The organism is Francisella salimarina (assembly GCF_007923265.1).
Taxonomy (GTDB): Bacteria; Pseudomonadota; Gammaproteobacteria; order Francisellales; family Francisellaceae; genus Francisella; species Francisella salimarina.
In genome coordinates, this window is record NZ_VOJA01000004.1 from 173,015 (window position 1) to 230,685 (window position 57,671).

A 57,671-nucleotide genomic window follows, 5' to 3' on the forward strand; every position below is an offset into this window, starting at 1 on the left:
GATAAGAAAGATAGTACAGGGATATGTTTCATAGGTGAGCGTAAGTTTAAAGACTTTTTATCGAAGTTTTTGCCAGCTCAAAGAGGCGAGATACATGATGAAAATGGTATCAAGATTGGTATGCATGATGGGCTTATGTATTATACGATTGGGCAAAGACAGGGTCTTGGTATAGGTGGTGTAAAAAATCGCCCTGAAATACCATGGTTCGCAGCCCAAAAGGATTTAGAAAATAATGTTTTAGTTGCTGTTCAAGGTCATGATCATCCAATGCTATTCAAAGATACATTACAAGCTATAGACCTTAGTTGGGTAGCTGGATCTGCTCCAGCAGATAGTTTTAGATGTAGTGCAAAAGTTCGCTATAGGCAAAAAGATCAGTCTTGTAATGTGCAAATAAATGAAGATGGTTCAGTTAATGTGGTTTTTGATGAGCCACAAAGAGCAATAACTCCAGGACAATCTGTAGTCTTTTATGATGGTGAGATTTGTTTAGGAGGAGGGATAATTATTTAGATTTTTGTTAATATTTATATGTTAATTATTATCACTTGCTAATGTGGTTTTCTGATTATCTGTTGAGTCAGTCTGTTTTTCTTGGGATGAGCTAGTATTAGAGCTACCGTTTGTAGCTATTTCTATAGCACTACCGCTATTTGCAATAATATCATCATTATCTTGATCAGCTTTTGTAATTAACTCATGATCTAGGGTTGCCGCATCACTAGATATTTCTTGACGAGTATAACTAGACTTCTTGGTAGATGTATCAACCACATCATTCAAGTAGACACCGACTTCTTTTTTGACATCTTTTTGGCTTTTCAAAACGTCTCTTTGCATAAATTGCGCTTCATGCACTGTATCAATAGTCATATGAGTATATAAAAACTCTGGATCAATAATATATGGTCTGAGGGATGTATTGTATTCTTTTTCTAGCTCAGGGAAATCAACAGTATAAGCTACTTTTATGCGCTTTGTACCATCCCTATCAGTTATTAACATTGCAACAAGATCTGAATCTATAGGGTACTGTTTTCTAACTAAGTGATACTGTTGTTTTCTATCGAGAACTATTTGTCTGACAGGAGTTGCGTATACACTTTCAGTCTTTATAGGCTTGTTAACAGTTGTTATTCCGGCTTTTTGAAGTTCTGCCATAGCACGATTACCATAATTGTCTTTAGCTAACTTAAGATCAATCTCAATCATCTTAGCAAGTACTTTCTCTCTAAACTCTCTAGTTTGCTTTAAAGTAAATGCAAGACAAGTTCCAGTATCATCTTTTTGGAAACAACCATTTCTTTTGTCAATTAGTACAAAAAGTTTTCTGGTTTTATCGTAGTATAGTTGGTAATCAGGAGTATTATCACCATGACCAAGATAAACAAACTGGTCATTTGATAGCATTCCGCATGAAGTAACAGTTAAAATTAGTAGTAATAGTGATATTTTGCTTAATATCTTGCGCATATTTCAAATTCCATAATTTAACAACAATTTCAAGACATAATTTTTGCTTAGTGACGCTAAAAAGTAAAGCTTTGATTACAGGAAAATACTAAAAATTAAGTTTTGGCATTTTCTTGCATCAGTTTTTTATATTTTTTCTCTATCATTTTACGTTTAAGTGAACCAAGATGATCAAAAAAGGTAACACCATTTAGATGATCTATTTCATGTTGGATACATCTTGCTAGGAAATCATCTTTTTCAATTTCAATCTCCTCACCGAACTCATTAAGTGCTTTTATCCTAACTCTTGTTGCTCTATTAACCTTAGCAGAAACTCCAGGAAATGATAAACAACCTTCTTCATCAATTATCTTACCACTCTGGTCGATTATCTCAGGATTGATGATTGTAATTGTTTCGGGAGTCTCACTCTCTAAGTTATCATACATGATAAAGAATCTTTTTTTGATACCAACTTGTACTGCAGCTAAGCCAACACCATTTGCTTCTATCATTAAATCGCGCATCTCTGCTATTGTTGCTCGGAAATCATCATTGATTTCTTCTGGTGTAACTTCTTGTGCCACTTCTTTGAGTATTGGGTGAGGATACTTTAGGATCTCTAAAGACATATTTTATACTCCTTGTTCTAATATATCTTTTTTCATTTTTGCCATAGTTAGGGCTGCTTGAACACAGTATTTGCCTTTGTGTCCTTTTTTGCCACCAACTCTTTCTAATGCTTGTTCTTTATTGTGTGTAGTTAATATACCAAAGATTACTGGAAGGTTATACTCATGCATAACTCTTTGCGTACCATAGCTTACTTGATCACAAACATAATCATAGTGATCTGTCTCGCCCCTGATTACACAACCAAGAAGTACAATCGCATCAACTTGGTTAGTCTCTGCTAAAAGTTTAGCAGCATAAGGCAACTCTACTGCACCTGGAACTTTTTTGATATATATTTGACTATCTTTTAGACCTTGAGCATATGCTTCTTCTAGGGCTCCTTCAAGCATTTTATCCGTTATCAATGAGTTAAATTCACTTACGACAATAGCTAGTTTTCTCATGCTCTATATTCCTTTGATTGTATGTTTTGCTTTATTTTTCTTGGTTATTAAGTAGTTTCTGTTATGTGAATTTACAAATGCTTCACAGTATACAGGCTCTGCATCTATATCTACATTTCTGAGGGCTGCTAATTTCTCAGGGTTATTTGAGATAAGCTTACACTTATTTACTTTATTATATTTTAGGACTTGTATAGCTAAGTCATATTTTCTTGCATCACTTGGCAAACCTAGAGCTAAATTGGCTTCTATAGTGTCCATATTTTCATGCATTTGTAAGTTATATGCTTTGAGTTTGTTTGTTAGGCCAATGCCTCTACCTTCTTGATTAAGGTAAATAAAGAAGCCACCTTCTTGAGCAATCATCTCAATACCTTTTTGAAGTTGATCTTGGCAGTCACAGCGTAGTGATCCAAAGATATCCCCGGTCAAACAAGAGGAGTGCATTCTAACAAAAGGTGTTTCACCCTGATAGGCTTTTGACAAGACCACAACTTCTTCATTAGAAAAGTTATCCCTATAAACACTCATCTCAAGCTCACCTATATTCTTAAAAGGTATAGTTGTTCCGACCAAGCGACTAACAAAAATTTCAGTTGCTAAACGGTACTGATAAAGTTCAGCAATAGTTAAAAGAGGTAAGCTATACTTTTTGGCAAATGCTTCTAATTCAGGTGCTTTCATCATTGTGCCATCTTTGTTCATCAGTTCACATAGGACACCTGCACTATTGAAGCCACTTAGCTTCATAAGATCAACGGTTGCTTCAGTATGACCATTTCTACCAAGTACACCTTTATCATTTGCTATGAGTGGGAAAATATGTCCTGGTCGAGCTAGCTCCTCGGCTTTTGCATCAGCTTTTGATGCTACTTGTATTGTGTGGGCTCTGTCTTTTGCAGATACTCCGGTAGTCACACCTTCTTTGGCTTCTATAGTTATAGTAAATGGGGTTGTAAAAGTACTATTATTTTGATCAGCTGCTACCATTGGTGTTAGATTTAACTGCTTTGCTTTTTTTGAATCCATTGCTAAGCAAACGATACCACTTGTGTATTCAAGCATAAAAGCAATATTTGCTTCTGTGGCTTTCTCACCTGGTAGAATTAGGTCTCCTTCATTTTCTCTATCATAATCATCGAGCACAACCACAGGCGTACCTTGCTTGAGAGCTTGTATTGCGTTTTCAATATTTTCTTTTATTTGTCTAAACATTTTCTTTAAATCCTTGTATATATTTGTAGATATACTTACCTGTTGCATCAGCTTCAAGATTTACAATAGAGCCCTTAGTATAGTTCTTTGCAATAGTGACCTCAATAGTATGCGGTATCAAAGTTACTGTAAAAGAGTCTTCAAGAGTATCGATTACAGTTATGCTCATACCATCTATAGTCACAAATCCCTTTGTGACTAGATACTTAAGTAATTCTTTGGATGCTGAAATCTCAACTAGCCATGCTCCACTGGCATCTGTGATATTTATGATTTGTCCAGTTTCATCAATATGACCTTGTACCATGTGCCCACCGACATGATCGCCATAGCGCATAGCAAGCTCAGTATTCACTAACTGATTTTCTACTAGGCTATTTAGATTAGTTCTTTGTAGGGTTTCTGGAACTGCGTCAAAATTCGCAGTTAAATTTTGTTTATCGATTTCAGTTACTGTAAGACAAGTGCCATTGATAGCAACGCTGTCACCAATATTGCAATTTGTACTATTATTAAACCTTATACAAAAGGTTTTTATATTACCTTTATCTATTATACTTTCTATTGTTCCTAGTTCTTGGACAATGCCACTAAACATTGGTAGTTTCCTTAAAATATGAATTTATTAGTAAATCTTCACCTAAAAAAGATACATCTTGAAATATGAGCTTCTCTTTAGGATTGCACCCTGCAATTACAACAGGCGATAAATATGTTACAAGTTCATTAATTAGTTTTTGATTTATAAAATTTTCTAGAGTTTTTTTACCACCTTCAACCAAAAGGCTTGTTATCCCTGTTTGTCCCATTTTGTTTAGAAGGCTGTCTAAGCAAACCTGATTCTGGAATGTTGGCAGTAGCCAGTATTCAATACCAAGATTATCTAGTTCACTGGCAACTTGAGCAGAAATTTTTGAACAAACAAAAATAGTTTTTGCATGATTTTGGTCTAAAACTTTCCAACGCTTATCTATTTCTAAGAGGTTGTTGGATATAATAAATCTAGTAGGGTGTTTCTTTTTGTTTAGCTGTATTCTTACATCAAGGCTTGGGTTATCGTTAATTAGAGTTTGCTTTCCTATAAGTATTGCATCACAAATATTACGTAGCTGGTGAGTGTTTACAAATGCTTCTTTAGAACTGATTTTTTTTGAGTCATTACCATTTACAGCTATTTTGCCATCAAGAGACATTGCCCATTTTGCATACACAAAAGGTCTTTGAGTTTTTTGGTAGTGGAAAAATATTTTATTTTGATCTTGAGCTTGTTTTTCTAAGACTCCAACTTTGACTTCTATTCCAGCATCTTTGAGTTTTTGTATGCCTTTGCCAGCAACTAATGGGTTAGGGTCAAGTGTCGCGACCACTACCTTTTGTATGCCCGCTTTAATTAAGGCATCCGTACATGGCGGAGTTTTTCCGTGATGGCAACATGGCTCTAAGGTTACGTATGCAGTAGCACCTTTTGCTTTGTCTCCAGCTTTTTTCAGTGCATGAATTTCTGCATGACCCTCTCCTATAGCTTCGTGCCAACCTTCTGAAATAATGGCTCCATTTTTTACTATTATGCATCCAACCATAGGATTTGGAGATACTGATAGCTTACCTCTATTCGCTAGCGTTAGAGCTTGTTGCATATAATAGTTTTCAATATTTTTCATTTGCCCAGTTAAAATTGTTAGTTACACTTAGGGCAGGGATAGCAAAACGAAATAATACACAAACAGCCAACAAAGCAGTTGCTATTACTAAGTTCTACTTATGAATTTCTTCAATCTTCTTTCATCCAGACTATACTGTCGGCTTTGGAGTTACACCAAATCTGCTTGACCTTTTTAGTATCTAAAAAGCGCTCGCGGGCTTCTGTGGTTAGACAGTTACCGCCGGTAGGGAATTTCGCCCTGCCCTGAAGATTATTTTGAAATTATAACACTTCTAAACTTTATATAGTAAGAAAGTTTTTAAATAAAATATGCAAAATCATGAATCAATATTATAATTGTAAAATAGCCGTTTATATGGAGCTGAAATGAATCAGTATTATATATTTGTAATATTATGTGTTATAGCAGCCTTCTCTAGTTACGTTAACTATAGGTATCTTAAATTACCCAAAGCTATTGGGTTAACAGTTTTGAGTGCTTTGATAGCACTTTTAATTGCACTATTACTTAAGATTGATCACAAATCTTTATTTCCTATTTATACTCTGCTATACAATGTAAATTTTAAGGAAGTGGTTTTAGAAGTCCTTCTTGGCTATCTTGTTTTTGCATCAGCGATGCACCTAAACTTTGTAGAAATAAAAAGAAACTCGTATGGTATATTTATACTTTCTAGTTTAGGGGTCGTAATATCTACTTTTACAATAGGTACATTATGCTGGATTGCTGCACCATATATACTGGGGATTCATGTTGACTATGTACGTTGTCTTATGATTGGTGCTATCTTCTCACCAACGGATCCTGTTACAGTATTTGACGTATTTAAGAAAAATACAAATGTACCAAAGAAAGTAAAAACGATCTTATCAGGAGAGGCACTATTTAATGACGTATTCTCGATTGTCTTATTTTTATTTTTTCTATCTATTGTTGTAGATGGTAAGCAAAATACAGGCTCGGTAACGCTTCTCTTTATGTTTGCACAAGATATTTTGGGCGGTGCTTTACTAGGTGCTCTTCTAGGATACTTAGCAAAAACATTAATGAGTAGATTAGATGATGGATATACACTTATTATAGTCTCTCTTGCATTTGTTAGTTTTGGCTCTTGGTTTGCGACATACTTAAATGTTTCCGAGGCTGTAGCTATGGCTATAACAGGTATTGTTATAGGGAATTCTCGACCACAAGAACGAGTGTCTGTAGAGTCAAAGGCTATCCTTACTAACTTTTGGATGGTTATCGACGAGCTTCTTAATGCTTTTTTATTCGTATTAGTTGGTATCGAGATACTTGAGATGAATCCTTCTTGGTATTTTATCGCGGCAGGAGTTGTTGTTTTCGTTATCTCTGTTATTGCTAGATACAGTAGTGTGATTATTTCTCTATTTCTCACTGAAAGGAAGAAGCATGTAGACTTTTGGAGGAATAATCTTATTATCACATGGGCTGGGCTGAGAGGGGGAGTTTCTATAGCATTAGCCTTATCTATACCGTTAGCCCATAGAGAGACAAATTCATTCTCGATTGTTTATATTGCTGTTTTCTTATCAATATTTATACAGGGAGTGACCTTTAAAAAACTTCTTGGTAGATTGTATAACAATAAGGTGGCTTACTCAAAATCTTAATATATTACCTTTTTCTAAGGGGCTTTATATTTGGGGATTAAGATACATATGAGGCTAATTAACAAGTATAATAAGTTGCAAAATTGTTAGTTGTTCAACTAGAGAGGTGCTTGATTTTGAGCTTATATTCATTGTTTGTTTTGCTTTGTGTTATAGCAGCATATTCAAGTTATTTTAATTTAAGGTTTTTAGGCTTACCTAAAGCTATAGGTCTTACAGCCCTTAGTGCTTTTATATCATTATCATTATTGGTGTTGATAAAACTAGAGCCAAATTTCTTTTCACCGGTATATGATATGCTTGATAGTGTTAATTTTAAGACATTGGTGTTAAAGGTACTTTTAGGCTACCTTCTTTTTGCATCAGCAATGCATTTGGACTTTTCAAAAATTAGGAAATTTTCATTACCGATAGCTGTTTTATCTAGTCTTGGTGTCGTTGTTACGGCCTTTATAATGGGTACACTTTGTTGGTTTATGGCTCCTTTAGTTGTAGGTGTTAATATTAGCTATGTGCATTGCTTGATGGTGGGGGCGGTATTGTCACCTACGGATCCTGTTACAGTGTTTGCTGTATTTAAATCAACAAAGGCTGTTCCTGAGAAGGTTAAGGCGATACTATCTGGCGAAGCTATATTCAATGATGTGTTTTCTATAGTACTATTCTTAATTTTGCTGTCGATAATCACCAACTCTAATCAAAATGTTAGTATCAGTGAGTTCGTAATAATGCTTTTTCAAGAAGGAGCTGGAGGTATTGTTTTAGGTATGATACTTGGCTTCTTTGGTGCTCGATTGATGTCTAATTCTGATGATACCCATACGCTTATAATCATGTCATTAGCAATAGTTAGTGTGGGTTCATGGCTTGCAACTAGAATAGAAGTCTCTGAGCCTTTAGCAATGGTGGTTTGTGGTATAGTGATTGGCAACTCTAAGCCCCGGGGTGAGATTTCTGAAGAGTCAAGAAAGGGGCTCTCAAGTTTTTGGGCAATTGTCGATGAACTCTTGAATACCTTTCTGTTTGTGTTAATTGGAATAGTAGCTCTAAAAATGTCTTTTTCAGTTAATGTTTTAATAGCAGGAGTTATATTGTTTATTATAGCGCTTGTTGCTCGCTATTTGAGTGTTATTTTTTCTATGTTTTTGGTTGATAGATCTACCAAAAATCAATTTTGGAAAAATGGCTTTGTTATAACGTGGGCAGGTCTAAGAGGTGGGGTGTCCATAGCTTTAGCTTTGACAATACCTATTGAGTACAGGAGTGATCACGCATCATCAATAGTTTATATAGCAGTGTTACTATCAATATTTATACAAGGAGTTTCTTTTAGAAAAGTTTTAGATAAAGCGTATGCCAAAAAATAACTACTAATTTAGCCGTACATTTCTTTTAAGTGGCTGTTGAAGAAATCAAGTGCATTACCATAATCATACTTGCCTATAATAATTTCTATATATACACCGCTCTTATGTTCTCTAGCTTCTTTGAATGCTTGTGCTAGTTCTTCACCTGTTTTCACTTTGATTGTTAGCCAATCACTACAGCCAAAAGCTTTAGGTAAATCTTTATAGTTTAATTGAGCGAGATCATCATAGCTTGGATCAGGGTCTAACTCTAACGCTCTTTCGACCATAAAACCATCATTGTTTATGCATAATATAATAGGGTTTATTTTATATCTTCCCATTACTCCTATTTCATTAAGTGTTAGTTGATGAGATCCCTCACCTGTAATTAATACTGTTCTAGAATCAGGATTAGCTAGTGCTACGCCAAGAGTAGCTGGTGTTGCCCAACCAATAGAGCCCCATAACGTTTGATTATGATATTTTACACCTTCAGGTAAAGGTAATTTTGGCATATTAAGAGAAGATGAGCCCGTTTCTACCACAAGATTATCTGTGTTTTTTAAGAATTTTAGAACTTGAGTGTATAGCACGCTAAGCGTTAGGTTTTCTTGTGTTGTTGGAGTATCCTGTATTGTCATTCTGGAGTATTTAGGACGATAGTTTATGCTATCAGCTTTTTCTAATAAAGCATCAAGTAGCTCTGATAAATAGATATCAGTTAGATAAGTCTTTTTATCTTCGACAAATAAAGGGCCTAAATTCAGAACCTTATCTAAGTCCAAATTATTAGTAAATCCAGCAGTGTTAAAGTCAGACCATAGTGCGTCGCCTAAATTAATTACAAGATCAGCGTCTTCAAGTATCTCGGCTGTATTTGTGTCTGATAATAAACCAGCATAGAATCCTATATAGTTAGGATGTGTTTCAGATATCACGCTCTTATCATGAGGCATAATAGCAAAAGGGATGTTTAACTTTTCTATGAGTTTGATAGCTTTCTCGGTTACACCAAATCTGTCTAATTTAATAGCAGGGATAGCAACAACTTTTTTAGCCTTATTTAGGCGCTCTAACACTAGGTTTACAGCTAGCTCAAGCTGCTGAGGATTGGTCTTTAGATAACTGCAGTCTATATTATCTGGTGTTATGTCTGTGACAGGACGATTGCCACCATCTAATGAAACACTTATATAGGCGGGTTTACGGTATTTGAATGCTTCTGCTATGACTCTATTCATTTCTCTGCGAGCGTTTTCAGGGGTGATGACCGCTGAGACACAGGCTGCAGAAGCTGATAAGTCAAAGAAGTTTCCAAAAACGCCATCTCCCAATGTATGGTGAACTTGCTTTTTCTTTCCAACCGCTGCATCATTTGGACTACCAACTAAGTGAAAAACAACTAAGTTCTCTGCTTTTGAGCCCATGACACCATTTAGAGCGCTCAATTCACCAACAGCATAAGTAGTACATAAGATAGCGGCTCCATTAACTCTGGCAAAACCATCTGCAGCATAGCTAGCATTAAGCTCGTTAGCATTTACGATATTATTAAGTTTTGGATTATTGATAAGTGCGTGGTCTAGTGCAAACGCAAAATCACCAGGTACGGAGAATGAATGATCTATTCCCAAATCGACTAATCTAGATACTACATATTCAGCCACATTAGTAGCATCTTTAACAGTATCGAAAACTTTTTTACCATTAATATTCATACTCATAAATCCCTCTTTTAGTTAAAATAAATTTTGAAATTACTTTCAGCATATCTTTTGCTTATATGTATAGCAATAATTTGATAACTATATTTTTTAAAAAAACGGTAACTTGAATTAAGATGTGATTTTAGAGTGATTTTTGTGCAAGATATTGACTTGGTATTTTAAGATTCTCTTTTTGCAAAGGTGTATTTTTTGACTATTTTGCCACCAATTAGATGTTTTTGAATGATTTTTTCTAGAACCTCTGGAGTGCAGGAGTGATACCAGACATTATCAGGTTGTACTACTGCTATTGGGCCATTTTGGCAAACTCTTAGGCAGTATGTCTTTGATCTATAGATATGGCCATTTTGTGATAATTTTAGCTCTTGGAGTCTCTTCTTTAGGTATTCCCAAGATTTCAGTGAAACATCGCCGGCACAGCATTTTTGTCTTTCTTGATCACAACATAGGAATATGTGTTTTTCAATATTGTCTAAGCCTAGTTTTTTTGCTTTGGTTTCAAGTGATACTGACATTTTAGTTACCCTTAAATTTAAACAGTATAATTTTATTACAAATAGATTTAAAATTGTTGAGAAAATATTAACAAATATGGAGATAAAATGGAAAATAACATTTCCAAAGAGACGCTAGAAAAGTTAGCTCAAGCTTATCTAAAAGATATCAAAAGTAAGAGACGTTGGAAGTTTTTTACTAGAGCTCTAGTTATTTTGGTTGTTTTAGTTATGATTATACCTGGCTTATTTAGCTCATCAAAAGAGCTTACATCTCACATAGGGTTAGTCAAAGTTGATGGTGTAATAGCCGAAGATGCCGAGGCAAATGCAGAAAGGATTAATAAAAGTTTAGATGATGCCTATGCTAGTAAGGCGGTTAAAGGTGTGATCGTTGAAATAAATAGTCCTGGAGGCTCACCTGTACAATCTGACGAAATATATTCTCATATGAGGTATCTGCAGAAAAAATACCCAAATATACCTATGTATGCTGTATGTACAGATGTTTGTGCAAGTGGAGGATACTATATTGCTGCCGGTGCAAAAGATATCTATGCTAATAAAATGACAATTGTTGGTTCAATAGGTGTTATAGGTAGTGGTTTTGGCTTTACTGGGCTTATGGATAAACTAGGTATAGAGCGTAGAACATACACATCAGGCTCTAATAAGGACTTTCTAGATCCTTTTTCTCCAAAAAGACCAGAGCAAACAGCACAATTTAATAAGCTCTTGGATGAAACGCATCAAGTATTTATAGAGGCTGTTGAGCAATCAAGAGGTGACAGATTGAAAGATAAAGCTATGAATACAACATTTTCGGGAGAGCCTTTTAGTGGTATTCAAGCAAAAAATATGGGGCTGATTGATGGTTTTGCGTCAGTCAGTCAAATTAAACGTGATAAGTTTAACAATATAGATATTGTTGACTATACACAGCCATTAGACTTTTTGACAGCAGTGTCAAATAAGTTGGGAAATAGTGTTTATTATAAGGCGCTTTCAGAAACAAGCTTTAGTCTAAAATAAATACATTAAGTGTTGAAACATATAATAACCATGATTATAATCGATATTATACTAAGTTTTCTAAACTAAACATAACTAAGGAATGGAAATTATGAAAAAGACTATATTAGGTGCAATGATCGCTGGTGGTCTAATGGTATCTGCAACTACTGCTATGGCTGGTGGAGTAGGTTTTGCTAATGTTCAAGATATCTTTGAGACTTCACCTTTAGGTAAAGCGAAAGTTACTGCTGATGAGAAGAAATTGAAACCACAAATGGATCAACTTAAGCAAAACATCACATCTTTACAACAAAAAGTAAATGCTTATACTGAAGAAAAAGATGATGTTCAAGCAGATGATTCTAAAGGTGATACTAAAGATGCTCAAGCAGCTGATAAGGTAGAAGGTCAAGATAAACAACAAGCTCAGGCTGATCTTGAGAAAGCAATGAGAGAATACCAAGATCTAATGAATCAAGTTCAAAAAATGGCTTCTGATGATGCTGATGCATTCAAAGATGCTTTGACTAAAGCTTCTGCGCAAGTTGCTAAAGATAAGCAATTAGATGCTATCTTACCTGCTGAAATGAGCCTATATAATGTTGATAGTATTGATGTAACTAAAGATGTTATTGCTAAAATGCAATAATTTAGTCTCTGTAATGTAATTCTAATATATTTTTTCTGGTATCTCTTTTAAACTTATAACAATTAAAAGTCGCTTTTTTTTAACTATAAAGCTATGTATAATCTTAGCTTAGATGTCAATAATATTTAAATAAAAAAGAAAATTCAAATTATGGAAAATTTAGGCTATTTTGTATCGCAAAACTTATTGTTTTGTTTGTCTTTTATACTTCTGTTAGCAATTTATATAATTTTTGAGCTGACTCAAACTAAAAAAGCTCAATATACTTTGTCTGTTGCGGATGCTGTTATTACTGTAAATAGAGGTAAAGGCGTATACCTAGATACAAGAGATCAAGAGAGTTTTACGAGTGCTCATATAATTGGGGCTCATAATATCAAGTTAGAAGAAATTGCTCAAAAGCATAAAAAGTTAGCTAAGTACAAGTCTAAGCCTATAGTTATATATGGAGACGGTGCCGAAAAAGCAATGCATGAGTTACGCAAAGAAGGCTTTGAACAAGTTTTTGTACTTAAAGGTGGTCTATCAGCATGGCTACAGGCAAGTTACCCTGTTAAATCATTATCAAAATAAAAATATTAAGGATCATAGAATGGATCAGCAAGCACAACCACAGTTTCAAATTCAAAAAGTTTATGTAAAGGATATGTCTTTCTCTATTCCTAATTCTGATAAAATCTGGACTACAGCATGGAAGCCAGAGTTGCATACAGATCTGAAAATCGAAGCGACACAACTACCAGAAGAAAATACTTATGAAAGTATTTTAACTCTTGAAGTGAAGGTTGAAAATGAAGGTGTGGTTGCTTTTGAGGCAGAGGTTAAGCAAGCAGGTATTTTTACAGTATCAAATATGCAAGAGGCTCAAATTGAGCATGCAAAAAAAGCATTTTGCCCAAATATTTTGTACCATTATGCACGTGAAGCTATTTCTGATTTAGTCAGTAGTGGCGGTTTCCCTCAGCTTTGTTTATCAGCTGTGAATTTTGATGCTATGTATCAGGATTCATTAGAAAAGCCTGTCGATGATAAGCAACACTAAGATTACAATAGGAGTTTGAGTTAGTTATGAGTAAAGAAAAAGCTCTAGAGTCAGCGCTCTCACAGATTGAGAAGCAGTTTGGTAAAGGCTCTATTATGAGATTGGGTGATCAAGAGACAGCTCATGATATAGATGTCATCCCTTCAGGTATTATTGCTCTTGATGTTGCATTGGGCATAGGAGGATATCCTAAAGGGCGTATTATTGAAATATATGGACATGAATCATCTGGTAAGACTACGCTTACTCTCTTAGCAATTGCACAGTGCCAAAAACAAGGTGGTACAGCAGCCTTTGTTGATGCAGAACATGCTCTAGATCCTAAGTATGCTAAGCTTTTGGGTGTAAATGTAGATGATCTGATAGTTTCTCAGCCAGATACCGGTGAGCAGGCATTAGAGATTGCAGATATGTTAGTTCGTTCTGGAGGAGTTGATATTGTAGTAATAGACTCTGTTGCAGCACTCACTCCTAAGGCAGAGATTGAAGGTGATATGGGAGACTCTCACATGGGCCTTCAGGCAAGACTAATGTCTCAAGCGCTTAGAAAATTAACAGCAAATATCAAACGCTCAAACACTTTGGTAATGTTCATTAACCAAATACGTATGAAAATCGGGGTAATGTTTGGCAATCCTGAAACTACCACTGGTGGTAATGCTCTTAAGTTTTATGCTTCTGTTAGGTTAGAAGTTAGAAAGGGTGGAGCTATTAAAGATGGTGTAGATGTTAATGGTAATGAAATAAAAGTTAAAATTGTTAAAAATAAGGTTGCTCCTCCATTTAAGCAAGCTGAGTTTGAGCTCATTTATGGAGAAGGTATCTCGCTTGAAGCAGAGCTTATTGACCTTGGTGCTAAACATGGAATTGTAGAGAAGTCTGGCGCTTGGTATAGCTATAAAGGTAAAAAGATTGGTCAAGGTAAAGAAAAATCAAAAGATTACCTTAAAGAAAATACAGTAGAACGTGATGAGATAGAAAAAGCTCTTTTGGAACTTTTATTGCCACATAAATATGCTGTAGAAGAACAGCCTCAAGAAGAGTCTAAACCTGCAAAGCAATCTAAGTCGAAACAAGCTACACAAGATGAGCTTATCTAAAGAGAAAAATTATCTTTTATATCTACTTGCTAAGCAAGATTATTCCCGCAAACAACTTTCTGATAAGCTTACGACTCGTGATAATATTTCATGCGATCAAATAGTGGCTCTATTAGATGAGTTTGAAAAGAATAAGTGGCTATCAGATGAGAGATTTGCGCGAGTGTTTATAATGAGTGAAATTGCTAAGTATCGAGGCAAACGAAGAATTATAAATACAGCTGTTTACCAAAAAGGTTTGTCACAAGAATTAGTAGAGGTTTTTTTACAAGAGGCTGAGGTCGACTGGATTGATATTTGTCATCAGTGTTTGCATAAGAAATATAAAGATCTAAGTAAGCTACAAAAAGATTTGAAATTAAAGCAAAAAGCGATTAATTATCTCTTATATAATGGCTTTGATTTTGATGAGATAAATTTTGTAATTAGTGGGAAAATTTAAGTAGATAAGTTTTATTCTTAAACTTTTTTACTGTAAGCTTTATTATTAGAAATATTAAAAAATATAGGAGTTAAAGATGGCCAAAGGAACAGTAAATAAGGTTATTTTGTTAGGTAGATTAGGTAATGATCCAGAAGTTAGAACTACTCAAAACGGTACTACAGTAGCTACACTAAGTATCGCAACTAATGATGGTATGGGTGAAAATATAACCACTGAGTGGCATAGAGTTGTTGTGTTTGGTAAGTCTGCAGAGGCTATCCAAAGATATGCAAATAAAGGTACACAACTTTTTATAGAAGGTAGGCTTCGTACTAACAAGTGGCAAGATAAAAACGGTAATATGCAATATACTACAGAAGTTGTTGTTAGTAATTTCCAGTTTGTTGGTGGTGGTAATTCTCAGGGTAGTTCAAACTACCAAAACAACCCTAATCCCAACTTTAATCAACAGCCTAATAATAGTTTTGCTCAAAATAATCAGCAACCAGCACCAAAACAAGATAAAATGCCTGATTTTGCTGAGATTAATTCATCAAACTTTGATGATGATATACCATTTTAATCATATATAGAATCATATCGAAATATAGTGTACTAACTGTCACTACTCACAAGATTATTATATAATATAGTTACTTCTTATTTTATTCTTCAATTCATTTATGTCATATATATTAGTCTTAAATTGTGGGAGCTCATCAGTCAAATTTGCGCTTATGAATCCCCAAACATCAGAGTCACTTGTTACAGGTCTTGCCGAGAATATCGGAGCTAGTAATTGTAAGATAACTTTTAAAGCTCAGCAGAAAGTTCATAAGCTTATAGAAAATGGTAAGTACAAAGATATTTTTGAGCTTTTAAAAGATTTTTTGGTAGAGAATAATTATTTAGAAAAAATTTCTGCGATTGGTCATAGAGTAGTTCATGGGGGTCAGTATTTTTCAAAATCTGTAATTATAGACAAAGATTCATTACAGAAGATAAAAGATTGTATACCTCTAGCGCCTCTACATAATCCGGCGCATATTGAAGGTATCACATTTTGTCAGCAGATTTTTCCAAATCTACCTCAAGTAGCAGTATTTGATACAGCATTTCACCAAACTATGCCTGAGTATGTTGCAGAATATGCGATACCTAGAGAGCTAACGTGTGAGCATAATATACGTAAATATGGCGCCCATGGAACTTCACATAAGTACGTTTCTCAACAAGCTGCAAAAATATTAAATCAAGATGCTGCTAATGTGATAGTTGCTCACTTAGGCAATGGTTGCAGTATTACAGCTGTTGTTAATGGTAAAAGCATCGATACAAGTATGGGGCTTACTCCATTAGATGGGCTTGTCATGGGAACTCGTTCTGGCTGTATAGATCCTAGTGTTTTTGCATATATCTCAGATAATCTTGGCTGGAGTATTGCAGATATCACAAATATGCTAAACAAAAAAAGTGGTCTATTAGGAATCTGTGGTCATAGTGATATGCGAGAGGTTTCTGAGCTTGCTGATAGAGGTGATAAACTAGCTAAGCTAGCTATTGAAATATTTTGTCATAGGATTGCCAAATTTGTTGGTAGCTATATGATCTATTTTAAAGACTTTGATGGTTTGGTTTTCACAGGGGGGATTGGTGAGAATGCCATTAATATTCGCGAAAGTGTAGTTTCTAAGTTAGCGAATATAGGTTTTGAGATAGATGATGCTAAAAATGTGAAATCAGAAACATTTATAAGTACAGGAAATAGTCATAATATAATGGTTATTGCAACTAATGAAGAGCTTATGATAGCTCAAGAAACACAAAGTTTGATATAAGAGTTTGCTATGAAAAAATCAATATTTATCCTTCCAACATCAAAACATACGGGTCTTAGAATTTTGGCAAGTAGCGTGGTATATGCATTACAGCAGAAAGGATTAAAAGTTGGCTCATTTCATCCTATTTACGATATGGGTATGAGCATTGAACAGATAGAATCGTATTTGCTTAATAATCGTGTAAAAGACTATGTTGAAATCGTCATAAGTAAGTTTTATGAGAAGTGTCAAGATTCGGATTTTGCTGTAATATCGGGCCTATTTAGGCAAGGTAATAACTACCATAGGTTATATCCAATAAATGCGGTTGTTGATGAGTTGAATATAGAGATTATAAAAGCTCTTGGTTTGGAAGTGATAATAGCTTCATACCATGGTAATAAGCCTATAGATGATATCAATGATGAGCTTGATTATGTTATGCGAAGCCTGCCTAAGCAAGTTAACATTATGGGTGCTGTAATTACAAAGTTAAATGCACCTTATGATGATGATGGAAGAGTTAGTTTTAGTTTGACTGAAGAAGATATTACCTATGACAAACAACAGCATGTAAGTATAGAGGAGCTCAAAGAGTTATCAGTATTTAAACAAAAAGGGTTAGCTCTTTTGGGTGTGGTTGAGTGGGATAAAGAAAGAACTTCGCCAAGAGTGTTAGACATCAAAAATATTCTTAAGCTGAAGCACATATCAGAGGTTGGCTTAGAGGCTCGAGTTGAAAGGGTAATGATGTGTTCGAGAGGAGTTGATAATTTTATAAGTGATTTGACTCCAAATTCTCTGGTTATAACTGCTGCTGATAGATCTGATATCTTAGTTACAATTTGCTTAGCTGCGAAAAATGGTATGAAAATAGCAGGAATTATCTTAACAGCTGAAGAATATCTTAATGATAAAGTCAGGGAGTTATGTGTAGAAACTGCTAAAAAAGCAGGTTTAGCAATTCTGACAACAAAAAATAAAAGTGTAAATACAATTTTAAAACTTGCAAATATAGACCTAATGGGAATACCTATTGATGATAAAGAGCGTATTCAAAAAGTTAAAGAAGTAATATCTTCATCTCTAGATAGAGATGCGATAGTTAATTGTATTACTTCAGATGTCACTGAGCATCAGGTGATGTCGCCTCCAGCATTTAGATATCATCTTTTGAAGATGGCGCGAAAAGCTAAAAAGAGAATCATTTTACCAGAGAGTTATGAGCCAAGAACTTTGCAGGCGGCTAAAAACTGTCATGAACAAGGCTTAGCGGAGTGTGTACTTATCGGTGATAGAGAGAAAATCTTTAAAGTTGCTGAGATGAATGGATTTAGTTTACCTGAGAGTATCGAAGTTGTAACTGTTGTCGATGAAGCTGAGGCAAAATACCTAAAAACATTGATGGAGCTTAGAAAGCATAAAGGTTTGTCTGAAAGTATGGCTCGAGATGCTCTGAAAGATCCAATAGTTGTAGCAACACTTATGCTTTATTTGGGTGAAGTTGATGGATTAGTGTCTGGTGCTGAGCATACTACTGCAGCTGTTCTTAGACCAGCATTACAATTAGTCAAAACTAAGCCAAATTCATCATTAGTATCATCAGTATTTTTTATGTGTATGCCTGATGAAGTTATAGTATTCGGAGATTGCGCTGTTAATCAAGATCCTACAGCAGAGCAGTTAGTTGACATCGCGATACAAAGTGCTGAATCCGCTAAGAAGTTTGGCATTGAGCCTCGTGTTGCGATGATTAGTTATAGTACAGGTTCATCAGGTTCTGGGGTTCAAGTTGAAAAGGTGCGTAAAGCAACAGAGTTGCTTAAACAAAGTGCACCTGATTTATTGGTAGATGGACCACTTCAGTATGATGCTGCTATGATCGAGAGTGTAGCGAAGAAAAAAGCTCCAAATAGTCCAGTTGCAGGTAAAGCTACTGTACTAATATTCCCTGATTTGAACACAGGTAACACTGTCTATAAAGCAGTTCAACGAAGTGCAAATGTATTAAGTATTGGTCCTGTATTGCAAGGTATAAATAAACCTGTTAATGATTTATCTAGAGGTGCAACTGTAGATGATATAACTTATACAATTGCGATAACAGCTATTCAAGCAATATAAAACTAGGAGGCAAATATGTCTAACAAGCTTCTAAAAAAAGTGATAGATAAATACTCTTTTTCTGGTGCAAAAAGTTTTGATGTAGTTAATCCTGCTACAAATAAGTCAATTTGTCGTTTAGAAGAGAAATCCTCAGAGTATGTTGAGGATAGTATTCTAGTAGCTAAACATGCACAAAATATATTTAAAAATATTCCTTCAAGTGAAAAGTCGAAGTTATTAGAAAAATGGTTTGATTTGATAATAGAAAATTCTGATGATTTAGCAGAGATTATCACACTAGAGAGCGGTAAGTCTCTCACTGAAGCAAAAATAGAAGTTCGATATGGAGCTAGCTTTATCAAATGGTATGCAGAAAAGGCAAAAAGAATAGATTCACGTGTTTTTGATCCAAATATTAGTAATTCTGAGGGAAGGGTAGATTATTATCCTGTTGGTGTGGTTGCTGCAATTACACCCTGGAATTTTCCTCTTGCGATGATTACTCGTAAGGCAGCCCCTGCAATAGCTGCTGGTTGTAGTGTCATTGTCAAACCTTCTGAGTTAACGCCTTTGACAGCTTTTGCTGCGCGCGAACTTTTTGTTGAGGCTGGAGCTGATGAGAATCTTCTACAGATAGTTTGTGGGGATTCAAAGGTCATAGGTCATGAATTTCAGAAGAGTAATTTAGTCAGAAAAATCACTTTCACAGGATCAACAAGAGTTGGCAAACTCCTAATGCAGCAAGCAGCGGATACTGTTAAGAAAGTTTCTCTGGAGCTGGGAGGTAATGCACCATTTATAGTCTTCAAAAGCGCTAATATCGAAAAGGCTATCGAAGGTTTGCTAGCATCGAAAATAAGAAATGCTGGTCAAGTATGTGTAGCTCCAAATCGTGTTTTTGTTCATCAGTCTATAAAAGAAGATTTTATTGCTAGATTGAAGTCAGCTGTCCTTGATCTTAGGCAAGGTAATGGGTTAGATGAAGGTATTAAAGTAGGACCTTTGATTAATGCCGCAGCTGTCGATAAAGTACAGTCTCATGTTGATAATGCTTTAGATAACGGAGCAAAGCTAGTTTGTGGTGGTAGGATAAATCCAGAGCTAGGAGGCAACTTTTATGAGCCTACTATCCTAGATAATATGCAAGATAGCATGGTTATCAGTTGCGAAGAGACCTTCGGACCAGTTATAGCTATTTTTAGTTTTGAGTCTGAAGATGAAGTTATCCAAAGGGCCAATAATACCAAGTATGGTTTAGCAAGCTATTTTTTCAGTAGTGATATGAATCAGATTAGAAGAGTAAGAAATGCTTTAGCTTATGGAATGGTAGGTATAAATTCAGGAGCTATCTCAAACGAGAAAGCACCATTTGGTGGGGTTAAGCAATCAGGTCTTGGTAGAGAAGGGTCTGATGATGGTATTTATGAGTTTTTGGAGGCTAAATATAGCTTACAAAATTTTATCTAATTATTTTATTATCTGTTCTTATTTTCCTAAATATAAGTGTTTTTTTACTGTAAAATGTTGTTCTTGTATTTAGAATCATGTAATTTAGTTTCATAGCGCTGATTTATTTCAACTTGCGAGCGCTTTATAAGTCCTGCTAAAACGAACATTTCTTTTAAGTTTTGTACCCCCATCGTTTTAGTAGGAGACTTTTTGCAAATAATCAAAAAGTTTGTTTATTAACTAAAAACATGGAGATTTCCAAAAATGAAAAAAGAAAATCTACTTGAGAGGCTAGATAAAGGTCCTGTAATCTGTGCAGAAGGTTTCCTATTTGAGATTGAGCGTCGTGGCTATATGTCATCAGGCGAGTTTGTACCTATGGTGTCATTGGAACATCCAGAAGTTTTAGAGAATTTACATAGAGACTTCCAGCATGCTGGATCAGATATAGTAGAAGCTTTTACCTACAATGGTCATCGAGAGAAGCTTAGGGTTATAGGTAAAGAGCATTTGCTTGAGAAGCTAAATAGAGAGGCGCTTAGAATCGCTAAAAAAGTTGCCGATTCAACACCTGAGGGAGTTCAGCCGAATCTATTGGCAGGTAATATCTCTAACTCAAATATTTGGAAGCAAGGTGATCAAGAGTCTCAAAAAGAAGTAACTAGAATGTTTGATGAGATGATTACTTGGGCTACCGAAGAAGGTGCTGATATTCTGATTGGAGAAACATTCTATTATGCAGAGGAAGCTTTTAGAGCTCTAGAGATTATGAAAAAAGCAAACCTTCCAACGGTATTAACTATAGCACCAATGGCTCAAAATACTATGCGTGATGGTTGGAGTATTGTAGATACTTGTAAAGAGTTGGAGCAATTAGGAGCTGATGTTGTTGGTCTAAATTGTTTTAGAGGTCCGCAAACAATGCTTCCTGATCTAAAGAAAATTCGTGAGGCTGTTAAGTGTCATGTCGCAGGGCTTCCTATTCCATATAGAACAACCGATAGTCATCCTACATTTTTTAATTTGCCAGATAATAATGGTTGTGGTTGTCCAGCACCTCATGGAAGAACTTTTCCAACAGCACTAGATCCTTTGTATTGTAATCGCTATGAGATTAGAGATTTCGCCAAAGAAGCTTATGACTTTGGTGTTAATTATTTAGGAGTTTGTTGTGGAGCAAGCCCTATGTTAATTAGAGAAGTCGCAGACGCTGTTGGCTTAACTGTTCCAGGTAGCAAATATAAAGAAAAAATGGAAAACCACTTTATGTATGGTACTAATAAACGTATTGCAAAACATATGCAAGAGTATGGCAATAAAGCATAAGAGAGTGACAAACTAGTCTAAAGAGCGCTGATTTATTTCAAATTGCGGGCGCTAGATAAAATCTGCTAAAGCGAAAACGTTAATAATATTGTTCTCATCGTTTTAGCAACTAAAAATTATGGGAGCAAAGAATGACCATTATAAATTCTAAAATCGATACTCTAGCTGTTCATGCAGGTAACCCAGGTGATTCAGTAACAGGTGCAGTAACCACACCTATTTATACATCCTCTGTTTATCGTCAACAAAGTCCAGGAGGTGAAAAAGTTTTTGAATATGGTAGGGTTGGTAATCCTACTAGATCTAGTTACGAGCAAGCTATAGCTGAGTTAGAGGGAGCAAAAAAAGGCTATGCTTTTTCATCAGGAGTTGCTGCAATTAATGCAGTATTAGATATTTTAGGTGTAGATAGTCATATAATAGCTACTGATGCATTATATGGTGGTACTTATAGACTATTTGAAGAAGTTAAGAAATATTCATCAGGACTTCAAGCAACATATACGAATCTAAGTGACTTAGATAACTTGGAAGAAAATCTTAGAGAAAATACCAAGATGATATGGGTTGAAACACCATCTAATCCTTTATTAAGAGTGGTCGACTTAGAAAGATTAGGTCAGTTTTGTAAGAAACATGGTTTGATACTTGTTGTCGATAATACTTTTGCTACCCCTTATAATTTAAAACCTATATCTTTTGGTGCAGATATCGTTATACATTCAGCATCAAAGTATATAAGTGGACATTCCGATGTAATTAGTGGAATTGTTGTTGTCAACGATAATGATAAGCTGATTAAGAAGTTAGATCTTATTCATTTAGCCGGTGGAGCAGTATCAAGCCCATTTGATAGCTTTTTAGCTACTAGAGGACTAAGAACATTAGCTTTAAGAGTAAGACAGCATAACTATAATGCTTTAACTCTAGCGAAATGGCTTGAGCAACATCGGTTAGTTAAAAGGGTATATTACCCAGGATTAGAAAGTAGTCCAGACTATCATCTTGCAAAAGCGCAAATGAATGGTTTTGGAGGCGTTTTAAGTCTTGAGCTTAATGGTAGTGATAACTTAGCAAAAGCATTTTTAGAAGAGTTAGAGCTATTCGCGATAACAGTAAGTGCTGGTGGGGTTGAAAGCTTATCATCAATTCCTGCTTTAATGTCTCATTCATCAATTCCTAGAGAGGTTAGGCTTGAGCAGGGTTTAAGTGATGGTTTAATTAGACTCTCAATAGGTATAGAAGATGTAGAAGATCTTAAAAATGATATCGAACAAGCACTTATAAAAGCAACTACAAAGAAAAGGGGTGTAGATGAAGTCACTGACTATAGCCAAGCAGTCTAAATACCCCCAAGGAATGGCTTATCTTTTCTTAACAGGCCTGTGGGAAAGATTTAGTTACTATGGAATCACAGCATTACTAATTCTATATTTATTAAAGTTTTTTGATATCTCTGATGCTAAAACTTATCTTATTTATGGGGCATATGCTTCGATGGTATATGGTACACCAATTATTGGCGGGATTATCGCAGATAAATATATAGGTCAATATAGATCTATAATTATTGGGGCTTCACTAATAGCTTTGGGACATTTTGTGATGATTGTTCCTAATTCACAGCATATTTATTTTTTTCTAGGTTTGAGTTTTGTCATAGTCGGTACAGGTTTGTTCAAGCCTAGTATTGGCGCAATAACAGGGGCATTGTTTACAGATACTGAATACAAAAGAAATGAGGGCTTCACCTTACTCTATATAGGTATGAATATTGGCGCAATAACCGCACCTATTATTTGTTCATATATAGCTGTGACAATTAGCTGGAACCTAGCATTTGGTATTGCTGGGATAGGAATGTTAGTAGGTCTATTTATATTTATAAAAGGTTCAAGATACTATAGAGATGTCAAAGAAAATAAAAATTCGTTAGTAGAAAGATACAAGTTTACAGTAACGATAGTTATGGGTCTGTGTATCTTGACTGGTTTTATTTTTGTCTTACTTGCTTATCCTATCTGGGCAAGTAGAGTTTTATATCTAATAGGGATTACTACATTACTAATAATCCTATATTTTGTGAGAATTTCGGAAGCTAACGATAGAAGTAGGATATATATCACAGTTACACTAACTATTTTCTATATGATATTTATGGTTCTGCTTCAGCAAAGTGGTGGTATGATGAATGTTTTTACAGAAAGGAATGTTAATAGAGTTATATTTGGATTCGATATTCCTGCTAGTGCTTATCAGTCTATAGAGCCTTTCTTCATAATTCTTTTTGGTCCTTTGTATACCTATCTAAGTCGTAAATATGAAGCAAATCCATACACATACCCAACTAAATTTGCTAAGGGACTGTTTATCATGGGACTGTCATTTTTCATTTTAGTTGTAGCGATTCCTTTGACTGCTGAAAATGGTGTAATCTCATCTTGGTGGATAAGTTTAAGTTATCTTTTTGAAGCTTTAGGTGAATTATTTATAGGACCAATAGGCTTGGCAATGGTTAGTGTAGTATCTCCTAAAAGAATGGTAGGGTTTTTTATGGGAGTATGGGTCTTAAGCTCAGCTTTTGCTAACTTCCTAGCTGCAAGTTTTGGTATATTAATTAGTGGTGATGGTAAATCAGTTGCACTTACTCCTGTAGAGACAATTCATATTTATTCAAAAGCATTCGGTTATTTCACTTTGTTAGGATGTGGTGCAGCAATTATTTTATTTATATTATCGCCATTTCTAAATAGAAGACTTAGGCAGTTAATAGTTTAGATTTTTAATTAACCTCGACGCTTTAGTGTGTATAAATCCTTACGTCTATCTCTTAGATTCTTGACACTACCAAATTGATTCAGCTCACGAAGTAGATTGATATCAACATCTGCAATCAGGATCATCTCAGTATTTGGAGTGGTTTCGGCTTTTATACCTGTAGCTGGGAAAGCAAAGTCACAAGGTGTAAATACCATTGATTGAGCATATTGAATATCCATATTGTGAACATTAGGCAGGTTACCCACGCTACCTGCTATAGCAACATAACACTCATTTTCAATAGCTCTTGCTTGTGCACAGTTTCTGACTCTTGAGAAACCATTTTGAGTATCTGTCAAAAATGGTACAAAGAGTATATCCATACCATCTTCAGCGAGTATTCTACTTAATTCGGGGAACTCTGAATCATAGCATATCAATATACCGATTTTACCACAATCAGTATCAAATACTTCTAGCTTGTCTCCACCTTGTAGGCCCCAAACCATTGCCTCATCTGGTGTAACGTGCAATTTTTCATATTTCTCAACAGTACCATCTCTTCGACATAAATAACCAACGTTGTATAGTCGCTCGTCTTTCATCTCAGGCATGCTTCCTGTGATAATGTTGATATTATAAGTTACAGCAAATTCTGAAAATTTATCAGTAATGGTTTGTGTATGTTTTGCTAATTCTCTGATAGCTTCAGGCTCTGATAAATGGTTGTTTTCAGCCATAAGCGGGGCATTGAAAAATTCAGGGAACAATGCGAAGTCAGATCTATAGTTTGATACGGCATTTACAAAGTATTCGGCATGTTGCATTAGCTCATCTAGATTTTTGTAAGATCGCATTTGCCATTGAATTAGTCCAAGACGTACATCTTTTTTGATTGGAGCTGCTTCTTTTGCCTCCTCTTCATAGTAGATATTTGTCCACTTTAATAGTACTGCATAGTCATTAGACTCTATATCACCTTCTAAATATGATTTAACAACTCTGACAGGTTGAAAGTCATTACTCATCTGAAAGCGTAAAACAGGATCGTGTAGCTCTTGTCTTTTTAGTTTGTTGATGTATTGCTGAGGAGTCATCTTATTTGCATACTCATGGTATCCAGGTATTCTGCCCCCAATAATAATGCTTTTTAAGTTTAGTCTCTCGCACAGGTCTTTTCTATAATCGTAAAGCCTACGGCCTAGACGCATACTCCTAAATTCAGGTTTAACGAATAGATCAATACCATATAGAACATCACCCTCATCATTATGAGTATTAAAAGTATCATTACCTGTAATTTCTTTATAAGTATGCTTATGACCAAATTTTTTATAGTCAACTATGATCGACAAAGCACAGCCAGCTAGTTGATCATTAACTTTTATGACGACTTGCCCTTCAGGGAACTTCTTTATTAGAGTATCGATTTGGTGGTCTTCCCAATAAGGATTTCTAATATTGTAAACCTCTATCATAGCCTCTTTGAGTTCTTGATAGTCATCGGAGCTTAGGTAGTCAAGTTTGATATTTTCTACGTTTATCATGTTTATATTTATTTGTTTAAATTAAAAAAAGTAGTAAAAAATATAATACTATAATGCTTTATGCTGTAAAAGCTTTAATAAAATTTAATTTTATATTCTTAGATTAGTAATTTTGTATAATTATCTGACATTTTATTTGTATCAACTTAGTCTTCTTTATTATTTCTTGCTATAATATCGTGATTAAATTTTGTCTATTTATTTTTTAAAAACTTTTAAAGGGTTGATTTAAATGAGAACACATTATAGTTCAGATGTTAATGAGAAGTTACAAAATCAAAAAGTAACAATTTGTGGTTGGGTGCATAGACGTCGCGATCATGGTGGAGTTATTTTTCTAGATATTAGAGATAGAACTGGGTTGGTTCAGCTAGTTTTTAATCCTGAAAGCAAGGCTTTTAAAATAGCGGATAGCTTGAGAGGCGAGTTTGTAATTAAAGCTACTGGTACTGTCAATCTACGTCCAGAAGGTCAAGAGAACAAAAATCTTGCTAGTGGTAAAGTAGAAATCATTGGTGAAGACTTAGAGATAGTAAACAAGTCTAAAACAATTCCATTCCAGTTAGATGATTTTCAAGCAACAGGTGAAGATGTCAAGCTTAAGTATCGCTATATTGATTTACGCCGACCAGAGATGCAAAACAAACTAATTACACGTTCTAAAGCTATTAGATATGTGCGCAATTTCTTAGACGATAATGGTTTCTTAGATATCGAGACACCATTTTTGACAAAGGCTACACCAGAGGGCGCTAGAGATTATCTTGTACCAAGTCGTAATTTTAATGGTAAGTTTTATGCTCTTCCTCAGTCTCCTCAGTTGTTCAAGCAGCTACTGATGGTTTCTGGATTTGATAGATATTATCAAATTGTTAAGTGTTTCCGCGATGAAGATTTGAGAGCGGATAGACAACCAGAATTTACACAGATAGATATTGAGGCTTCATTTATCGATGAAGCTTTCATTATGTCAACTATGGAAAAAATGATTGCTGGATTATTCAAAGAAACTATTGGTGTTGAGTTTAAGACTCCTTTCCAAGTTATGAGTTTTGCTGATGCTATAGATAAGTATGGCTCAGATAAACCAGACCTTAGAATCCCACTTGAGTTTGTTAATATCAAAGAAGATATGGAGAACGAAGAGTTCAAAGTATTCTCTGGTCCAGCAAATGATCCAGAAGCTCGTGTTATTGCAATGAGAATACCTGGCGGAAACGATAAACTTAGCCGTAAGAAAATTGATGAGTATACTAAGTTTGTTGGTATTTATGGAGCAAGAGGACTTGCTTATATTAAGATTAACTCACTATCTGAAGGTAAAGAGGGATTACAGTCTCCGATCGTGAAAAATATTTCTGAAGAGACACTATTCAACGTAATTGAAAAAACTGGTGCCCAAGTTGGTGATGTATTATTCTTTGGTGCAGCTAAAGCCAAGATTGTGAATGATTCAATGGGTGCTTTGAGAGCTAAAATTGGTGAAGACCTTGGCTTGTTTGATAAAGAGTGGGCACCATTATGGGTTGTTGATTTTCCTATGTTTGAGAAAGATGAGAATCGCTTATATGCTATGCACCATCCATTTACAGCTCCCAAAGTTGAGTCTGTAGAAGAGCTGTCAAATATTAATCCTGAAGACTTAAGCTCAAGAGCATATGATATGGTTATTAATGGTTATGAAGTTGGCGGGGGATCTATCCGTATTCATAAAGAAGATATCCAAGCAAAAGTATTTAGTTTACTAGGTATTGCTGATGAAGAAGCTCGTGAGAAATTTGGCTTTATGCTTGATGCTTTATCGTATGGTACTCCTGTTCATGGAGGTATTGCATTTGGTGTTGATAGGTTGATTATGTTACTAACTAATACTACAAACATTCGTGATGTTATCGCATTTCCTAAAACTCAGACAGCTAGCTGTTTGATGACAGAAGCGCCATCTAATGTTTCTCTTGAGCAATTAAATGAGCTTGGTATAGCTGTTAAGAAAGAAGATAAATAATATCTAAGTTAATTCTATTTTTCTCAAAGCCAGAATTATTCATTTTGCTAGTTATCTACTAAGATAAAGTTATTAAGTAATTTAAGATTCTAAAATATCTTTATTGTCGGTTTTTGTCCAGTGAGCATTTGGTTTGTCAATATATTGAAAGTAATCACTAGTGAAAGCTCCCTGTATACAAGTTTCTCTACTATGTCTAAAAGTAGTATTTTCATTACTCATGATTGCTTCCATCACACCAGGACCTGTTAAATACCAAACACCTAAATCAGATCTGTTAGCTTCGATATTTTTAAGAATAATATCAATATATTCTTTGATTTTTGAGTTATTAGGAGCGGCTGCAAAAAAATAGTTAGTTGCGTAGTACTTTTTAGACTCATCTGTTTCTTTTCTGTGCTTAGCTTTTATAAACATTTCGTTATTTTCTTTCAAAAACTTCTCAGGTCTAGCAACAAGACAGCCATCCATATCTATATATAGACCACCATTTTTGTAGATAGCCAATAGTCTCCATAAGTCTGCTTTAGCTGCTCCGACTGTTAGCTTTTTATATGCATTTAGAGCTTCTGGATGATTTTCGGTAATATACTTATCTGCAGCATCATTATCCATGAATCTATACTCATAGCGTGGAGCCATAAAACGATTAAACAGATAGTTTACATATAGCGGTAGCGTTACCCTATTAGTGAAATTTGTTTGCCAAATAACTCTAGGAACATTTGACTCTTTGTTTGTTTTTATAAGTGGTTTGCTGTAGCTTGGAAGAGTAAATCTTTTTTTTGGGAAGATCTTATGAAAAAGCTTGGATACCAGTTTGACTATATTTCCTATAATTCTGATAAATCTACTGCGTATAATATCGACATTTAGCATAAAAATATAAACTATTGAATGTTATAATCTCATCATTATAACATCCGAACTTTTTTTATGTTACTTGAAAATCAGAGCATCAAAAATGCCTTAGTAATTTTTAAATCAAAACCTGCAAAGGTTGTAGAGATATTAGATAAAAAAATAGAAATAGAAACTTTAGACAGTAAGAATATAAAATTACCTGCAAAAAATGTTCAAATACTTACAGTTGTAGACCATGATTTCGATTTGGATAAGCTTGAGAGATTAGAAATTCCTGAGTTAGAGTTAACATGGGAATTATTGCAAGAACAGCAACAAACGTCTATTGATGAATTAAGTGAGCTTCTTTTTGAATCCGTAGGAGCTAATCAAGCTTATACTGTATGGCTTTTGGTTTCAGAGGGAGAGTATTTTAGCTTTAATGATGACTTTACTATCAATATTTATACACAAGAGCAAAAAGATCAAGTAGTCAGGGATAAACATGAGAAGCTCAAAAAAGAGCAAGAACTAAATGATTTTATAGAACGTCTAAATGATAAGACTTTTAATGTCGAAGACACAAAGTTCCTTAAAGAGATAGAGGCTTTAGCAACACTTAAAAGTACAAAATGTCGTTTCTTTAAATATTTAAATATGGAAGAGTCTGAGAATAGTGCGTATAAGCTACTCTTGGATATTGGTTATTGGGATGAATTCTTTAACCCTTATCTATATCGATATGGTGCGGAATTAGAAAGTAATACTACTGACTTTAAGTATAATTCTGAGTCAGATAGTCAGCGTGTTGATCTAACACATCTGACTGCCTATGCTATAGATGATGAGGGTAGTAATGATCCTGATGATGCAATTAGTTGGGATGCTCAACAAAATAAAATGTGGGTTCATATCGCTGACCCTTCTTCTAGCATTAGTTTTGGAGATGAAGTAGATCTTGAGGCTAGAGCACGAGGTTCTAACTTATATGTGCCAGAGCATATAATTACGATGTTGCCACCTCAGGCAACACAAAAGTTAGGTTTAGGTCTACAAGAAATTTCTCCAGCTTTGTCAGTAGGGTTTAGAATTGATGAGTCAGGTGATATTCATGATATTGAGATATGTTTTAGTAATATAAAAGTTACTAGATATTCTTATGAGTTCGTTGAAGAAAATATCTCTAATCTAGAACTTGGAGAAATAGAGGTTTATGCTAAATATTTCACTGATAAGCGTTTGGCAAAAGGAGCGGTAGAACTTGATTTTCCTGAGATAAAAATATCATTAGATAATGATAAGAATGTCAAACTAACTGACTTACCACGCTTAAACTCAAGAACATTGGTACGTGATACTATGCTGATGGCTGGAGTTGCGATTGGACAGTTTTGTAAAGAAAATAATATTTGTGTACCTTTTTCGACACAGCCAGAGCATGATCTTAAACAAGACGATTTAGAGAATATTGACTCAATAGCTGATATGTTTGCAACACGTAAAAAGCTCCAAAGAGGTAAGTACTCTACAGAACCTGATGTTCACGCAGGTATGGGTTTAGATTCTTATGTACAAGTGACGAGCCCTCTAAGAAGATATTTAGATTTACTTGTTCATTATCAATTACGTAATTTCTTAGAAAATAAGCAAATGATTAGTGTTGATGATGTTGATAATATAATTGCTCAAATAGATATTCCTATTAAGTCAAATAGACAAACGGAGCGTTTTTCTAATTCTCATTGGAAATTAGTCTATCTAATGCAGAATCCTAATTTAGAGTTCCAAGCAGCAGTTATTGAAAAATTAGATAAAGGTCGCTTAATGGTTTCTATCGCAGATTTAGCGATGACTAAAAAACTTGCTGTTAGTGGTAAGTACGATTTAAATGATCAAATAAAATTACAAAATACCTCTGTAAACCTTGTTACACAAGAGGCTTTCTTTAAGGTTATTGAAGAGAATTAACCGAGTTCTAACAATAAATCAACAGTTTTATCCACAGGGTGTGAGAAATAGCTGCAAATAAAAGAGCGATTACTTCTTAAATTGTTTAGCCTTTGTATATCAATGGTTTTAGACCTGTATCAAATCTTTACTAATTTAGTAAATTAATATTTTTAACAAAAGTTTCATATAGATATGAACAAACTTATCCACAATTGGTGTTAATATTATTCTTTCACAGCTTGAATTACTTAACGTGTAATGCTTTGAGGATTGTTTAACTTTTTAGATATTAATAAATTTTTCAAATTAATGTATCATTCTAACTAATATTAGAAGAATTAGAATTTTTATGAATTACGAGCTTATTGAGTCGCCAAAGCAGTCTAAGTTTTGTGTTATTTGGTTGCATGGTCTGGGCGCAGATGGACATGATTTTGTTGATGTCGTTAATTACTTTGATGTTTCATTAGATGAAATTAAATTTGTTTTTCCTCATGCTGATGTTATGCCTGTAACTATAAACATGGGGATGCAGATGCGTGCTTGGTATGATATCAAGTCACTTGATGCTAATAGTCTAAATAGAGTGGTTGATGTTGAAGGTATAAATAAATCAATTGCAAAAGTTAATGAACTAATAGATAGTCAAATCAATCAAGGTATTGCTAGTGAAAATATTATCTTAGCAGGCTTTTCTCAAGGGGGGGTGATCGCGACTTATACAGCTATTACGTCTCAAAGAAAGCTTGGAGGTATTATGGCTTTATCTACATATTTGCCAGCATGGGATGATTTTAAAGATAAGATTACATCTGTAAATAAAGGACTACCTATACTAGTTGGTCATGGTACAGATGATCAGGTATTGCCCGAAGTTCTTGGCCGTGATTTATCAGATAAGCTAAAAGCCAGTGGTTTTGCTAATGAGTATAAACACTATGTGGGTATGCAACACTCTGTATGTATGGAAGAAATAAAAGATATCTCAAACTTTATCGCAAAGACATTTAAAATATGAAACAAATAGTTGTAGCTAGTCGTGAAAGTAAACTAGCATTATGGCAGACAAATTTTGTCAAAGATCGTATCCAAAATGAGCTAAATATTCCTTGTCAAATAAGCACTATGAAAACGCAGGGCGATATTATTCTGGATAAACCACTTAATAAAATTGGTGGTAAAGCACTGTTCATGAAAGAGCTAGAAATAGCTATGCTTAATGGTAAGGCTGATATTGCTGTTCATTCTCTTAAAGATGTACCTTATCAATTACCAGATGGTTTTTGCTTAGCCAGCTTTATGCCCAGGGAAGACCCTAGAGATGCCTTTGTATCTAATAAATATAGTTCTATAGATGATTTACCGAAAGGTGCAATCGTTGGTACATCAAGTTTACGCCGTAAGGCTCAACTTTTGAATTATAGAGATGATCTTATAATTAGAGATTTAAGAGGAAATGTTGTAACAAGGCTATCGAAACTTGATGGTGATGAATATGATGCAATTATCCTAGCGAGTGCTGGACTTATTCGTTTAGAGCTTAATGATAGAATAACACAGTATATTCCGGTAGAAATATCTTTACCAGCTGTAGGTCAGGGTATAGTAGTTGTAGAAGCTTTGAGTGAAAATAGTGAGCTTTTAGAAAAATTACAAAATCTAAACTGTAGTGATAGCTTTTGTGTTGCTACTGCTGAAAGAGCATTCAACCAAGAGCTAAAAGGTGGTTGCCATGTTGCAATTGGTGCATATGCAGAGTTACAAGGTAATCAGATAACTCTCACAGCAATGGTTGCAAGTAGTGATGGTAAGAACATCTTAAAAAGAAAACTTATAGGAGAGGATCCTATTAAACTTGGTAAATCACTAGCTCAAGAAATGATAGAGCTAGGAGCATATACAATATTGGAGAAATAAGAAATGGGACTTTTATTAGTATTGGTTGGTATCGGTGGTGGCCTTGGTGCCATGTCAAGATTTGCGTTGACTCAAGCAACAGCAAATATTTCTAAGCAAATTCCTTTGGGTATATTACTATGTAACGTTATTGGTTCTCTAATTATTGGAATGATGGCAGCTTTTTTGATAGAGACTAAGCTCTTTAATGAAGATATTTCGACATACGTTCGATCTCTTTTTGTTACAGGTTTTCTTGGAGGGTTTACTACCTTTTCTAGCTTTAGTTTAGATATCCTCAACTTACTACAACGTGGGGAGGCATTATTAGCTATTGGATATATCCTTGTTAGTGTAATTGTATCTTTAATAGCCGTTATTTTAGGCTTTTATTTTATAATGGGAGTATATAGATGAAAAGGCTAGTATCTTTGGTTTTAGTAACTTTGCTTATAGCTAGTTGTATACCTTTCCTTGGTGGTGATATGGTAGTTCAAGATAATAGATTTGAATCTGATGGCGGTCGATATGGTCTTGAAATGCAACAAGGAATTTCTGTTAAACAGGTATATGCTGCAATCAAAGAGGCTATAAAACAGCATCCTAAACAGTTTGAAGTAAAGGGTGATGACTATAGTGAACAAAAATCTACAGTATGGACCTATTCTAATAAATATAAAGAACTTGTTACATTTGAAGCAACCCAAAGAAATGACAGAGTATACTTAGAAGTCAGTATGGGCGAACAAGGTCAGTCTAAGCAGGATATGCAAGCTATATATCATATTCAAGATTTGGTACTAAATAATTTACAACAGACAAAATAGTTAGAGCTATTTTTTCAGTATTTTCCAATATCTTATAGTCATATTTAATCTTATTTTTAATCAGCAATAGTAACTTTTTGTCATATATGTATCAGTAAAACTTATATGCGAAATAAAAAATATCAATTTGAAGTAAAGTAAAGTTTAGTTTTTAATATGTCAAAATTTATGGCTATCTCGGGGCTTTTGCCAAATTGATAAATATGGGGTGATAAGTTATGAAGTTTATAAAAAACCTATTTGTATTAGTATTGATAGTAACTATCACATCATATGTAACTATAAGTAATAACTCAAATGCTAAAAATGGAATATTAGTAGGTAGTATTGTAGGAGCTATTTTAGGACTAATCTGGGGTGTCATAACATTAAGTATACTGTATATCCCATTATAGTAGTCGACATTTATGGCGGAATAGTAGCTAGTCAAGATATAGCGCAAAATTGGAGTTGTTATTGATCGTAATAAATAAGGAGCATCATGAAGAAGTATTCGGTAATAGTTTTGTCAATATTGTTAACAGGATGTTCAAGTAATCCAAAAATTACAGAAGTAGGACCTGGAGTTATCTTATCTGAGAAGCAACTATTAACAAAGGAAGAAGTAAAAAAGCAAGAGACCAAAGATGATGTCCTCACTGGCACAGGTGGTGGTGCCGCTGTTGGTGCTGGTACAGGTGCAGCAGTAGGTGCTGGGACGGGAGCTGTATTTGGGGGAGTGTTTGCAATAGCAATAGGTACTGCAGTATGCACGATTGTTACTTTAGGTTTAGGGATTGTTCCATGTGTTGCTGCTATGGGAGGAGTTGCAGCTGTTGGTGTGGGGACAGGCGCTTTGATGGGAGCTGGAGCTGGGGCTTTGATAGGAGCAGGAAGTGGAGCTCTAGTAGGAGCTGGTGGTAGCTACATCTACGCATCTACTAAAGATGTAGATAAAATAAAAGGTAAATATCAGTTTGAGGTTTTAGAGGATGGTAAATCTTCACCGATAACATTTGAGCAGTTTACAGATGTTGAATACGCTTCCGGAGATAAGGTAGATATTTATCAAAGTGAGTATAGGGATGTAAAGACATACTTTATAAAGCAGTTAGATCAAGATAGCAATGAAGATGCAAGGATAGAAAAAGATTAATTATTTTTCTACTTTAAAAACGGTACCACAGTATGGACAAGTATTAGTTTTCTTATCTTGAAGGTCAATATAAACTCTTGGGTGTAGATTCCAATTTTCATGATATTTTGTTGGACAAGATACTCTTTCGCCAGGTTTTACTTTTATAATTTTTTGTTCTTTTTTCATTTTTGCAATTTAGTAATGCTTATAGTTACCTTGATTCTAGCAAAATATTATCAAATTTATAATACAAAAACAAAGCTAAATAGCATATACTAAAAGCGTTGTTGAAAAAAACCAAAGGGTTTTGACATATGAAAAGATTATATAATTCTAATATGTCAGCAAAGGTTTCTCGCACTAAGTGGGATATTTTAGCGTTATCAATTATACTTTTAGTATTAAGTATATTTGTGTGGTCAACTTCAGGTTTGGGCGGGAATATAGACTATACAAATCAAACAAGTGTTCAACAGTATTCGGAAGTTTCTTTAAACCTTTGGCTTTTGCCCTACTATACAGCAGAAACAGTTATGCGGATGTTTATTGGTTTAGGTATTTCTTTATTGATTACATTTATATTTGGAGCATTAGCAGCAAAAAGTAAAAGAGCAGAGAGTATAATTATTCCTGCTGTAGATATTTTACAGTCCATTCCTATTTTGGGCTTCTTTGCTATTACAGTTACTGGATTTTTAGTTTTATTCCCAAGCTCACTATGGGGAGCTCAATCCGCTGTGATATTTGGGATTATAACAGCTCAAGTATGGAATATGATATTAAGTTTTTATCAGTCTCTTAAAACTGTACCTAAAGAATTGGCTGAAGCAGCTGATATGTATCAGCTTTCGGCATGGCAAAGATTCTGGAAAGTTGAGGTTCCCTTCTCAATGCCAGGACTTGTTTGGAACACTATGATGTCAATGTCAGCTTGTTGGTTTATGATAGTTGCATCAGAGACAATAATTGTTAATTTCAGTGCTTCACAGTCAATACCTATTAACTTACCAGGTATAGGATCATTTATAGATGCAGCGAACAATGCTCAAGATTTTGGAGCAGTTGGTGCAGCAATAGTGATGATGTTAGTCACTATTATTTTGTATGATCAGCTACTCTTTAGACCTCTGGTTGTGTGGTCAGAGAAGTTTGTTTTGGGTGAGAATCAATCAGAAGTCTATAGTAAATCATGGTTTTTGAAGATATTGCAAAAGTCTGCAATAACAAAGCTTTTTTCGAATATGTTTGGAAGTATAACTTCAACTTTGGTAAATATAAGATTTTTTAAGAAAAATTTAAATAAAGTCTATAATCAACCAAGACACAGAAAGCAAGAAAGACAAGAAACATTGCTACAGAAAATATTGTGGACAGTATTTACCTTGATGATAGTTATTGGATTGTTCTACTTTGCTTATCAAGCTGTGTATGGTAACAATTCTGATATTGGTCTATCAGAGACTTTTAAGGTTTTTGGGTATGGTTTACTCACAGGCTTTAGAGTTGTTGTGCTTATTATAATTACATCAATAATCTGGGTGCCGATAGGCGTATGGGTTGGTATGCGACCTAGGATTGCTCAAAAAGTACAGCCTTATGCACAGATGGCTGCAGCATTCCCAGTTAACGTTCTATATGGTATCTTTGGGACTTTAGTGATAACTCTGGGTCTTAACTTTAATATTTGGTGTATTTTATTGATGGCCCTTGGGACACAGTGGTACATATTGTTTAATGTGATTGCTGGTGCTTCAGCAATTCCGGACGAGCTAAAACTAGCTGCTAAGAATATGCAACTAAAAGGTTTTATGAAATGGCGTAAGTACTTGTTCCCAGCAGTTATGCCATACTATGTTACAGGCGCAATTACCGCAGCTGGTGGAGCATGGAATGCAAGTATTGTGTGTGAATATATCAACTGGGGGACTGGAGATCAGTCAATAATTCAAGCATCAGGTCTTGGAGATTATATTACTTATTATACAAACCTACAGGGCGATCATACGGCAAATGTATTGCTAGGTGTGATAGTAATGTGTGTATTGGTTGTAGCATCTAATAAACTGTTCTGGCGCAGATTATATAACTATGCAGAAAATCGCTTTAGTATGAATATGTAAGCATAGGAGATTTTTAGAAAATGAGTTCAAAAAAAATTTTTACAGTAGAAAAAGTTAATAAGCAATTTAACATCAAAGGTGGTCATACACTTAAAGTATTAGATAATATTGATTTTACTTTACATGAAGGTGAGATTGTCGCACTACTTGGTAAATCTGGATCTGGTAAGTCAACTTTACTTAGAATTATCGCAGGTTTGTTAAGTCCAAGTTCAGGTGAAGTAATGTATAGAGGTAAGAAAGTCTCCGCACCTGTTCCAGATATTTCTATGGTTTTTCAAAGCTTTGCGCTTATGCCATGGCTTACTGTTTTGCAAAATGTTGAGTTAGGCCTTGAAGCGCGCAATATTCCAGCTAGAGAGCGTAAAAAAAGAGCATTAAAAGCGATTGATATGGTAGGTCTTGATGGATTTGAGAATGCTTATCCGAAAGAGCTCTCTGGTGGTATGAAGCAGCGTGTTGGTTTTGCTAGAGCCCTTGTATTAGAACCAGATGTTTTGTTAATGGATGAGCCTTTTTCTGCCCTTGATATTCTTACTGCTGAGAACCTTAGAGAGGATTTACTTGATCTTTGGGAAAACAATGAAGCAATGAAAGGTATTCTGTATGTTACTCATAGTATTGAAGAAGCAGTTTTAACAGCAAATAGAATTATTATATTTGGTAGTAATCCAGGATTCATACGTGGTGAATTAAAAATAGATATTCCTCATCCAAGAAGCTCTCAAGATCCTGTAGTAGCAGATTTGGTTGATCAGGTTTATCGTATGATGACTACTGCTCAAACTAAAGAGTTGTCTGAGCGTATGAACAAAAAGACTGCTATAACTATTGGGTATCGCCTACCAGATGTGGATATTTCAGAGATGAATGGTCTTTTAGATGAGATGGCTGAGATCAAGGATGTTGAAGCAGTAGATCTACCTCAATTAGCGGATGACTTGCATCTTGATATTGATGATCTATTTCCTATTATCGAGATTTTATCAATCTTACGATTTGCAGAAGTATCTGATGGTGATATCAAAATGACTGCGATGGGGCGTAAGTTTATTGATTCAAATATTGATGAAAGAAAGTTTATTTTTGGAAGATTATTCTTAAAGTATATTCCATTAGCTCGTCATGTTGTCAAAGTTTTGAGTGAAAGAGAGAGTCAATCTGCTCCTAGAAGTAGGTTCTTGGCAGAGTTGGATGACTATTATCCAATGGAAATCGCAGAGCGTGTATTTGATACTTTTATTGATTGGGCTCGTTATGCTGAGCTTATCTATTATGATGCAAATACTGGTATTATTTCTTTGGATGACAATGCTGCAGAATATATCAAAAAAATGTAAGAGTAAATTCTTTTTCCAATCAATAATTAATATCTGCCATTAAATATTAATATTTAGCGTCCATTAGAAATAAAGTAATCTATCTCAACTTTTATTCAAAGATTTGATTATGTGAAACTATTTTCTAAATGGATATTTATATTATTTCTTTTTACCACAATAAAAGTATATGCTGGCGAGTCTGCTGAGCAAGCAAGCCTGTCAAAACAGGAGATGCAAATAATCTCTGATCTTCAACAGCAAATATCTATACTTAAGCAAGAAATAGGTAAGGTGCAGTCTCAAAATACAGGTGTTAATAATAAGTCACAGTTTAGTACGTATCGCCAGAAAATAGCTAATGAAAATTTCAATCAACTTGGGCTAGATGGAGTAACTCCACAAGATATTGCTTCTAATATAGCAAGCGATGGTAAGTCACTAGGTGATAGTACAGGTTCTCAAGGAGTCTTTGTATCAAATGGTAGAATTGATGTTGGTGGGACACCTGCAATTACGACTCAAGGTCAAATAACTTATTTGGGATCATATTCGGGTAACAACAGTATTCCGATAGGAATGATTTCAAGTAATCTTTTTGCATCGACAATATTGGGACAAAGAGATACTTTTGATGATTACTCAGTATTTTTTGGTGGGTACATAGAAGCAGATGCTCAAACATGGTTTGGAAGTCAGATAAGTAGAGCAGGTGGAGCTCCAAATTTCCCAGCTAATGGACAAAATATTTATTTAACTAATTCAAAATTATATTTTTTATCTAACTTAGGTCATTATGTAACAGCTCAATTTGATTTTGATACGGATGAGACAGGAGGTTTTGGCTTAGGGAATGCATTTGTTATCTTTGGTAATTTAGATACATCACCATTTTTTGTTACCGCTGGTAGAAGTAAGCTTTCAGTAGGGTCTTATGGTGGCGGTGGACCATGGACTAGTGGTATTATCGATGAGTTTTTATCGCCTGATAAGGTTACTAATGTTTCGCTAAACTATAAGAATGATATTATAAACACTAATATAACAGTTTTTGGCTCTGATGATAAAAGAGCCAATTTTTCGGCTGGATTTTTCTATACGGATTCTTGGACTCAAGACTTATCTGTTGGTTTTAATGCTGGATATGTTTTTAATATTGCTGGTGCTGGTAATGATAGTATCTCTCAATTTTTGGATAATATAGGAGAGAATGAAAAGAATATTGGTGTGTTAAACTTTGATGGTACTTTGGCATATTCAATGCTTGGGGGTATCTGGCAATTACAGGGTGGATGGTCAGCTACAACCAATAAGCAGGATTTCCACCAAAATGGTTCTAGCGTAAATACTGGGGCATGGTATTTAGGTGTAGCTTATGCTCTTACCTTAGGTGGGAGAGATACAAACTTTAACGTTACTTATGGGCAGTCATATAATGCTGAAAATATACCTATGCCAACATCAAATGCATCTCCAACATTTGGTCTTACATCTTCAGGAATTAAGAATCAAATTATTGCCTCTGCACAGAGGGCATACTTTGATGATAATGTCTTATTTGGTCCGGAATATTCATATCAGCGACTATATAATGGAGAGCACATGAATACATTAACGTTGGACTTATCTGTATATATATAGACTAAAAACTATAAAGTGTTTTAGCCTGTCAAGATCATAGTGTGTTTATGATAAAATACTGTTAATGTATGTTTCATTATTTTTATTTTCCAAAGAGATTTATTCTATGTGTACTAAGAATTATTTAATCACGGGCGCTAGCTCGGGTATAGGCAGAACTGTTTTAAAGCAGTTAGTATCGCAAGGCGATACTGTTTACAATATTGATATTGTTACTCCAGAAGAAGTTCTTGAAAAAGAGGTATTTATTAAATTTGATTTGTCTAACTATAAGGGCATTGATGTTATTTTGCCAAGCGGTATAGACTTTGATGGGGTATTCTTTAATGCTGGAATTCATCAAAGTGGGTCGATATTTTCTCAGTCTTTGGATGAAATAAATAAGTGTATATCAATTAACCTAATGTCTAGTGTGGTAATTTTGAAATCTTTGGCTGAGAGTATTAAATCAGGGGCTTCTATAGTTTTTAATGGTTCAGATCAGTGCTTTGTTGGTAAAACGAATAATTTCGCGTATGGTTTGACTAAGGGGGCAATTGCTCAGATGACAAAATCATTGGCACTAGATTTAGCACCTAAAAATATAAGAGTAAATACTGTTTGTCCTAGTACTACAGATACTCCACTGTATAGAAAGGCAATAGAAACACACTCTTTAGTAAGTGGAATTGATTTAGCCGATATCGAGAAAAGTGAGGCAAAAGAAATACCTATTAACAGAGTAGCCACTGCAGAAGAGGTTGCTAATGTTGTGATTTTTCTTCTGAGTGACAAAAGTTCATTTATGACTGGATCTTTAGTTCCGGTAGATGGGGGCTATACGGCGAGGTAAACTTTATGCAAAAAATAATAGACTCACACATTCATTTTTGGGATATTGATAATGGTTACAATAGATGGGTCAAGGATACCGATTTGCCTACAAAGGTATTACCGTCTGATTTTAAAATAGATAACTTTGTACATATAGAAGCTCATACTGAAGATATTGATCATTTATGTGAATATAAGTGGTTAGTTGCTAATTTTAGCAACAAAAATATAAAAGTTATTGCCTTTGTAGACTTTACACAGGATGAGCAATCATTCGAACAAAAAATAATTGAATTATCATCTTGTAAAGATATAGTAGGTGTTCGACAAATAATGTCTAAGGATTCTGGTGCTAAATATAGCCCTTTTGATAAAGAAATTCCATCAGACTTGTTTGAAAAATTAGTCATCTTAAAAAAATATAATATGATATTTGAATGTCAGATGTATCCTCAACAGTTTGTTAGTGCTGTGTCAGATATTCTTAGATCAAATGTGACTTGTTGTGTTGAGCATTTTGGGCTACCTATAAAAACAAGAAAAGACAATCTTCTGTATTGGAGAGATTTGCTTAGGTATGTTGATAATAATCAAAATCTATATCTAAAGCTGTCAGGAGGAGATCTAAATAATGACGAGGACGATATTAAAGAGATCTTAAATGAGGTAAAAGATTGTGTTGCTACATCAAAACTTTGTTATGGTTCTAATTACCCTGTATCAAATAAAGATAATTATAATAAATGGTTTAATATAGTTTATAGCACATTTGCAGATGCTAAATCACAGCAAGATATATTCTTTAATACCGCTAATAAGTTGTATAGATTTAACCTTTAGTAGAGACTTTTGTTGAAGTATAGATATTTTTGAAGAAGATTAGATATATGCTTGTATAAGCTGTTATAAATATCATATTAATCGTGAAGTTTGACCAATACATAGTCCATAGAACACTTTTGTCTTTTATCATAATTGGGAGCATTACTATATTGTTTATTAGGATAACTATCGCAACACTTATTATAGTTGAGAAGAAGATATTATTTTTTAAGAGTTTCTTATAAATCCAACTAAAAATTGAGACTTCTGCTAGATTTGTCACAAAGGTGCTTAACATTCCTGATAAAAATAACAGTATCGTCGGCTCAGCGATTTGGTGTATAGCGCTTGATCTTATGTGATTATTATCTCCGATTATAGATATATCAGCCAAATGAAAAAATGATGATGAATAAACGCCAAAGGAGTATATGCCATCCATTACCATAGCTAGAATTATTAATTTATAAGTGTTTTTTAGGCCATAAATTATTGAACAAACATCTAACACGACAAAAATTCCTGCATATACCAAAGATGATTGTGTTATTACTAGGTGAATACCTAAAAAATTAATATTTATAGTGTTAAGAAAAAGTGGGTCACATAATATTTTCAATGTGATAAAAAGAGCAGCAGGAGTGATATATTTTATAAATTTATTTGACTCTAAATTATTAAGGTTAGCAACTTCCATGGTAATGATATTTGTGTTAAAACGCTATAAATTGTATATTTTTTGCATAAGAAATACGACAAAAATATTTGGTGTTTATATTTTAGAGTTGGGCATAGCGTGTTATCACATTGATAAAAAAACTAATATGGATATAATGTTTAAAACTATATTATTAAATATTCAATTAAGGCTATATTTTGGATAATAGTTTGGAGCTATTTCTGCATTCATCTAATTACATCTTATTAGCATCTGGCTTAATATTGTTTTTTGCGATTGTATCTCAGTTTTTATCATGGAGGCTAAAACTTCCTTCAATACTATTTTTGATCCTTAGTGGTATTATTTTAGGACCTTTATCTGAAGCTGTATTTCATGGAGGCTTTAAACTTGTAGATGGTACGATTATTTTTGGAGAAGCATTATCTCCATTTGTATCAATTTGTGTGGCCATTATCCTCTTTGAGGGGAGTTTATCACTTAATTTTAGTAAGATTAAGAGTGTCAGTAGTGTTGTAATACTTTTGACTACCGTAGGATTAGGGGTTACAGTGATACTCACAGCAATGTTCTGCTATTATGTCATTGACTTGAACTTAGAGCTATCTATGCTAATAGGCGGTATTACATGTGTTAGTGGTCCAACTGTTGTACCTCCATTAATGAGAACTGTTAGACCGAAAAGACATATTGCAAGTATCTTGAAGTGGGAATCTATACTTGTAGATCCTATAGGAGCTTTAGTAGTTGTATTCATGTTAGCATGGTTCGTTATAGGGGGGAATTATGCAAATCAGCCTAATGGAACAAGTATATTCATAGCTTATATAATCTTCGTATGTATTTTGGGAATAACTTCGGGCTTTATTTTTGGCTACTTGATAGGACTAAGTTTTAGAAAGCATTATATTCCTGAATATCTAAAAAGTTTTTTTGTGTTAGCTGTAATAGTTGTAGGTTTTATAATAACTGACGCTACTATGCATGGTGCAGGGCTTTTAATGGTAACGGTTGCTGGCCTTGTGATGGCTAATATGAAAGATATTAAGATGTCTGATATTTTGTCATTTAAAGAAAATCTAAGTATAGTTATTATTTCAGTTCTTTTTATAGTGCTGGGTGCAGAGATAGATTTTAGTTTGTTCAAAGACTATTGGCTAGATCTAATAGTACTATTTTTATTTTTACAATTTATTTTGCGCCCAATTGTAGTTCTATTATGCTCTATTAAATCTAAAACAACTTTTGCAGAAAGAATTGTCATGGGTATTATTTATCCACGAGGTATTGTAGCAGCATCTGTAGCGGCATTGGTTGCTGTAAGAATTACTAAATCTCATCCTGAATTATACGATGAGGCTAACACTTTAGTATTCTTTGTATTTATGATAATTGTTTTTACTGTGGTTTTTCAAAGTATATTTACTCCTTATATATCAAGACTTCTTAAAGTTACTGAACCTGAAGGTAAAGGATTTTTGATAATCGGCGGGAATAGGTTTGCACGTGAACTAGCAGAAGTGTTTGTCAAAAATGATATTGAAGTGGTTGTTACTGATTCATCTTGGGTAAATGTCCAAAAATGTCGTCAGTTAGGCTTGAATACATATTATGGTAGTCCTGTATCAGCACACGCTGACTGGAGTATTAATTTGGTGGGTATTGGAGCTATGCTAGGATTATCAACTAGCGAATATGTGAATGCTGTATCAGCCATGAAATATAGGTATGAATTTGGTTCAAATAATGTTTTTGTGTTAAGAGCATCTCAGAAAGAAAGCTACAAAGGCATAGGGTCGATAGAAAATAATCTAGCAAATCTGTTGTTTGAAGAGGGTACTGATTTCAACGTTTTAATAGAGAGACTGAATCAAGGTGCTACTATCAGGAGTACAAACATTACACCTAATTACCCACTCGAGAAATTCTTTAAAGATAATCCTAATGCTATAGCATTGTTTATAATTGATGATAATGGCTATGCTCAGCCTTTTGATAAAGATAAAAGGTTAAGATTTGATAGCTATAGTTTGGTATCATTAAGAGATGATGTTAGTAAGACTAGAGAGCAGCTATGTCTAGATGTGTAAGAGTTTTTAATGATAAAGTACCAAATATTGATGCTTCAGCCTACGTTGATGAATCAGCCGCAGTGATAGGAGATGTGATTCTAAGTCAAGATGCATCTATATGGCCTCAAGTTAGTGTGAGAGGTGATCTCTTAACAATAACTATTGGAAAAGGGACCAATATTCAAGATTGCAGTACATTACATACTACAGAGTACCCAAAGGATTCGGGTCAAGGATATCCTCTAACTATTGGAGATGATGTGACTGTAGGACATGGTGTGATATTACATGGCTGTGAGATCAAAAATAATTGTCTAATAGGTATGGGATCTATAATTCTTGATGGAGCTGTTGTTGAACCTTGGGTCTTCTTAGGCGCTGGAAGTTTGGTTCCTCCAGGTAAAGTTTTAGAGTCTGGTTATATGTATTTAGGGTCGCCGGTCAAAAAGATTAGGCCAATTAGTGATCATGAGAGACAAATTATTAAAGAAAATGCTGAGCATTATGTTAAAGTCAAAAATAGATATAAAGCACAAAATTAGATTGGTATTAACTCTGATTTTCGTATCGTTATTAGTATCGTGCACTAGCGTGCAATCTAGTATTGCTCCAATAAATGATAATATGAAATTTGATCAGAAAGCAACATCTGAACAACTTTTGCAGTTAAACAAGTGGCAAACAAAAGGGATTATAGGAATTATCTATAATAATCAGGCGGAATCTGCTAACTATATATACACTCAAGATGGTGATAAATTTAGTATTAGCTTATATGGTCCTTTGGGTATAGGTAGTGTTGAGATAAAAGGAGATACTGATGAGGTATCGCTTGAAAATAGCAAAGGGCAAAAAATAGTAGCTAAAGATGCCAAAACCTTAATGTTGGAGCAGTTAGGCTGGTATGTTCCCGTTGATGGGCTTAAGTATTGGATCAAAGCTGTAGCTATACCAAATATCAAATATAATACGCAACTGAACTCGCAAGGGTTGCCACATAAATTATCTCAAAATGGTTGGAATATTTCTTATCAGAATTATGAACTAGTTGATTCTAAGTATCCGTTACCGGCTAAAATTAGAATGTCTAGAGAGAATATAACGTTAAAGATTGTTATAAAGTCATGGCAAATATAGAACCCAAAAATTATCAAAGTTATGCAAAAATTAATTTGTTTTTGCATATATTAAATAAGCGAGATGATGGGTATCATAATTTACAAAGCTGGTTTACATTTTTGGATCTAAAAGATCATCTTAGCTTTAGGTTTAATAATTATAGTAAGATTGAAATTACAAGTAATATACAAATAGCTCCCCAAGAAGATAATTTGATTTATAAAGCTGTTAAAGAGTTTCAAGAGGCTTATAATATTGAGAATATCGGAGTTGATATTGATATTATCAAAAATATACCAATGGGTGCTGGTCTCGGTGGTGGAAGCTCAAATGCAGCAACCACTTTAATAGCATTACGAGATTATTACTTACCTGAGCTATCAAATGAGGAGATGATACCTTTAGCTAAAAAGCTTGGAGCAGATGTGCCGATATTTCTGTATGGCAGATCAGCATGGGCTGAAGGGATTGGGGATATTTTATACTCTAAGGAATTTGAGCAACAATATGCACTATTAATTAAGCCTAATATTCATATTAGTACCAAAGAGTTTTTTGAAAGTGAGAATTTAGCTAAGACAAAGGATATATTATCAAAAGATCTGAGCTTTGATACTAACACTATGCATAATGATTTTGAAAATGTATTCTTTACAAAGTATCCTGAGTTTAAACAATATTTGTATAGTATTGATGATGGTTTTAGAATGACAGGAACTGGATCATGCTTTTATCTACTTTCTAATAATATTAATAAACTACAGCAACTTACAAGAAAATTTGATAAACCTCTTGACAAATGGGTGGTCAAGACATTAAACTATGCCTACTAACTTTCGTTAGTGCTTATGTTGGGCTATCGCCAAGCGGTAAGGCAACGGGTTTTGATCCCGTCATGCGCAGGTTCGAATCCTGCTAGCCCAGCCATAAAAATTCAATATTGTATACTTTAATTGTTCTAGTCAAAAATATCAGTACTATACATTGATCTAATAAATAATATATAAAAATTTTGCAGAGATGGCTTATTAATCGTTATACTATTTGCATAGATAAAATTTTTATATGGAATTAATATGTCTACACAATATCATATTGGAACACTTGGTAAGAAGTGGGACTCTGAAGAAAAAAAACAATGGTTATCTGAGCAAAGCAAAAAAAGATCGTATCAAGAAGAAGCTGAAAAAAAGATTTTAGCATTATCAAATGATTTTGATATCGATGTCTATGGAGAATTAGATTATTTAGTAGGCAGCTATAAGTTGTATGCACTTAAAACTAAAAACTGGGATGCTAGTAAGCCTTATGTTTTAGTTACAGGTGGAGTGCATGGCTATGAAACAAGTGGTGTACAAGGAGCTATTAGTTTTGCTGCAAATAGAGCTAGAGAGTTTGCCAGTGATTATAATATCTTGATCTTGCCTTGCTTAAGTCCTTGGGGATATGAAACAATTAACCGCTGGAATCCTAATGCTATGGATCCTAATAGATCATTCTATCTGGAGAGTGGTTGTGATGAGTCGGTTCTTGCAATGAAATATATTAACTCATTGAACATTGAACTTCTGATGCATATAGATTTGCATGAGACAACAGATACTGATGATAGTGAATTTAGACCAGCATTAGCAGCTCGTGAGGGTATAACTATAGATAAGTGGGGTATTCCAGATGGATTTTATTTAGTTGCTAATAATAGAAATCCACACTATGACTTCCAGAAATATATAATTGATGCAGTAGCTAAAGTTACTCATATTGCTCCTACTGATCCTAGCATAAATATATTAGGTGATGATATTATCAGAGATGGAATTATGGCTTGTGATTCAGACAAAGAAAAATTATGCATGTCTTTATCAAATGCTGAGTATACAACTACGACTGAGGTTTATCCAGATAGTCCAAGAACAAATCCTCAAGAATGTATACTTGCTCAAGTAGAGGCGATAGCTGCAGGTTTGAACTTTATTAGCCAGCAAAAATAAAAGGAAAATATAAATGTTAAATGGTTTGATTAATGTAGCGACTTTTTTGATAGATATTGTCTTTGGCATTTATGCTTTTATACTACTGTTCAGATTTTTCTTACAGTGGGTAAAAGCAGATTTTTATAATCCAATTTGTCAGATGATTATGCGTGCGACAAATGCTGCTATATTACCTCTCAGAAAATTTATACCAGGATTTTTGAATCTAGATTGGTCATGTATAGTAGCTGTGTATATTGTATTTGTGGTGCAGGATTTACTTGTAGGCTTATTAAATGGTATTGGTCTTAGTTTGATGTTTATTTTCTTTAAACCGCTGATTGATATAGTTTTTGCAGTTATTAATATGTATGTATATTTGATAATAATAAGAGCAATATCTAGTTGGTTTGTTCAAGGAGGCTATAATCCAATTATTATGGTTATATATCAAGTTACGGAGCCATTATTATCAAGAGCTAGAAATATAATCAAACCAACTAATTCAGGATTTGATTTTTCTCCAATTATTGTATTAATTGGTCTATTTTGTATTCAGATATTCATACAAAGCATTATTGCACAGTTTTTTCATTACTGATTAATAGCATGTAGAGTCGAGCTAATATCTTTAATAACTATTCTAGTTGAATCACATTCGAGATCACGAGGATAGTTAAGTTCTATAGTTTTTTCTGATGCTATACGTCCTGGATTACTATCGAGAATTATTACTCTATCTGCCATATTTACAGCTTCTTCAATATTGTGTGTAACAAGAACAATGGCTTTTGTCTTAGCCTGACCAGTATGCCATAGACGCATAATGTCATCTCTTAAAGTTTTAGCAGTGACTATATCAAGTGATGAGAAAGGCTCATCAAGAAATAGAATCTCTGGCTCAATCATTAGTGCTCTAGCAAATCCTACTCGTTGTTTCATGCCGCCAGAGAGTTCGCTTACATAGGCATCCTCAAAACCATTTAAGCCAATCTTTTTGATAATCTCTAGAGCTTTAGGTTTGCTTTGTGATCTAGGTATACCAAGAGAGTCTGCACCAAAAAGAACATTTTCTAAAACATTTAGCCATGGTAGAAGGGCAAAGTTTTGAAAAACCATGCCGATGTTTTCTAAAGGACTATCAATAGCTGAACCCTTATAAAAAAGTTTTCCAGAAGTTGGTTTTAATAGTCCGCTTAATATTCTTACAAGACTAGATTTTCCTGCTCCTGATTTGCCAACTATAGCGATTATCTCATTTTCTCTTACTTTTAAAGTTAGATTTTCAATTACTCTTTTTATATTCTTTTTATCTTGCTTATAATCTAGGCAAATATCGTAGCAATTTATTAACGTGTTATTTTTAAATTCGGTCATGTTCATTCTCCTTTTAGATATTTATGGATTAGTTACATTTGTATTTTGTTTCAGCAAGTTTATATAATGGCTTCCAGATAAATATCACACACAAAGCCACTAATGAGCACAGTGCAACTACTGCTAGGGCTGCTTCATGAAGTTGGTTATTGCCTGTTGTGGTAGATACCAGTGCGCCAATTCCATCTACCTTAATAGTATTTGAGCCCCATATTACCAATTCAGCTGCAATTGCCGAGTTCCAAGCACCACCTGCAGCACTAATAATTCCGCAGACTATATATGGAAATACAGCAGGTATTGCAAACTTAAACCACCATTTCCAACCTTTTAGATGGAAAGATTTTGTCATTTCTATTATTTCTGTAGGCAAGCTAGAGACACCAGCTATGACATTAAATAGTACATACCAAGAGGTTCCTGTCATTATTAATGGAATACACCAAACATTTAGCGATCCACCACCACCTAATATAAGTACAGCAACAATCGGAAAAAATATTGGTTGTGGTATTGCTGCACCTATTTGTATTATTGGTTGAATAGCTTTTGTACGTTTGCTCGACATACCTATCCATATACCTAATGGTGTGCATATAGCGACACTTATCATCATGGCGATAGTCACACGAACAGTTGTCTCTATCATTAGTGGTATCAAATAACTCATATCACCATCTGGGAAGAAGTGCCACAGAGCATTACCTGCCCATACACATGCTGAGATAATTACTATATACCAAACAATACAGCTAAGCTTTTTCAATATCTTGATATCTCTAATCGGTGATTTGAGATTAATTTTTTTATTTAAAAAGCTAGCGCCATTAATTAACCAAAATACAATAGTGCTGAAAATTGGCTTTATAGTATTTACAAGTTGAGATTTTTTATATGAGCGATAAAGCCAAGGGCTATCTGTAGTTTTATTGTTGATAGATTCGTATTTGAACTTCTCTGACCATTTGACTAAAGGTCTAAAAAGTAGCTGATCAAATAGAGCTATATTAATGATAATGGCCACAAGAGCATATAAGATAGCTGTTATATTTGAGTCAGTTAATGCCAGTGCTATATACGAGCCTATACCAGGTAAGTTAACATCGCCTGTGATAGTCGGGATAGCTTCACTAGCTGTGATAGCGAACCAAGCAGCTGATTGAGAAACCATAATATTCCAAAGTAAACCAGGTACCGAATAAGGTAGTTCAATCTTCCAAAATCTTTGCCACGCATTGAGCTTGAAAGCAGTTGCAGCTTCTGTTAGCTCTGCAGGCACTATTCGTATAGTTTGGTATAAGATTAGTGCCATATTCCAAGCTTGAGATGTAAATATCCCAAAGATTGCTGCAGCTTCTAAACCCATAATTGAGTGTGGAAATAGAAAAATAAAAAACGCGGTGGTAAATGTCAAAAATCCTAATAAAGGCGCAGATTCTAGGAAATTTATGATTGGCAAACAAACTCTAGCAAAGTGTTTATTCTTAGCGCATGCATATCCAGCTATCAATGCAAAAGCAAATGAAAATATCATACCTATAATCAATCGCATAGTAGTACGCAACATATAGTATGGTAAGTGGCTTGGATCAAGTGATATTGCTGAAACTGATGAAGCATCAATAAATGATTGATGCATATCATTCCAAGCATAATAGGCTAGTGCGCTAACAACTAATATTAAAGCTACTATAATCACATCAGCTTTATTTGGTAGAAATCTCTTTTTTGTTATTGTATAACTTGCGAACATTATTATTCTCCTTAGTAATCGAATCAAGTTATCTTAGAGTTACTAATTTTGTGATTATATGAACTTATAGGGCTTATATATCTTAATGGCTATAAAAGTATTACAAGTCTATTTCTAATTCATTATCTTGAATTAAATAAATAGACTATTTTTAAGTAATTTAGCTTTAGATACAACTATCCCTATACAGACAGTTTAAGGATATCTTTGGTTGAAAATAGCCCTTAAACTGGTTACACAAAATTAGTTATATGAAGTTAGTTGTGACTAACAACTCGGAGGTTGTAGTGTGTGAGTTATAAACATTTGATGCCTCCTTGTGAGAGGTTGCTACTACGGTAGCGCTTATTTTGCGAAGATTCTAGCGCTATAAATCATATTTTGCAATATGTTTTAGCAGATTTTATAGTAATTATCTTAGAAAGAGTCGATTAACTTGAGTTTTTTTATAAGAATCATTTTAAGAAGCATCACTATCATGATAAATTCTTATCAGTACTATGATTTTTAAATGGTTTTTATTAACAGTAAGAGAGTATATTCTAATAGCTTTTTTATATTCAAAACATAGAATATAACTAGTTAAAAAAATTGTATCTTGGTAGTAAAGAAATATTTTTGTTTATTGATGTATAAGTAAGTTGTTTTTTTGAAATTTTATCATGACTAAGTTTGGTATTTTTTCAGCTATTAGTTATCGTTGAATTAAGCTAATATAAAAGCAGGAGAAGAGTCGTTTAGCTGTTGTATGTTATACAAAAAATGTTTACTCATAATGCTTTTGTTTGTAAGTGTTTGCTCTTGCTATTCATATGATAGGATTGAGGATTTTAAATATAACCAAAATATTCTTCTCACTGGTGTTATAAGTAGTATTCCCAGACTAGAAGGTAACGATTATAAGTTTATTTTTCATAGCTATAAATACGGAGATGTCTTACTAAAGGTTAACAGATCATATCGCCATTATTTAGTACCAGCAAATAAGTTAGAGTTAGAAGCAAAAGTATATAAGCCTCATGAGTATGATAATGTAGAAGCTTTTAACTATTCTGAATATTTAGATCATAATGATATCGTTGCCATAGGGCGGATGGTGGATAATACGGATATTATCTATAAAGGTACTGCAAGCTTATACTTGCCCGAAAGGATAAGGTATTACTTATTTAATAAACTAGAAAAAGATTTGCAAGGAAATGAACTTAAACCTTATATTCTAGCATTACTTATTGGCGATAAAGAATTTAGTCAATCTCAGCAAAATCTATTGATAAGCTCTGGTACATCACATCTAATGGTAATTTCAGGATTACACATAGGACTTTTGGCTTTTATTACTTTTGTTATTTTTAGAGGCTTATGGTCATTATCATCACGCTTATGTCGCAAGCTGCCAGCACAATATACCGGTGTTATTGCCTCTGTGGTAGTAGCTTTTATATATAGTTTATTAGCGGGCTTTAGTTTGCCAACACAACGAGCATTGATAATGCTTCTAGTGGTAGCATTATTTTGGCTTTTGGGTAGGCGTATTTCGATAGTTAAATCACTGATTGTTGCTTTAGGCATTATAATGTTGGTTAATTTTGAATCAATATATAGTGTGAGCCTATGGTTGAGTTTTTCAGCTGTTGTGCTCTTGGTTATTATTTCTATAGTGTTACAACAATATAAATCAACATTAGCAAAAACATTACTTGCACAAATTTATCTAGCAATCTTTTTAGTACCAATTTCAGTTTATTATTTTGGCGGTTTCTCAGTTATTTCGATTTTAGCAAATATCGTTGCAATTCCTTTGGTTAGTTTTGTTATAGTGCCATTACTGTTAGTGTGTTTACTACTATCTTATGTTGGACTAAGTTTGTGGATCATTCCTAGCTTAATTATTAAATTATTAATTTATTATTTAAGCTTTTTGACGGGTTATGCTGGCTTTATTGAGTATTGGAGTTATTTTTCATTTTTTAGTCTTATAATTATTATTTTTGGGACTGTTCTAGTTATTTTCCCATTCAGTAATTCAATCAGACTGCTTGGATTAGCTTTATGCTTAGTGTTTTTGCAATCTTCAGAAAATACTTCAGAGAAATATCAATACTTTAGGATACATATTTTTGATACTAAAAATTTAATGATATTAATTGAAGAAAATGGTAAAAGTCTTCTATATATTTCAGCTGAAAACTTAGAGAATGAATATGTGTTGGCAAATATTTTAGGTAACTACATTAAGCTAGTAGGTATTAAACAAATTAATTATTTAGTAGTGGTTGGTTCAAGTGATAATGATTTGGTTTTTAATTTTATTAAACAAATAGTCTCTGTTAAAAAAGTTGTTACAAATTTAGAAACTAACAGAAAACATCAAAGCTGTAGCTATAAAAATAATTTTAACTTAACTGGGGATACAAAAGTAAAGTTTCTTTCTAATGATGAAAGTTGCTTTATAACTATTGGACACGGAAATAAAGAATTCTTAATTGTAGATAACTCAAGTACTAAAGATCAGCAACAAATTTACACTTTATACAATAGAATTATTAATCCAAATATAGTGATTAGTCCTTTAATCCTTAGTACTAAATTTTTAAAATCAAATACTGATTACCTAGTATACATATCTGATAAGCTATTCAATAAACAGGTTTATAAAAGTAGTCGGATAAGGATATTTGACACATATAATAATGGAGCTATAACCGTTATGATAGATAGTGATAGTCACTTAATAATAAAGTCTTTACTTAAGCAATATTAGTTAAAAACGATTAATATCTTTTATAGTCTTTCAAAAAAGTTTTTATTAATGATAATATTTAAGCTAACAATCAGTAATTTTTAATAATCTTTGATGATAAATGTTATTAGGTATGCTTACTATGGACTATTCTCGATAGTATGTTTGATGTCTACTGCTATAATTACTTTTATACCAGTATTTATTTTTTCATTAATTAAGCTTTTGGTGCCGATAAAGGGTATAAGGTATTTTTGTACTTCAGCAGTTCAATATTTTGTGAGTGTATGGGTAAGTGTTGTTATTTTTATTGCTCGATTTTTATCACCTACTGAAATTGATGTTGATCAGAATAAAGAGTTGGATAAAAATGGCTCTTATTTAATTATATGCAATCACAAGAGCTGGCTTGATACTTTTATATTAATGATGATTTTTCATAAGAAAATAGCCTTTCCTAAATTCTTTATGAAGTTTCAGGTATTCTTTATACCTGTATTAGGGTTGATTGCATGGGCTTTAGAGTTTCCAGCGATGAGACGCTATAAAAAAGAATATCTCAAGCAGCATCCAGAGAAAAAAGGCGAAGATATTAAAAAAACTGTTGAGTACTGTAAAAAGCTATCCTCTAGACCAACGACTATAGTTAACTTTGTTGAGGGTACTAGATATACCTCACAAAAGGCTGTTAAGAGTAACTATAAGAATTTACTTAATCCAAAAGCTGGAGGTATAGCAGTTATTCTAAAAAGCCTCTCAGATAGGGTGGTAGGGGTTCTAAATACGACTATAGTTTATGATAATCCTAAACAGACTTTATGGGATTATATGACTAGAAGAACTAAGCAGATCAAAGTGAAAGTAGACTTAATCCCTATATCTGAAGTACCTATGGGAGATTATTTTAGTAGCGAAGCTGATAAGGAGCACTTCCAGACTTGGTTAAATCAACTTTGGCAAACTAATGATGAATATATTTCTAAGGAGGCAAAGAAAATTACTTGCTAGCTATCAATCCCCATTTTTATTAAATTCTATATGATCACAACTATAAAATACTACGCTAAGTTTACTTCAGTAACTTTTACATGATTGTACTAGTTTTAAGTTATTTTGTTACTATGAATATAGTTAGCTGACTAAAAGAAACGACAGGCAATCTAATAGAGTAGTTTATTTTGAGAAAAGTTTTTAGAAATAAAATTAGTTTAATGTATGAGGAAGCCAGTTAAGCTCAACAAATAAGAATAGTGCTGAATAAATACCCATAAAGATGAAGGGCATATATATTTCGAGTATTCTGATAGGTTTGAAAGATCCTTTTTGTTCAGCAATATGCTCCTCAGTCAACCATACTTTTGAAGGAAGACGCTTCTCAAGAGATGGAACAATACTGTTTTTTATTTGTATATGATGTCTAAAGAATCTTATAATTTTCCACCAAGCATAGCAGAATACTAATCCCGCAAAATAAGGTATAGTAACAAGTATGCCTGATGGTGGGTTCTCAACATTAATGTTATTACTAATTGCCAAAGCAACAGTACCTACAAGAACAAGGTTGAAAACTAAGAAGAATAAATTAATTACAATTCTTCTATAGCTAGTTCTGTCGGTTAGCTCAACATATATTCTATATTGCTCAATTAGCAGTTGATTATACTGCTCATTAGATAAATTACTTTCATCTTCATTGCTCCATAATTTATCTTGTATATCTTTATGATTAATCTTTTCCATTTTATTCCTTTTTTATCTATAAGCTTAAAAGAATTCAGCAGTCTTAATGCTATTATATTTTGAGATAATTAGCAAATTTTTAGTGCCTGTGCTTACCTATATCTATCTCTAGTGATTATATCAATAATTCTTGACGGTTGTGAAGAGTTAACTTCTCTTTCTAAGATATAAATATTGTTAAAAGTTTTATTAATTGAATGAGAATTGTTGATGAAATCTTGTCCAGATATATTTGCACTAGTTGAAATAATAGCATCATCAATTTTAGTACAAATATTTGTTATGATATCTGTTGTTACTAAGCGTATAGCAATAGTTGGTTTCCCTCCTGCTAACCACTGTATGCTTTCTTTGCCTGGCACAATCCATGTCGTGGGCTGCTCCTGTACTGAACATATTTCTTTGATTTGCTGTGCTGATAGCACAGCAGTATTTGTATATTTTAACAAATGCTTGTAGTTATGTGAGATTATTATAAATCCTTTGCTTGAGTCTCTTTTTTTTAAGCTGATAATTTTTGCAACAGCATCTTTGGATATCCTGCAGCTTAGACCATATACCGTATCAGTTGGAATGCTAACAGCCTGGTTATCAGAGATTTTCGATATGATTTCATTCAAATCTTTTGTGAGCATACTATTTTTATCAGATTTATAAATTAGGGATATTTTATTATATTTTATGAATAAAAAAACCCCATAAGCTATAAATAGTCTATGGGGTCTAGTTAGATCTAGATTTTAAAAGATTGAAGAAGTATTACTTCTTATTTAGTTGCTCTTTGATTAAGTCACCAAGAGTTGTAGGAGTCATTTGCTCTACTTTGTAATTAGACTTAGCTCCAGCCGTAGTATCTTCATCAACAGCCTTGATAGAAAGAGCAATACTTCTTTTCTTAGTGTCGATGTTTATGATTCTAGCCTCAACTTCTTGTCCTTCACTTAACTCATCACTAACATTTTTAGTATGCTCAGCAGAAATCTCAGAAATTCTGATGAAACCATCAATGTTATTGTCAGCGTCAAGCATAACTACAGCACCGTTATCTTGTAGTTTAGTAACGTTACCTTTCACTAAAGATCCTTTAGGGTGGATATTTATGAAGTTCTTGAACGGATCTTCAGAAAGTTGCTTCATGCTAAGGGCAATTCTCTCAAGATCAGTGTTTACAGAAACTAATACTGCTTCAACTTCATCACCTTTTTTAAGCTCTTTAATTGCTTTAGCTGGGTTATCCCATGCAACATCTGAGATGTGTACAAGACCGTCGATACCACCTTCTAGTCCGATAAATACACCAAATTCAGTAATTGATCTGATTTTACCAGTCACTTTATCGCCAGGCTTATAGTTTTTCTCAAACTCATCCCAAGGGTTAGCTCTACATTGCTTGATACCTAGAGAAATTCTGTGATTATCAGCATCTAGTTCAAGTACTATAACTTCAACTTCTTGACCGATAGATACAGCTTTATGAGGATTAACGTTTTTGTTAGTCCAATCCATTTCAGATGTGTGAACTAGACCCTCGATACCTTCTTTTAACTTAACAAAACAACCGTAGTCAGTTATGTTAGTTACTGTACCCATAAGCTTAGCACCTACAGGAAGCTCATTAGCGATGTTTAACCAAGGATCTTCACCAAGCTGCTTGATACCTAGAGAAATTCTTTGCTTCTCTTTGTCGAACTTGATTACTTTAACATCGATTTCTTGACCTATAGATAATACATCTGTAGGGTGGCTAATTCTGCTCCAAGAGATATCTGTGATGTGTAGTAGACCATCAACTCCACCAAGATCGATAAATGCACCGAAGTCGGTGATGTTTTTAACGATACCTTGAAGTACGCTACCTTCAGAGATTTTCTCTAACATAGCATCTCTATCACCAGAGTTATTTTCTTCGATTACAGCTTTTCTAGAAACAACGATGTTATTTCTTTTAGTATCGATTTTAACAACTTTTAACTCGATATCCTTGTCTTCTAAATGAGCAACATCTTTGACAGGTCTTGTATCAACTAGTGAACCAGGTAAGAATGCTCTTAGACCCTCAACATCCATAGTGTAACCACCACGAACATGATTAGTGATTCTACCAAGAACAGTTTCATTGTTTTCGAAGGCATTTTCAATTCTATCCCATAGCTCGATTTTTTTAGCTTTATCTCTAGATAATCTAGTTTCACCACAGCTATTGTCCAGTGCTTCTAATACAACGTTGATTTTATCACCAGCAGCTACTTCTAGTTCACCGTTATTATTTTTCAAAGAAGATACAGGTATGAAAGATTCTGATTTAAGACCAGCATCAATCATAGCAAATTCTTTGTCTATGCTTACTACAGTTGCTTCGATGATTTTACCTATTCTCATCTCTGTTTGCTTCAGAGACTGCTCAAATAGTTCTTTGAAATTTTCTGACATTTTTTGATTTCCATTTCCAGTGTGGTTGGTTATACATAGTTTGACAAGTACCCACTGGTTTATATATAAAAAGTACTAGCAAACAATTATGTAATGTATTATCTTATCTAAGAGATGTAAATTCTTCAAGAAGAAAATTCTAAAACTTTATGCCTAATTGTCCAGATGAAAATATTTTCTATATGCGAAAGGCTTATGAGCAAGCACTGTTGGCTTATGATGCCGGTGAAGTTCCTATAGGAGCAGTGCTTGTCAAAGATGATCAGATAGTCACACAAAATTTTAATAAAACGATAATGATGAACGACCCAACAGCACACGCTGAGATTTTAGTTTTACGTGAGGCTGCTAAAAAACTTCAAAATTATAGATTAGTTAATACAAAATTGTATGTTACTTTAGAGCCATGTATAATGTGCTTGGGTGGTTTAGTTCAGGCTAGAGTATCTGAGTTGATTTATGCTTGTTATGATACTCGTGTTGGGGCTTTTTCTCATGAAAAGCTGCATCAAAACAAGAACATCAATCATAGCCTTAAAGTAACATCTGGTGTGATGACTGAAGAGTGTAGTACG

Annotated in this window: 55 protein-coding genes, 1 tRNA gene and 1 riboswitch (2 of these 57 running past the window's edge); of the genes, 39 read left to right on the top strand and 17 right to left on the bottom strand. The window is 34.0% G+C overall.

Annotated features, from left to right (window positions below; genetic code table 11):
* Positions 1-516, top strand: the final stretch of a protein-coding gene (gene mnmA, locus FQ699_RS06305; RefSeq protein ID WP_146421627.1) for a tRNA 2-thiouridine(34) synthase MnmA. It extends 564 nt beyond the left edge of the window; 516 of the gene's 1,080 nt are visible here — the last part of the coding sequence; its start codon lies beyond the left edge, outside the window; it ends in the stop codon at positions 514-516.
* Between the two features lie 21 nt (positions 517-537).
* Here mnmA and FQ699_RS06310 read toward each other — a convergent pair whose 3' ends face one another.
* From FQ699_RS06310 to ribD, 6 genes are all read right to left on the bottom strand, one after another.
* Positions 538-1,476: an FTN_0109 family protein gene (locus tag FQ699_RS06310; RefSeq protein ID WP_146421628.1), complete on the bottom strand. Its 939-nt coding sequence runs from the start codon at positions 1,474-1,476 to the stop codon at positions 538-540.
* Positions 1,477-1,571: 95 nt separating this feature from the next.
* On the bottom strand, positions 1,572-2,090 hold the full coding sequence (gene def, locus FQ699_RS06315; RefSeq protein ID WP_146421629.1) for a peptide deformylase: 519 nt from the start codon (positions 2,088-2,090) through the stop codon (positions 1,572-1,574).
* 3 nt (positions 2,091-2,093) lie between these two features.
* Entirely contained in the window at positions 2,094-2,537 is a 444-nt protein-coding gene (gene ribH / locus FQ699_RS06320; RefSeq protein ID WP_146421630.1) for a 6,7-dimethyl-8-ribityllumazine synthase, read from the bottom strand.
* Positions 2,538-2,540: 3 nt separating this feature from the next.
* Positions 2,541-3,752 (bottom strand): 3,4-dihydroxy-2-butanone-4-phosphate synthase, encoded by a 1,212-nt coding sequence (ribB, locus tag FQ699_RS06325; protein WP_146421631.1) that lies wholly within the window; start codon positions 3,750-3,752, stop codon positions 2,541-2,543.
* Positions 3,745-4,350: a riboflavin synthase gene (locus tag FQ699_RS06330; protein ID WP_146421632.1), complete on the bottom strand. Its 606-nt coding sequence runs from the start codon at positions 4,348-4,350 to the stop codon at positions 3,745-3,747. Before FQ699_RS06330 ends, ribB begins: the two co-directional genes overlap by 8 nt.
* The gene (gene ribD, locus FQ699_RS06335) at positions 4,343-5,413 is read right to left on the bottom strand and encodes a bifunctional diaminohydroxyphosphoribosylaminopyrimidine deaminase/5-amino-6-(5-phosphoribosylamino)uracil reductase RibD (RefSeq protein ID WP_146421633.1); all 1,071 of its coding nucleotides are present in this window, start codon (positions 5,411-5,413) and stop codon (positions 4,343-4,345) included. The genes FQ699_RS06330 and ribD overlap by 8 nt, the downstream gene beginning before the upstream one ends.
* Positions 5,414-5,522: 109 nt before the next feature.
* Positions 5,523-5,670, bottom strand: a riboswitch (FMN riboswitch).
* Between the two features lie 111 nt (positions 5,671-5,781).
* On the opposite strand from ribD, the gene FQ699_RS06340 reads away from it, so the two are divergent.
* Both FQ699_RS06340 and FQ699_RS06345 read left to right on the top strand, forming a co-directional pair.
* Positions 5,782-7,050, top strand: a complete 1,269-nt coding sequence (locus FQ699_RS06340) for a cation:proton antiporter (RefSeq protein ID WP_146421634.1) — start codon at positions 5,782-5,784, stop codon at positions 7,048-7,050.
* A 116-nt stretch (positions 7,051-7,166) separates the two neighbouring features.
* The gene (locus FQ699_RS06345; protein ID WP_146421635.1) at positions 7,167-8,417 is read left to right on the top strand and encodes a cation:proton antiporter; all 1,251 of its coding nucleotides are present in this window, start codon (positions 7,167-7,169) and stop codon (positions 8,415-8,417) included.
* A gap of 8 nt (positions 8,418-8,425) precedes the next feature.
* Here the strand turns inward: FQ699_RS06345 and FQ699_RS06350 are convergent, their stop codons facing one another.
* Positions 8,426-10,123 (bottom strand): alpha-keto acid decarboxylase family protein, encoded by a 1,698-nt coding sequence (locus tag FQ699_RS06350; protein ID WP_146421636.1) that lies wholly within the window; start codon positions 10,121-10,123, stop codon positions 8,426-8,428.
* A gap of 161 nt (positions 10,124-10,284) precedes the next feature.
* Positions 10,285-10,641: a (2Fe-2S) ferredoxin domain-containing protein gene (locus FQ699_RS06355; RefSeq protein WP_013921896.1), complete on the bottom strand. Its 357-nt coding sequence runs from the start codon at positions 10,639-10,641 to the stop codon at positions 10,285-10,287.
* An 87-nt stretch (positions 10,642-10,728) separates the two neighbouring features.
* Here FQ699_RS06355 and FQ699_RS06360 point away from each other — a divergent pair, with 87 nt between their 5' ends.
* The 13 genes from FQ699_RS06360 to FQ699_RS06420 all read left to right on the top strand — a co-directional run bounded on the left by FQ699_RS06360 (position 10,729) and on the right by FQ699_RS06420 (position 24,328).
* Positions 10,729-11,652, top strand: a complete 924-nt coding sequence (locus tag FQ699_RS06360) for a S49 family peptidase (RefSeq protein ID WP_146421637.1) — start codon at positions 10,729-10,731, stop codon at positions 11,650-11,652.
* 91 nt (positions 11,653-11,743) lie between these two features.
* Positions 11,744-12,283, top strand: coding sequence for an OmpH family outer membrane protein (locus FQ699_RS06365; RefSeq protein WP_013921898.1), 540 nt, complete (start codon positions 11,744-11,746; stop codon positions 12,281-12,283).
* Positions 12,284-12,433: 150 nt separating this feature from the next.
* Positions 12,434-12,856: a rhodanese-like domain-containing protein gene (locus FQ699_RS06370; RefSeq protein WP_146421638.1), complete on the top strand. Its 423-nt coding sequence runs from the start codon at positions 12,434-12,436 to the stop codon at positions 12,854-12,856.
* A gap of 19 nt (positions 12,857-12,875) precedes the next feature.
* Complete coding sequence (secB, locus tag FQ699_RS06375; RefSeq protein ID WP_146421639.1) at positions 12,876-13,325, top strand: protein-export chaperone SecB; 450 nt, start codon at positions 12,876-12,878, stop codon at positions 13,323-13,325.
* Between the two features lie 26 nt (positions 13,326-13,351).
* Positions 13,352-14,425, top strand: coding sequence for a recombinase RecA (gene recA, locus FQ699_RS06380; protein ID WP_013921901.1), 1,074 nt, complete (start codon positions 13,352-13,354; stop codon positions 14,423-14,425).
* Positions 14,412-14,867, top strand: a complete 456-nt coding sequence (locus FQ699_RS06385) for a regulatory protein RecX (protein WP_013921902.1) — start codon at positions 14,412-14,414, stop codon at positions 14,865-14,867. The genes recA and FQ699_RS06385 overlap by 14 nt, the downstream gene beginning before the upstream one ends.
* Before the next feature lie 76 nt (positions 14,868-14,943).
* Entirely contained in the window at positions 14,944-15,432 is a 489-nt protein-coding gene (locus FQ699_RS06390) for a single-stranded DNA-binding protein (RefSeq protein WP_013921903.1), read from the top strand.
* Positions 15,433-15,532: 100 nt separating this feature from the next.
* Complete coding sequence (locus FQ699_RS06395; RefSeq protein WP_146421640.1) at positions 15,533-16,687, top strand: acetate/propionate family kinase; 1,155 nt, start codon at positions 15,533-15,535, stop codon at positions 16,685-16,687.
* Positions 16,688-16,696: 9 nt separating this feature from the next.
* Positions 16,697-18,793, top strand: a complete 2,097-nt coding sequence (gene pta, locus FQ699_RS06400; protein ID WP_146421641.1) for a phosphate acetyltransferase — start codon at positions 16,697-16,699, stop codon at positions 18,791-18,793.
* A gap of 15 nt (positions 18,794-18,808) precedes the next feature.
* On the top strand, positions 18,809-20,242 hold the full coding sequence (locus tag FQ699_RS06405) for an NAD-dependent succinate-semialdehyde dehydrogenase (RefSeq protein ID WP_146421642.1): 1,434 nt from the start codon (positions 18,809-18,811) through the stop codon (positions 20,240-20,242).
* 246 nt (positions 20,243-20,488) lie between these two features.
* Entirely contained in the window at positions 20,489-21,550 is a 1,062-nt protein-coding gene (locus tag FQ699_RS06410; RefSeq protein WP_146421643.1) for a homocysteine S-methyltransferase family protein, read from the top strand.
* 131 nt (positions 21,551-21,681) lie between these two features.
* Positions 21,682-22,896 (top strand): trans-sulfuration enzyme family protein, encoded by a 1,215-nt coding sequence (locus FQ699_RS06415; RefSeq protein WP_146421644.1) that lies wholly within the window; start codon positions 21,682-21,684, stop codon positions 22,894-22,896.
* Positions 22,865-24,328, top strand: coding sequence for a peptide MFS transporter (locus tag FQ699_RS06420; protein WP_146421645.1), 1,464 nt, complete (start codon positions 22,865-22,867; stop codon positions 24,326-24,328). The genes FQ699_RS06415 and FQ699_RS06420 overlap by 32 nt, the downstream gene beginning before the upstream one ends.
* An 8-nt stretch (positions 24,329-24,336) precedes the next feature.
* On the opposite strand, the gene FQ699_RS06425 is transcribed toward FQ699_RS06420, so the two are convergent.
* A complete protein-coding gene (locus FQ699_RS06425) occupies positions 24,337-25,857 on the bottom strand; it encodes a carbon-nitrogen hydrolase family protein (RefSeq protein ID WP_146421646.1) in 1,521 nt (506 codons plus the stop codon).
* Between the two features lie 232 nt (positions 25,858-26,089).
* On the opposite strand from FQ699_RS06425, the gene aspS reads away from it, so the two are divergent.
* Positions 26,090-27,862, top strand: a complete 1,773-nt coding sequence (gene aspS / locus FQ699_RS06430) for an aspartate--tRNA ligase (RefSeq protein ID WP_146421647.1) — start codon at positions 26,090-26,092, stop codon at positions 27,860-27,862.
* A gap of 81 nt (positions 27,863-27,943) precedes the next feature.
* Here aspS and FQ699_RS06435 read toward each other — a convergent pair whose 3' ends face one another.
* A complete protein-coding gene (locus FQ699_RS06435) occupies positions 27,944-28,741 on the bottom strand; it encodes a glycosyltransferase family 32 protein (RefSeq protein ID WP_146421648.1) in 798 nt (265 codons plus the stop codon).
* Between the two features lie 57 nt (positions 28,742-28,798).
* Between FQ699_RS06435 and FQ699_RS06440 the strand changes: the two genes are divergently transcribed.
* From FQ699_RS06440 to FQ699_RS06465, 7 genes are all read left to right on the top strand, one after another.
* Positions 28,799-30,673 (top strand): ribonuclease catalytic domain-containing protein, encoded by a 1,875-nt coding sequence (locus FQ699_RS06440; protein WP_146421649.1) that lies wholly within the window; start codon positions 28,799-28,801, stop codon positions 30,671-30,673.
* A 331-nt stretch (positions 30,674-31,004) separates the two neighbouring features.
* A complete protein-coding gene (locus FQ699_RS06445; RefSeq protein ID WP_146421650.1) occupies positions 31,005-31,673 on the top strand; it encodes an alpha/beta hydrolase in 669 nt (222 codons plus the stop codon).
* Positions 31,670-32,572: a hydroxymethylbilane synthase gene (gene hemC / locus FQ699_RS06450; protein ID WP_146421651.1), complete on the top strand. Its 903-nt coding sequence runs from the start codon at positions 31,670-31,672 to the stop codon at positions 32,570-32,572. Before FQ699_RS06445 ends, hemC begins: the two co-directional genes overlap by 4 nt.
* Positions 32,573-32,575: 3 nt before the next feature.
* The gene (crcB, locus tag FQ699_RS06455) at positions 32,576-32,968 is read left to right on the top strand and encodes a fluoride efflux transporter CrcB (RefSeq protein ID WP_146421652.1); all 393 of its coding nucleotides are present in this window, start codon (positions 32,576-32,578) and stop codon (positions 32,966-32,968) included.
* Positions 32,965-33,378 (top strand): hypothetical protein, encoded by a 414-nt coding sequence (locus FQ699_RS06460; RefSeq protein WP_146421653.1) that lies wholly within the window; start codon positions 32,965-32,967, stop codon positions 33,376-33,378. Before crcB ends, FQ699_RS06460 begins: the two co-directional genes overlap by 4 nt.
* 218 nt (positions 33,379-33,596) lie before the next feature.
* A complete protein-coding gene (locus FQ699_RS09690) occupies positions 33,597-33,773 on the top strand; it encodes a hypothetical protein (protein ID WP_179951680.1) in 177 nt (58 codons plus the stop codon).
* A gap of 86 nt (positions 33,774-33,859) precedes the next feature.
* Positions 33,860-34,513: a hypothetical protein gene (locus FQ699_RS06465; protein ID WP_146421654.1), complete on the top strand. Its 654-nt coding sequence runs from the start codon at positions 33,860-33,862 to the stop codon at positions 34,511-34,513.
* On the opposite strand, the gene FQ699_RS06470 is transcribed toward FQ699_RS06465, so the two are convergent.
* On the bottom strand, positions 34,514-34,681 hold the full coding sequence (locus FQ699_RS06470; protein WP_013921922.1) for a zinc-finger domain-containing protein: 168 nt from the start codon (positions 34,679-34,681) through the stop codon (positions 34,514-34,516).
* 128 nt (positions 34,682-34,809) lie between these two features.
* On the opposite strand from FQ699_RS06470, the gene FQ699_RS06475 reads away from it, so the two are divergent.
* From FQ699_RS06475 to FQ699_RS06495, 5 genes are all read left to right on the top strand, one after another.
* Positions 34,810-36,615, top strand: a complete 1,806-nt coding sequence (locus tag FQ699_RS06475) for an ABC transporter permease (protein ID WP_013921923.1) — start codon at positions 34,810-34,812, stop codon at positions 36,613-36,615.
* A gap of 20 nt (positions 36,616-36,635) precedes the next feature.
* Positions 36,636-37,955, top strand: a complete 1,320-nt coding sequence (locus FQ699_RS06480) for an ABC transporter ATP-binding protein (RefSeq protein WP_146421655.1) — start codon at positions 36,636-36,638, stop codon at positions 37,953-37,955.
* 111 nt (positions 37,956-38,066) lie between these two features.
* Entirely contained in the window at positions 38,067-39,575 is a 1,509-nt protein-coding gene (locus FQ699_RS06485; protein WP_146421656.1) for a DUF3573 domain-containing protein, read from the top strand.
* Between the two features lie 106 nt (positions 39,576-39,681).
* Positions 39,682-40,407 (top strand): SDR family NAD(P)-dependent oxidoreductase, encoded by a 726-nt coding sequence (locus FQ699_RS06490; protein WP_146421657.1) that lies wholly within the window; start codon positions 39,682-39,684, stop codon positions 40,405-40,407.
* Between the two features lie 5 nt (positions 40,408-40,412).
* On the top strand, positions 40,413-41,228 hold the full coding sequence (locus FQ699_RS06495; RefSeq protein ID WP_146421658.1) for an amidohydrolase family protein: 816 nt from the start codon (positions 40,413-40,415) through the stop codon (positions 41,226-41,228).
* On the opposite strand, the gene FQ699_RS06500 is transcribed toward FQ699_RS06495, so the two are convergent.
* A complete protein-coding gene (locus FQ699_RS06500) occupies positions 41,218-41,907 on the bottom strand; it encodes a VUT family protein (protein WP_013921928.1) in 690 nt (229 codons plus the stop codon). The two genes, FQ699_RS06495 and FQ699_RS06500, sit on opposite strands and share 11 nt — an antisense overlap.
* A 179-nt stretch (positions 41,908-42,086) precedes the next feature.
* On the opposite strand from FQ699_RS06500, the gene FQ699_RS06505 reads away from it, so the two are divergent.
* From FQ699_RS06505 to FQ699_RS06535, 7 genes are all read left to right on the top strand, one after another.
* Complete coding sequence (locus tag FQ699_RS06505) at positions 42,087-43,979, top strand: cation:proton antiporter (protein ID WP_146421659.1); 1,893 nt, start codon at positions 42,087-42,089, stop codon at positions 43,977-43,979.
* Positions 43,964-44,503: a gamma carbonic anhydrase family protein gene (locus FQ699_RS06510; RefSeq protein ID WP_146421660.1), complete on the top strand. Its 540-nt coding sequence runs from the start codon at positions 43,964-43,966 to the stop codon at positions 44,501-44,503. Before FQ699_RS06505 ends, FQ699_RS06510 begins: the two co-directional genes overlap by 16 nt.
* A complete protein-coding gene (gene lolB / locus FQ699_RS06515; RefSeq protein ID WP_369853246.1) occupies positions 44,466-45,098 on the top strand; it encodes a lipoprotein insertase outer membrane protein LolB in 633 nt (210 codons plus the stop codon). The genes FQ699_RS06510 and lolB overlap by 38 nt, the downstream gene beginning before the upstream one ends.
* Complete coding sequence (gene ispE / locus FQ699_RS06520) at positions 45,086-45,913, top strand: 4-(cytidine 5'-diphospho)-2-C-methyl-D-erythritol kinase (protein ID WP_146421662.1); 828 nt, start codon at positions 45,086-45,088, stop codon at positions 45,911-45,913. Before lolB ends, ispE begins: the two co-directional genes overlap by 13 nt.
* 19 nt (positions 45,914-45,932) lie before the next feature.
* Positions 45,933-46,007 (top strand) — tRNA-Gln (locus tag FQ699_RS06525).
* A gap of 149 nt (positions 46,008-46,156) precedes the next feature.
* Positions 46,157-47,071, top strand: a complete 915-nt coding sequence (locus tag FQ699_RS06530) for a M14 family metallopeptidase (protein WP_146421663.1) — start codon at positions 46,157-46,159, stop codon at positions 47,069-47,071.
* 13 nt (positions 47,072-47,084) lie between these two features.
* On the top strand, positions 47,085-47,654 hold the full coding sequence (locus FQ699_RS06535; protein WP_013921934.1) for a YggT family protein: 570 nt from the start codon (positions 47,085-47,087) through the stop codon (positions 47,652-47,654).
* Here FQ699_RS06535 and FQ699_RS06540 read toward each other — a convergent pair.
* The gene (locus FQ699_RS06540; RefSeq protein ID WP_146421664.1) at positions 47,648-48,430 is read right to left on the bottom strand and encodes an ABC transporter ATP-binding protein; all 783 of its coding nucleotides are present in this window, start codon (positions 48,428-48,430) and stop codon (positions 47,648-47,650) included. The genes FQ699_RS06535 and FQ699_RS06540 overlap by 7 nt on opposite strands.
* A gap of 28 nt (positions 48,431-48,458) precedes the next feature.
* Positions 48,459-50,183 carry an ABC transporter permease subunit gene (locus tag FQ699_RS06545; RefSeq protein ID WP_146421665.1) on the bottom strand — a complete coding sequence of 575 codons (1,725 nt, stop codon included), beginning with the start codon at positions 50,181-50,183 and terminating at the stop codon, positions 48,459-48,461.
* Between the two features lie 748 nt (positions 50,184-50,931).
* Here FQ699_RS06545 and FQ699_RS06555 point away from each other — a divergent pair.
* Both FQ699_RS06555 and yihG read left to right on the top strand, forming a co-directional pair.
* Complete coding sequence (locus FQ699_RS06555; RefSeq protein ID WP_146421666.1) at positions 50,932-52,947, top strand: ComEC/Rec2 family competence protein; 2,016 nt, start codon at positions 50,932-50,934, stop codon at positions 52,945-52,947.
* A 93-nt stretch (positions 52,948-53,040) separates the two neighbouring features.
* Positions 53,041-53,934 (top strand): 1-acylglycerol-3-phosphate O-acyltransferase, YihG family, encoded by an 894-nt coding sequence (gene yihG, locus FQ699_RS06560; protein WP_146421667.1) that lies wholly within the window; start codon positions 53,041-53,043, stop codon positions 53,932-53,934.
* Between the two features lie 195 nt (positions 53,935-54,129).
* On the opposite strand, the gene FQ699_RS06565 is transcribed toward yihG, so the two are convergent.
* The 3 genes from FQ699_RS06565 to rpsA form a co-directional block, all read right to left on the bottom strand.
* Positions 54,130-54,666, bottom strand: a complete 537-nt coding sequence (locus FQ699_RS06565; RefSeq protein ID WP_146421668.1) for an intracellular proliferation membrane protein RipA — start codon at positions 54,664-54,666, stop codon at positions 54,130-54,132.
* Between the two features lie 92 nt (positions 54,667-54,758).
* Positions 54,759-55,301, bottom strand: coding sequence for an L-threonylcarbamoyladenylate synthase (locus tag FQ699_RS06570; RefSeq protein ID WP_146421669.1), 543 nt, complete (start codon positions 55,299-55,301; stop codon positions 54,759-54,761).
* A gap of 124 nt (positions 55,302-55,425) precedes the next feature.
* Positions 55,426-57,096 carry a 30S ribosomal protein S1 gene (gene rpsA / locus FQ699_RS06575; protein ID WP_146421670.1) on the bottom strand — a complete coding sequence of 557 codons (1,671 nt, stop codon included), beginning with the start codon at positions 57,094-57,096 and terminating at the stop codon, positions 55,426-55,428.
* Between the two features lie 149 nt (positions 57,097-57,245).
* Between rpsA and tadA the strand changes: the two genes are divergently transcribed.
* Positions 57,246-57,671, top strand: partial view of a tRNA adenosine(34) deaminase TadA gene (tadA, locus tag FQ699_RS06580; RefSeq protein WP_146421671.1) — the 5' portion only. The gene runs 36 nt beyond the window's last position; the window shows 426 of its 462 coding nt (coding positions 1-426); the start codon lies at positions 57,246-57,248; the stop codon falls past the right edge of the window.

Excerpts from the sequence above, each read along its gene's own strand:
- pta (WP_146421641.1), top strand. The coding sequence starts at position 16,697 with ATGAAAAAATCAATATTTATCCTTCCAACATCAAAACATACGGGTCTT.
- FQ699_RS09690 (WP_179951680.1), top strand. The coding sequence starts at position 33,597 with ATGAAGTTTATAAAAAACCTATTTGTATTAGTATTGATAGTAACTATC.
- rpsA (WP_146421670.1), bottom strand. The coding sequence starts at position 57,096 with ATGTCAGAAAATTTCAAAGAACTATTTGAGCAGTCTCTGAAGCAAACA.
- FQ699_RS06495 (WP_146421658.1), top strand. The coding sequence starts at position 40,413 with ATGCAAAAAATAATAGACTCACACATTCATTTTTGGGATATTGATAAT.
- FQ699_RS06500 (WP_013921928.1), bottom strand. The coding sequence starts at position 41,907 with ATGGAAGTTGCTAACCTTAATAATTTAGAGTCAAATAAATTTATAAAA.
- FQ699_RS06475 (WP_013921923.1), top strand. The coding sequence starts at position 34,810 with ATGAAAAGATTATATAATTCTAATATGTCAGCAAAGGTTTCTCGCACT.
- FQ699_RS06360 (WP_146421637.1), top strand. The coding sequence starts at position 10,729 with ATGGAAAATAACATTTCCAAAGAGACGCTAGAAAAGTTAGCTCAAGCT.
- lolB (WP_369853246.1), top strand. The coding sequence starts at position 44,466 with ATGTTAAAGTCAAAAATAGATATAAAGCACAAAATTAGATTGGTATTA.
- hemC (WP_146421651.1), top strand. The coding sequence starts at position 31,670 with ATGAAACAAATAGTTGTAGCTAGTCGTGAAAGTAAACTAGCATTATGG.
- ispE (WP_146421662.1), top strand. The coding sequence starts at position 45,086 with ATGGCAAATATAGAACCCAAAAATTATCAAAGTTATGCAAAAATTAAT.
- ribB (WP_146421631.1), bottom strand. The coding sequence starts at position 3,752 with ATGTTTAGACAAATAAAAGAAAATATTGAAAACGCAATACAAGCTCTC.
- FQ699_RS06565 (WP_146421668.1), bottom strand. The coding sequence starts at position 54,666 with ATGGAAAAGATTAATCATAAAGATATACAAGATAAATTATGGAGCAAT.
- FQ699_RS06365 (WP_013921898.1), top strand. The coding sequence starts at position 11,744 with ATGAAAAAGACTATATTAGGTGCAATGATCGCTGGTGGTCTAATGGTA.
- FQ699_RS06490 (WP_146421657.1), top strand. The coding sequence starts at position 39,682 with ATGTGTACTAAGAATTATTTAATCACGGGCGCTAGCTCGGGTATAGGC.
- FQ699_RS06540 (WP_146421664.1), bottom strand. The coding sequence starts at position 48,430 with ATGACCGAATTTAAAAATAACACGTTAATAAATTGCTACGATATTTGC.
- FQ699_RS06465 (WP_146421654.1), top strand. The coding sequence starts at position 33,860 with ATGAAGAAGTATTCGGTAATAGTTTTGTCAATATTGTTAACAGGATGT.
- FQ699_RS06435 (WP_146421648.1), bottom strand. The coding sequence starts at position 28,741 with ATGCTAAATGTCGATATTATACGCAGTAGATTTATCAGAATTATAGGA.
- FQ699_RS06415 (WP_146421644.1), top strand. The coding sequence starts at position 21,682 with ATGACCATTATAAATTCTAAAATCGATACTCTAGCTGTTCATGCAGGT.
- aspS (WP_146421647.1), top strand. The coding sequence starts at position 26,090 with ATGAGAACACATTATAGTTCAGATGTTAATGAGAAGTTACAAAATCAA.
- FQ699_RS06355 (WP_013921896.1), bottom strand. The coding sequence starts at position 10,641 with ATGTCAGTATCACTTGAAACCAAAGCAAAAAAACTAGGCTTAGACAAT.
- FQ699_RS06440 (WP_146421649.1), top strand. The coding sequence starts at position 28,799 with ATGTTACTTGAAAATCAGAGCATCAAAAATGCCTTAGTAATTTTTAAA.
- FQ699_RS06340 (WP_146421634.1), top strand. The coding sequence starts at position 5,782 with ATGAATCAGTATTATATATTTGTAATATTATGTGTTATAGCAGCCTTC.
- FQ699_RS06535 (WP_013921934.1), top strand. The coding sequence starts at position 47,085 with ATGTTAAATGGTTTGATTAATGTAGCGACTTTTTTGATAGATATTGTC.
- FQ699_RS06530 (WP_146421663.1), top strand. The coding sequence starts at position 46,157 with ATGTCTACACAATATCATATTGGAACACTTGGTAAGAAGTGGGACTCT.
- FQ699_RS06405 (WP_146421642.1), top strand. The coding sequence starts at position 18,809 with ATGTCTAACAAGCTTCTAAAAAAAGTGATAGATAAATACTCTTTTTCT.
- FQ699_RS06470 (WP_013921922.1), bottom strand. The coding sequence starts at position 34,681 with ATGAAAAAAGAACAAAAAATTATAAAAGTAAAACCTGGCGAAAGAGTA.
- ribH (WP_146421630.1), bottom strand. The coding sequence starts at position 2,537 with ATGAGAAAACTAGCTATTGTCGTAAGTGAATTTAACTCATTGATAACG.
- FQ699_RS06445 (WP_146421650.1), top strand. The coding sequence starts at position 31,005 with ATGAATTACGAGCTTATTGAGTCGCCAAAGCAGTCTAAGTTTTGTGTT.
- FQ699_RS06510 (WP_146421660.1), top strand. The coding sequence starts at position 43,964 with ATGTCTAGATGTGTAAGAGTTTTTAATGATAAAGTACCAAATATTGAT.
- FQ699_RS06350 (WP_146421636.1), bottom strand. The coding sequence starts at position 10,123 with ATGAGTATGAATATTAATGGTAAAAAAGTTTTCGATACTGTTAAAGAT.
- FQ699_RS06330 (WP_146421632.1), bottom strand. The coding sequence starts at position 4,350 with ATGTTTAGTGGCATTGTCCAAGAACTAGGAACAATAGAAAGTATAATA.
- FQ699_RS06385 (WP_013921902.1), top strand. The coding sequence starts at position 14,412 with ATGAGCTTATCTAAAGAGAAAAATTATCTTTTATATCTACTTGCTAAG.
- FQ699_RS06460 (WP_146421653.1), top strand. The coding sequence starts at position 32,965 with ATGAAAAGGCTAGTATCTTTGGTTTTAGTAACTTTGCTTATAGCTAGT.
- recA (WP_013921901.1), top strand. The coding sequence starts at position 13,352 with ATGAGTAAAGAAAAAGCTCTAGAGTCAGCGCTCTCACAGATTGAGAAG.
- FQ699_RS06425 (WP_146421646.1), bottom strand. The coding sequence starts at position 25,857 with ATGATAAACGTAGAAAATATCAAACTTGACTACCTAAGCTCCGATGAC.
- FQ699_RS06570 (WP_146421669.1), bottom strand. The coding sequence starts at position 55,301 with ATGCTCACAAAAGATTTGAATGAAATCATATCGAAAATCTCTGATAAC.
- ribD (WP_146421633.1), bottom strand. The coding sequence starts at position 5,413 with ATGAAAAATATTGAAAACTATTATATGCAACAAGCTCTAACGCTAGCG.
- yihG (WP_146421667.1), top strand. The coding sequence starts at position 53,041 with ATGATAAATGTTATTAGGTATGCTTACTATGGACTATTCTCGATAGTA.
- FQ699_RS06420 (WP_146421645.1), top strand. The coding sequence starts at position 22,865 with ATGAAGTCACTGACTATAGCCAAGCAGTCTAAATACCCCCAAGGAATG.
- FQ699_RS06310 (WP_146421628.1), bottom strand. The coding sequence starts at position 1,476 with ATGCGCAAGATATTAAGCAAAATATCACTATTACTACTAATTTTAACT.
- crcB (WP_146421652.1), top strand. The coding sequence starts at position 32,576 with ATGGGACTTTTATTAGTATTGGTTGGTATCGGTGGTGGCCTTGGTGCC.
- FQ699_RS06555 (WP_146421666.1), top strand. The coding sequence starts at position 50,932 with ATGTTATACAAAAAATGTTTACTCATAATGCTTTTGTTTGTAAGTGTT.
- FQ699_RS06395 (WP_146421640.1), top strand. The coding sequence starts at position 15,533 with ATGTCATATATATTAGTCTTAAATTGTGGGAGCTCATCAGTCAAATTT.
- FQ699_RS06370 (WP_146421638.1), top strand. The coding sequence starts at position 12,434 with ATGGAAAATTTAGGCTATTTTGTATCGCAAAACTTATTGTTTTGTTTG.
- FQ699_RS06410 (WP_146421643.1), top strand. The coding sequence starts at position 20,489 with ATGAAAAAAGAAAATCTACTTGAGAGGCTAGATAAAGGTCCTGTAATC.
- def (WP_146421629.1), bottom strand. The coding sequence starts at position 2,090 with ATGTCTTTAGAGATCCTAAAGTATCCTCACCCAATACTCAAAGAAGTG.
- secB (WP_146421639.1), top strand. The coding sequence starts at position 12,876 with ATGGATCAGCAAGCACAACCACAGTTTCAAATTCAAAAAGTTTATGTA.
- FQ699_RS06390 (WP_013921903.1), top strand. The coding sequence starts at position 14,944 with ATGGCCAAAGGAACAGTAAATAAGGTTATTTTGTTAGGTAGATTAGGT.
- FQ699_RS06545 (WP_146421665.1), bottom strand. The coding sequence starts at position 50,183 with ATGTTCGCAAGTTATACAATAACAAAAAAGAGATTTCTACCAAATAAA.
- FQ699_RS06480 (WP_146421655.1), top strand. The coding sequence starts at position 36,636 with ATGAGTTCAAAAAAAATTTTTACAGTAGAAAAAGTTAATAAGCAATTT.